Here is a 57,671-nt window from a genome sequence, read left to right as displayed (position 1 = left end):
GCCAGAATGAAAGAAAGTTCTTTCGGGTGGAGCTTGAAATTCACTGGGACCGAAACCGCGCCAGCCCAGTAGATGGAATGAAGCGCCTCCAGATATTCCGGACAGTTTTCTGAATATATCGCAACTCTCGCACCCGGCTGGACGCCAAATTGTTCTCGGAGATATCCGGCCAATGCCGCTGTGCGCTGGGCGAGCGAACCGTAGTCGAGCCACGGTTGCTCGCCGCGCAGCACTGCGAGGCGGTCCGCAAAGATCGATGCCGTGCGAGATAGCAATCGCGCGATATTCATCGACTGCGCTCCAGAATGCTGACGTAACTTGCCACCGCGGCGCCGCCCATGTTGAAAACGCCTCCCAGGGTGGCCCCCGGAATCTGCATCCCGTCAGCCTGGCCTGCCAGTTGCATTGCGGCGAGTACGTGCATCGAAACACCCGTCGCTCCGATCGGATGGCCCTTCGCCTTGAGTCCTCCCGAAGCGTTGACCGGGAAACGCCCTCCGCGTGCGACGGTTCCATCTTCAATCAAACGATGACCTTGCCCCGATGGCGCGAGCCCCATCGCTTCATAGGCAAGCAGCTCCGCGATGGTGAAGCAATCATGCACTTCGGCGAAAGAAAGGTCGTCAATCGTACAGCCGGCCTCTCGAAGCGCGCCACTCCACGCACGCTTAGGGCCCTCGAAGTCAACCGCTCGGCGTTGCGCCAGGGGAAGATAATCATTGACCTGCACGCGGGCCCGAATCGAGACAGCCTTCCTGAAATCCGCAGCGACTTCCTTCGCGACTAGAACCAACGCGGCCGCGCCGTCCGAGACGAGAGAGCAGTCCGTTTTACGCAACGGAGACGCAATCAGAGGGTTCTTCTCCGAGACGGTGTTGCAAAAATCAAAGCCAATATCCCGACGCATATGCGCCCAGGGATTGGCAACGCCGTTCGCATGGTTTTTCGCGGCAATTGCCGCAAGCGTCGCGGAGTGGTCGCCGTACTGATCGAAATAATCCTGGGCGACTCGGGCGAAGATGCCAGGAAAACCGCCAGGGAAGTCTCCTGCCTCACCCGAGTATCCGCAATTTCCAAGAATTTTCGTCACCTCGGAACCGGATATCGACGTCATCTTTTCAGCCCCGATAACCAGGGCGATGCGTGCTCGTCCGGCCTCAATCGCATCACATGCTGCATAGACTGCCGCCGAGCCCGACGCACATGCGTTTTCGAGGCGAACCGCCGGTTTCCACCGCAGGCCGACATCGCAGTTCAGAGCAAGCGGCGCGGCAAATATGTCTGGAACGAATCCGCCATTCAGATTACCCAGCCATATGCCATCCACAGAGTCTGCTGGAATATCTGCATCACTAAGCGCTTTGCGGCCGGCGCCCACGATCAGATCCTCCAGACTCAGAGCGTCAAGCCGGCCAAATGGCAGGTGACCCCAACCCACGATCGCAACGCTCATCTGCTTCTCCATTCGGTATGTTGGGCAAAATTTACACGGGCACCGATGCGATCATCAGTCGTCGAAATACGCTAGGGCAATCACCAATATCATGTACCGGAAGTTCATTACATTATGCGAGCCGCTGGCCTCGATGTGCGGTGAGGTACTGAAATGAGAGTAGGAACATGTCCAGAGGACGCCCCAAAACGCGGTTGGTGCTAAGTGACGAAGAGCGGGAGCTTCTTCAAGCGATAGAAATGCGGTACAACACGCAGGCCGCGTTGGCGATTCGCGCACGTATCGTGCTGGGATGTGCGAGCGGATTGGATAACAAGGTCGTGGCGGAGCGAAACCAGGTTACTCCCCATACAGTCGCCAAGTGGCGCGCAAGGTTCATTCAATACCGTGTAGAAGGCCTGTCTGACACAAAGAGAACTGGTGCGCCGCGGTCGATCCCCGACGCCATCACCACCGCGATCATTGCGCAAAAGCAGGCAGTACCCCCAAACGGGGTGAGCATCCGACGCATCGCCCGCGAGGCAAACGTGTCGGCGTCGAGCGTCGTACGAATCTGGAGGACTACGGATCGACAGACGTCCAATGACGGCGATGACCAACCAACCTGCTTCCAAGACGATGCTAGTAGCACGCCTGCCTCCCTAGGTGCTTGCCAACAAAAAGATAGACCTAAGCTCGATGTGAAAGAGGGTAAGAAGAAACAATGCCAAATAGGCGACGTGCAGCTTGATCAGGGCGCATCTGGAGTGCTCAAGGTAAGTGATCCTTTCGCCGATATGACGTTTGCGTTTCAAATGGCGCCGGTCGGCTTGCTGGTAACCAGGCAGCGCGTCATCGTGTCCTGCAATCAAGCGCTCAGCGAGATGTTCGGTTATTCATCGCATGAATTGACGGGAAAATCGGTGGAGTACCTATACCCGTCCCGAGATGAATTTCAAAATGTCGGCAAGCGTGCAATGATCACCATGCAGCAGCAGGGGTTGTACAGCGACGATCGCATCATGCGGAAAATCGACGGCAGCTTCTTCTGGTGTCACGTGTCGGGACGAGCGTTCAGCCGTGACGAACCGTTTGCTGCCGCCATTTGGTGTTTCGAGGATATTTCCAAGATCCGTCCTGTAACGACGAAGCTCACGGCTCGCGAGCGGGAGATCGCGCAATTTCTGGTCACCGGTAAAAGCAGCAAACAGATCGCGCGCGACCTCCACATCAGTCACCGAACCGTTGAAGCTCATCGAGTGCGTTTGATGCGGAAATACGCCGTTACCACTGTCGGCGAGCTGATCGCTCGGCTAATCGGACGTGGATAACGATGATCGTGTTAACGGTAAGCGCCAAGCGAACCCGTCTTGACCGCACGCTGCGATTGCGACGGCGTATCTTCGCGTGAACGTGTGGATCGACCGCGCATGTGGATGCCTCATTATCGCGCTGGGTATCCAGCAGGCAGGCATTTTTCGCTAACTGAGTGCCAGATTGGGGCCTATCTGGACGGCTGCTTTGCGCGCGGACGACTGTCCCTTCAGGGTCGTCAAGCGCCTCTCACCCTCCCTCAGCAAAGCCTTATCAGCATGAGCCGCCCCGGGTTTCTCGGAGACTAATGAGTTTGGCGGTACGCCGCGCGAACGGGCAACGCCTGAGTGCGATTGTAGTGGTCCTCCGCTTCAGCTGGCGAAACATATCCGCGCGGCCCAAGCAGCCGATGATGGTTGTACCAATGTACCCATTCGAGCGTGGCGAACTCGACTTCCTGCAGATTTCTCCACGATCGTCGGTGCACCACCTCGGCCTTATACAAGCCGTTGATCGTTTCGGCCAGAGCGTTGTCGTAGGAGTCGCCGACGGTTCCGACTGATGGCTCAACGCCTGCAACCAACAAGCGGTCCGTGTACCGAATGCTGAGATATTGTGAAAAAGCTCGACGTAGTTCATTCTTACTCGCGACAAGGTCATCGAGGTAACGACGGGCATTCACACAACGTTGCGAGCCGCATGCCCGGCCAGCATGAGCGTCGGCAGATGCCCACCATTTGCGCTCGGCATCACCGGCATGCCAATGCGGCGATAACGCGAGGCGCGCCACGCGTCCTGCCTCTTGATAGTCAACGGTCGCCCCGTCATCGAAGTGCCGTGAATGCACCGCGGCAACGGGCTCAGCTTTCATCGATCTGCTCAAATCGCATCGCAAGATAGTCGATCAGTGTTCGCACCGAAGGCAGCAGGCCACGCCTGGAAGGAAACACCGCGTGAATGATCCCACCCTTTGGCATCCATGCCGGGAGGATGTGCACCAGCTTGCCAAGCGCCAGTTCGTCGGACACCATCATGACAGGCAACTGAACCACGCCGGCGCCCGCGATCGCCGCCTCCCTCAGCGCGATCATGTCGTCCGTGACGAATCGTGGCGTGTGACGGATAACCGCGAGCCTACCCTCGGGCCCATCGAGTTGCCATGCGTGATCGGTATGCGGAGGGCAAAAGTCGAGACTCGGCAGCGCCGCCAGGTCGGCCGGTACCTCAGGAGCCCGAGTCTGCTGCAGCAGACCCGGGCTCGCGACTAGACACCATCTCCGTTCGCCCAGCACCTTCATCACGAGGTCGCTGTCTTTCAGCGGAGGCGGACGGACACGAATTGCCACATCGATACCCTCACCGATGACATCGACGACACGGTTCGTCGCTTCAAGATGGACCGTCACACGAGCGGTCATCGCCATGAACTCGGCCAGTATGACGCCAATGCGCGCATGCAACAGCGCGACCGGGCAGGTGATTCGGACGATGCCCTGCGGTTCCGCGCGGTTCAGGTCGATCGCCTGCTGGGCCGCGTCCGCTTCAATCAGCATCGCCTTGCAATGACTGTAGTAGCTCTGGCCGATTTCAGTGACCGAGAAGCGGCGGGTCGAACGCTGAATGAGGCGTACCCCAAGCTGCTCCTCAAGCTGTGCGATACGTCTGCTGAGCGTCGATTTGGGCATGCCGAGGGCACGTCCGGCGGGCGCGAAGCCTTGATGATCGACTACCTGTGCAAAGAAATAGAGGTCGTTGAGGTCGTGCATCGACTGGGGCCGTCGTTCCAAAAATGAGACACTGAGGATAACCTACGCTATCTACCGGTGCCACTGCGCTTCATCTACTCTTTCGTCGTGCATTCAGGTCGTTTTTGACCTTCGAAAGGAGATTTGATGATGAAGAAGATTCTCGGCACCTATAGCAATCCCAACTCGCATTGGGTTGGAGACGGGTTTCCCGTACGGACGCTGTTTTCGCATCAAAGCATGGGCCGCCACCTCAGCCCCTTCTTGATGCTCGACTACGCCGGTCCCGCGCACTTCACGCCGACGGGACGCAGGCGCGGCGTCGGTCAGCACCCGCACCGCGGTTTCGAAACAGTAACCATTGTGTACCAGGGAGAACTGGAACATCTCGACTCCTCAGGAGGAGGCGGCCGGATTGGTCCTGGCGACGTGCAGTGGATGACCGCCGGCGCCGGCATTCTGCACGAAGAGTTCCATTCGCGCGCCTTCGCGAAGACGGGCGGCACGCTCGAGATGGTCCAGTTGTGGGTCAACCTGCCCGCGAAGGACAAGATGACGGCGCCGGGTTATCAGACGGTCCTTGCGACGGAGATTCCCAGCGTCGCGCTGCCGGACGGCGCCGGACAAGTAAGGGTAATCGCCGGCGATTTTAAAGGCCGACCGGGACCGGCTCGTACGTTCACGCCAATCGACGTCTGGGATATCAGACTGAATCGGGGCCGCACGGCGGAATTCAAATTGCCTGTGGGCAGGTCAGTGGCGCTCGTCGTGCTGCGCGGCCAAATACTGGTCAACGGTGATATGAGAACCGTGAATGAAGCGCAATTGGTCCTGCTCGGGGCCGAGGGAACCGACGTGCGAGTGGAGGCAGCGAGTGATGCGACGGTATTGTTGCTCAGCGGCGAGCCCATCGATGAACCCGTCGCTGCGTATGGACCGTTTGTGATGAATACAACCGAGGAAATCAATCAGGCGGTTCAGGATTTTCAGAATGGACGCTTCGGACAAGTGGCGGTGACGACCCAGCAGAGTCGCGCGCTGTAATTGTTAAGGGGTCGTCGACGCGCCCTGCCAGGATGCATGTAGAAAGCTACGACTTGACGAGCTGAAACGCGCTGCGCGGCCTAGCTGCTTCCTTGGGTTTCGCAAGGTCTTCGCCAACCATCAGGCTGGGCGCGCCAAAAAAAACGCCGGCTAAACGCGCCGGCGTAAAGTCCCAAGTGGGACCCTGAGATATGAGATTGCCTATACAGTCGACTACTAAATTCAAGGAGCCTCACACTTGGCGAACTGCGGCGTGCCTGAATGCGTGATCGCCCCGTCATCAGGTTTCACTCGAGAACCTCAAGCGGGTGTTCTCTACTATCCGCAAGATCGGCACTTTGGAAAGAACTGATTTAAGCCTCGACGCGCTCCCGAGCACGTTTGCTCCTTGTAGCCCCACCTGTTTGCTGGTCGACGTTCTCGAGGACCAGTTGCGCTGTCCTCGCAAAGTGCTCGCTGAGCAGCCCGCACGCGCGGTCTGCGTCATGCGCGAGCACTGCCCGAACAATTTCCTCATGTTCCTTCGCGACATCGCGCGACGGCGCGTGTGCGCTTCGGATCGACTGGTGACGGTAGCGTGCAGTTTGCACGCGCAGCGTTGACGCAAACTGTTTTAGCCACTTGGAGCGGCAGCCCGCGATCAACGTGGTGTGGAAAATCTCGTGCGCGCGCTCCCACGCAGGATTCATTTTCGCCGGATCGTCGGACATGTACGGGTGGATGCTATTGACCTGATGAAACGCCGCCAGCACCGTGCCTTCCCAAGCCAGGTTGCAGCTTTCAATCGCATCACGCAGCGCATCTGACTCGATTCGTTGCCGCACCGTGGTGATGTCCAGGAGATCTGCCTTCGAAATCTTGGTCACCCGAAAGCCGCGCTGATCTTCCGCCTCAACGAACCCACTCATGGCAAGGCGTGACAACGCTTCGCGCAACGGAATCATGCCCGCTCCGTAACGCTCAGCGAGCTCGCGCATCTTAAGCTTTGAGCCAGGTGGGATCGCGCCCGTCACGATGTCATTCAGGATCGTCTGCGCCAATACGGATGCCATTGTGCGCGACCCGGTCGCTGTCTCGGTGTCAAAGCTGTGGTCCACACATTTCTCCTTCAGTCCCGTCAATTATATTCATTCATCAGGTTAACGCTAAAAAAATAAAAATATATATGTTTCTTGAAAAAACAGTTATTTCAAGTATAGTTCGAACAAGCCGGCCGACGCGGCGGGGAGCACAGGTGAAAACCCTAGTGCTCTTTGCGTGGCCGGGCATTCATCGATTACCGTTTGACTCGACCCGCTGGAGACGCAATGCGCTATATCAACTTCTCGCCCGATGGTCATCGCAGACTGCTAGGCGTTCTGCAAGGCACGACGATTCGCTCGCTTGGCGACGTGACACTGGAGGAACTGTTGGCCGGCGGCGTGGACCTCACGTCATATGGCAATTCGGCCCACGACGTCGGCGAAGAATTTGCAGCTGACTCGGTCACGTACCTCGCACCGCTTACGCACCCGGGCAAAATTCTTTGTATTGGCCTGAACTACGCGGATCACACGAACGAAAGCCCGTACGAACAACCAACTTATCCGACCATCTTTCCACGCTACAACTCCAGCCTGATCGGTCATCAAACGCCTATGATCCGGCCGCGCGTGTCCGATTCGCTCGATTTCGAAGGCGAACTGGCCGTGATCCTCGGCAGCGGCGGACGCCATATCCCGAAGGATCGGGCGCTCTCCTGTGTTGCCGGCTATTCGATCTTCAACGACGGCTCGGTGCGCGAATATCAGTTCAAGTCGCCGCAGTGGACAGTTGGCAAGAACTTCGACGGCACCGGCGCGTTCGGTCCCGAGTTCGTGACGGCCGACGAACTTCCGGCAGGGGGCACTGGGCTCAAGCTCGAGACGCGGCTGAACGGCAAGGTGGTGCAATCGGCGAACACCGCCGACATGCTGCACGACGTTGCTTCACTGATTTCGATCATCAGTGAAGCCATCACTCTCGAAGCAGGCGACGTGATCGTGAGCGGGACGCCGGCAGGCATCGGTTGGGCGCGTGAGCCGAAAGTCATCATGCGTCACGGCGATGTCTGCGAGGTCGAAATCGAAGGGCTCGGCGTGCTGAGAAACCATGTTGCAGACGAAACGCTGCAAGCCTGAATTGCTTATTCTGTAAGGAAGCTGGAGGAGACATGAGACAAATTCGAGTGCCGGTATTCGTCGCGGGCGCCGGCCCCGCAGGCCTGACCACGGCGGCGCTGCTCGCAAAGTATGGCGTTGAAGTACTCGCCATCACCCGCTGGCCGGGCACCGCGCATTCGCCGCGCGCCCACATCACGAACCAGCGCACCATCGAAGTGTTCCGCGACCTCGGTATCGAGGAGCATGTGAAGGCGCTCGCCGTTCCGTGCGAGTTGATGAGCAACAATGTGTGGGCGACCAGTTTCGCCGGCGTCGAGCTGGCACGGCTGCAAACGTGGGGCACCGGCGAGAAGCGCAAGGCCGATTATGAGCTGGCAAGCCCTTCGAAAATGTGCAATGCGCCGCAGCACCTGCTGGAGCCGGTGATTCTGACCGCCGCCCGTGAATATGGCGCCCATGTTCTGTTCAACACGGAACTGGTGTCGATGCGACAAACGGAAGATGCTGTGTATTCACGCGTGGTCGACGTGAACACCCGCGAGGAGTTCGAGATCGTCTCCGATTACGCGGTTGGCGCGGACGGCGCACGAAGCGTGGTCGTCAAGAGCATCGGCTTCGAGCACGACGGCGAGATGGGTCTTGGTTGCGCGGCGAATTGCTGGCTTGAAGTGGATCTGACCAGGTACTGTGCACACCGCCCCGGCGTCCTGTACTGGATGGCGCAGCCAGGCAGTGACTACTGGGTCGGCAGTGGCACCTGGATCTGCGTACGCCCCTGGAACGAGTGGGTACTGCTCTTCATGTATGACCCGAAGGAAGGCGAGCCGGACCTGAGCGACGAAGGCGTGATCGCACGGGCGCGGGCAACCATCGGTGACCCGGATATCCCGATCAAGGTGAAATCAGTCTCCAAGTGGACGATCAACAAGATGCACGCCCGCAGCATGATCAAGGGCCGTGTGGTGATCGCAGGCGACGCGGCACACCGCCACCCGCCGGCCAACGGGCTCGGTACCAACACATCAATTCAGGATGCGTTCAATGTCGCATGGAAGCTCGCACTGATCGTCAAGGGACAAGCCGCACCGTCGCTTCTGCAGAGCTATTCGGACGAGCGCCAGCCAGTCGCAGAACAGGTGGTGAACCGTGCGATGAAGTCGGTGATCGACATGCAGCCGATTCCGCAGGCGCTGGGCTTTCGCCAGGGACAGAGTGTCGACGAAGGCTGGGCCTCGCTCGACCACCTGTTTGCCGACTCCGAAGACGGCCGCGCAAAACGCAAGGCGCTGTCGGCCGCGATCGAACTGCAGAACTATCAGTTCAACTGTCACGGGGTCGAGCTGGGTCAACGCTATACGTCGTCGGCGGTCGTGCGTGACGGTGCCGCATTTCCCGAACCGACCCGCGATCCAGAACTGTATTACCAGCCGACCACGACGCCGGGCGCATATCTGCCGCACGCCTGGGTGCAACGCAACGGCGAGCTGATCTCGACGCTGGATCTGGCTGGTCACGGCGCGTTCACGCTGCTGACGGGGATCGGCGGAGATCGCTGGCTCGCAGCGGCCGACACGATCAGCCGCGAGTTCGGCATCCCATTGCGGGCGCTGCGGATCGGGCATGGTGGCGAGGCCGAAGACGTGTACGGCCGATGGACTGAACAGCGGGAAATCGAGGACCACGGCTGCGTGCTGGTGCGGCCCGACCGTTTCGTTGCTTATCGCGCCGAGAAGCTCCATGCCGACCCGGTGGCGGAGTTGCGTCGTGTATTCACAGCGATTTTGGGGCGCGAGCCGAGCGCGAGCTCAGCAACGGCGGATCGCCAGTCGGCTGTCGACGCTTAACTGGGAGGACCGTCATGGCAGTGTTAGCACCGCGCGTCGCGTCAGTCGGCGTGCATTCAATCGATCATTTTGCGCTCGAAGTACCTGACCTCTCGGCGGCGAAGGTTTTTTTTGGCGCCTTCGGGCTCGCGGTTGATGAAACCATCGACGGGCTGGAGCTGCGGGCCAGCGCCAGTGACCACGTTTGGGCACGGGTCCTCAAAGGCTCGCGCAAGCAGCTCGCGTATCTGTCGCTCAACTGTTTCGGCGATGATCTCGCCGCGCTGACCGCGCAGGTTGAAACTGCAGGCGGCAAGCCTTGCGCTGCGCACGCGGGAGCGCACGATCCCGAGGGCTTCTGGTTCGAAGACCCTGACGGCAACCGGCTGCAGATCCGAACAGGCGACAAAACGTCACCGGGGCTGAAGAAAGCGGCGGTCGCGGCGAAGGTGCGCCGCGGCTTGCGCGGCGCGGCCGCGCGGCACGAAGCACCGGCCGTGCATCCGACGCGGCTATCACACGTGCTGCTCTTTACGCCCGATATCGAGCGCGCAATCCAGTTCTATCGTGACGCGCTTGGCCTAAAGTTTTCTGACGGCTCGAAGGGCATCGTTGCATTCATGCATGGGCGTCATGGGAGTGATCACCATCTTGTGGCGTTCGTTCAGTCGAGCGCAAAAGGTTGGCATCACAGCGCCTGGGACGTACCGACAGTCGAGGAAGTCGGACTTGGCAAAATGCAGATGGCGAGGGCCGGCTTCGTTGATGGCTGGGGTGTCGGTCGGCATGTACTCGGATCGAATCATTTCCACTACGTGCGCGATCCATGGGGCTCGTTTTGCGAGTACTCCGCCGACATCGACTTCGTCCCGCCCGGCGTGGAATGGCCGAGTGCCGACCATCCGCCGGAGGACTCGCTTTACCTGTGGGGGCCGGACGTGCCCGCTTACTTCATCGAGAACACGGAAGCGCAACGCTAACCAACCGCGATCTAAGGGTGGTCCAAAGACCGCTTACTTGTGGCAGCCGGCTATAGGCCACGTGCCATCCTCGCCTTCGGTCAAATGCCAGAGACCGAAAACTCAATTGAAATCGCTTGTATCTGACAGGACCAGATACCCCGGGTTCAGATACGAGCAACCACGCGCGCTGCGAGTCAGCACGCCTACCCTCTGGAGAAGAACCATGTCTAGCGAACCCCGCCGCGATCCCGCCAGCGACCACCTTCTGACGCCGCAAAACGCCGCATTCATCGTTATCGACTATCAGCCGGTGCAGGTGAACTCGATCGCTTCCATGGACCGCCAGTTGCTGATCAACAACATCGTCGGTGCGTCCAAGGCTGCTGTCGCGTATCAGCTCCCAATCATCCACTCCACCGTCAATGTGAAGTCGGGATTGAACAAGCCACCAATCCCGCAGCTTCGTGAAGCGCTCGGTGATTATCCAACCTATGACCGGACCTCGATCAATTCGTGGGAAGACGTCGAATTCCGCAAGGCAGTGGAAGCAACGGGCCGCAAGAAGCTGATCATGACCGCGTTGTGGACCGAAGCGTGCCTTACATTCCCTGCGCTGGATGCGTTGAAAGAGGGTTACGAGGTCTACGTAGTGGTCGATGCAGTCGGTGGAACCTCGGTTGCGGCGCATGAGGCAGCGTTGCGCCGGATCGAGCAGGCCGGAGGTCAGATGATCAGCGTGGCCCAACTGTTTTGTGAACTGCAACGTGACTGGGCACGTCAGGAGACGGTGCCGGCGTTCATCAATTTGTTCGTCGAAACTGGCGGAACAGCCGGCATTCAATTCTCATACGATCGCGAATAATCGATCCGCCGGACAGCTCAGCGTCGGGAGCTTGGCCGGACACGTGTTCAGGTGGGAACAACGTCGACAACGCACGATAGCCGATGCCCGTCGCGTCTCTTTCCAAGCTTGGCAGCTTGGCCTTATGGCGACGCGGCTTATCTTCTGAGGAAGCGGCGACCTCAAGGCACGACGGCGCGTAAGTGGCGTTTTACGCGCCTCTGCCATATCTGAGTTTGTGCGGCAATCGCCCGATGATTTTTGAAGGAGGAGCTATGAATGACTTCTTTGTACTTGCCATCATGTACGCAAAGGAAGGGCGGGAGAACGAGTTGCGAAGAAGCTTGGTTGACGTGGTCGAACCGTCACGCCGGGACGAAGGGAATTTTCGATACGAGTTATTCGTCCAGCAGGACGACCCGCGACGGTTTGTCTTCGTCGAACACTGGGCCACCCAGCAGGCACAAGAACGGCATCATTCAGAAAGCGAACACATCCGGCGGTTCCAGGCAACGGGTGCGGATGCCGTTGAAAAGGTGGACTTGTTCTACCAACTCGATCGCATCGCCTAAGCGCCTCGCGAGATTATGGATGAGGTGCGAACCGGAGAAGCGGGGGCCGCTCCCACCCATTAGCTCGTCACGGAACATCGTCCTGTCGCCCAACTGAATCGCCTCAGCAGTTGATAGCTGCTACGTAAACGTCCCGTTCAGAATCGTGAACGATCTGGTCCGGTGCGCGCGAGCCGTCGGTTCCACTCCGATCCTTTGGCGAAAGAACGGTGTCTGTCATAGTGCGCGCTGCGCTACTGAACTAGCGTTTAGCAGGCGCGGCCGCGCTACCGAACGTGGTTCAATTTATGAAAAATCAAGCCTTAGTTTCCTCGACGCCTTGTGTAAAGGCCGGTGAGTCCCTGCCCGTCGCCATCCCCCCGGCTTGGGAGCCGATGGAGGTTAGTCTTAGTCTATTGCGTCAGTCGATCGAACCATATGATTGGCTGGACGATGCAAGTCCATTCACTCAGAACGAGTTCTAGATATTTCGTGTTCGAGGCTTACGTTCCATATACGTCGACTCACGGACCCAGCTTTTGGGCAGAAAGCCTCTGATTATTTTAACTCTGCATAGCATTTAGTCAGATGCGCTCGACCGGCCGATCTAACGCGCATCGGTTGACGTTCGCCTATCTCTGGAACTCGGGTTGATCTAAATTGCGCCGCAAGGTGCATATATCGAGTGTAGACCGTTTATTAGCACTACTAATTGACGCGACGGAGCTTCAATCGGCCAAGGTCGGGGTTCGCGTTTGGACCATTTGCGGCTTCAATAGCACGAGCGGCAAGCGCAGATAAAAAGGCGGTCGCAAATCCATGCAGCAGCAGACATTCGGATACGCGCGCCGGCGATCCTGGGCCCGTCACGCACCGGTCAAATGACCGCAGAAATTTCGGTCGAACCATTTTGGTTTGGGAGACAAGATGAAGAAACATTTGAGTCTGGCATTGGCTGGGTTGGCGCTGCACGGCCAATCTCATGCGCAAAGTAGCGTCACGTTATTTGGGCTAATGGACGCCGGTATCAGTTATGTGAGCAATGAGGGCGGACACAGCAACACCAAGTTTGACGATGGCATATTCATGCCGAATCTGTTCGGCATGGTCGGTAGCGAAGATCTCGGGGGCGGTACCAAGGCCATCTTTCGGCTGGTCAGCCAGTTTTCTTTGGCAAATGGCGCAACCATCGGCGGCGGACTCTTTGCGAGAACCGCTTATGTTGGGCTCGAAGACGATCATTTCGGAACGGTGACACTCGGAAACCAGTACGAATTTATGTCCGACGCGTTGTTCGGTGCCGGCAATGACGCCGCGCGCGATGTTGGCGGTTTGTACAACCTGCGCAATGGGCCTTTCCAGAAGCTGGCACTGCCTAACAACCCAACCGGTGCATTCGACTGGGATCGTACGGGTGGCAGCCAACGCATGTCCAACTCCGTCAAGTATCTCAGCCCGGTTTTAGCCGGGCTGCGCATCGGTGCAATGTATGGGCGGTTTCAAGATTGAAGCGCAACAGCGGATTTAATGTTTAGAGCCATGAGGTTGAGCTGCGGAAGCGAGTGTGGCGGCGAAGACCTCGAGTGGCGAATGAAAGGCGTGAGTGGCGCGAGGCCTGCTGTTCAGACTGTCGGCAATGGCGTCAAGTTCGTCCTGACTGTAGACCGAAAGGTCGGTGCCTTTGGGCAGATACTGGCGCAGCAGTCCGTTGGTGTTTTCACAAGTTCCGCGTTGCCATGGGCTGTGCGGGTCGCAGAAGTACACCTTCACACCTGTGGCGGCGCTGAGCTCTGCATGTCGCGACATTTCCTTGCCTTGGTCGTAGGTGAAGCTCTGCCGTAATGGCTCGGCAATCGAATTGAGTTTGGTAGAGAAGCCTGCCAGCGCGGAAGCAGCCGTGGCATCTTCCATCTTTGCCAGCAGCACTAGGCGGCTGGTCCGTTCCACCAGCACTCCGACTGAAGACGCATTGTTGGCGCCCTTGATGAAGTCGCCCTCCCAATGTCCGGGAAGCAGTCGGTCCTCGATTTCAGGCGGCCGCACATGAATGCTGACCATGTCGGGAATCTGCCCGCGTCGGTCTGTACCCCGTGTGCGCGGCATGCGCGTGCTGTGGCCGTGGCGCAGGCAGGCGATGAGCTGACGGCGCAGTTCGCCGCGCGGCTGGGCGTAGATGGCCGTATAGATAGTTTCGTGGGACACGTGCTGGGTCGGGTCGGTCGGATACATGCGCTTGAGTGTGCCCGATATCTGCTGAGGTGACCATTTCCACTCAAGCAGGGTAAGAACGATGCGCCAGCACACACTCTGCGGGGAGAGCTTTGTGGGACGACGACCCGCACTGCGACGCGCGGCGCTGAGCGCTTCTGCAGGTACGGATGCGTAGCCAGCGGGAGAACCATTTCGCCTCAGTTCACGGCTGACGGTGGCTGGCGAGCGGCCGAGTATCCGGGCCATGGCCCGGATACTCGAACCCTGCAAATGCAGGCTTGCAATGGTCAGGCGCTCTTCGGGTTGAAGCTGTTGATACTGAGTTGTTTCGTGCATCGCAACACCTTATACGAAACAGGTGTTGCACTTCACATTTGAGGCCGCCATGTCTTTGGCGGTGTTCCAGGGTCGATTGGCGCCAATAACGCGGCGAGTTTTGGCATCAACTACGACCTCGGCGCATTCGGTGTGGCCGCCGCTTATACCAATCAGAAATATGGTGCCGTGACGGGCGCACCGGCCACAAGTGTCCAGAACTGGGGCGCCGGCGCACATTACAAGCTTGGAAATCTGACCACCAACGCGCTGTTCACGACGGTTCGAAATTCGGCATCAGGGGGCGCAGCGTGGATGGCGGAGCTGGGAGGCATCTGGCAATTCACGCCGTCTTTGATGCTTGGTGCGGACTACGTTTATATGAAAGGTAACGAGAACCTCGATAACAATCACGCTCATCAAATCACGGCCGCGCTCGATTATTGGCTGTCCAAGCGCACGATGGTGTATGTCTCTGGCATCTATCAGCGCGCCAATAGCGGCGCTCACGCTCAGATCAACGGCATTTTGGACCCGAATGGTGCGTCGAGCAGCGCAACCCAAGCGATTGCGCGCGTTGGTCTGAGCACCCGATTTTAGTCACTTGTCTTAGCTCGACACCCGCGGACTTAAGCCAAAGGCGCGAAGCGTTGCTGTTCTAGACGAGCCCCAAGCGAAAGGTTCTGCAGCCTGTGGCGACAGAGCGAAACCAACAGATGGAGCATAGCAACATGAAAAGTAAAATCACACCCGATTGGGATACCGCTTACGAGTGGAAGATTGTGACGTTGCTGTCACTCGGATTCGGCTTGGTTGGGATCGACCGGTTTATGATCATGCCGTTATTTCCGGTGTTGATGAAGGAACTCCGGCTTGATTACCAGGACCTGGGGCACATCACTGGCGCGCTTGCTATCGCGTGGGGCCTTTCCGCTATGTTCACCGGCAACCTTGCCGATCGGATCGGTCACCGAAAAGTCCTCATTCCGGCCACCGTCGCCTTTTCGCTGCTGGCGGGTGCAGCCGGTCTCGCCGCAGGCGTGGGCAGCCTGATCCTGATCCGCGCGTTGATGGGCTTCGCAGAAGGCGCGTACACACCGTCCAGCATTACCGCCACCCTTGATGCATCGAGTCCGACAAGGCATGGCCTTAACGTCGGGATTCAACAGACTGCGTTGCCGCTGTTCGGTTTGGGAATCGCGCCGATCTTGGTCACGCAATTGCTCAAGGTGATGCCGTGGCACTGGATCTTTGCCATGGTCTCGGTGCCGGGACTCATCGTATGCTATCTCACGTACAGGATCTTGCGCGATACACAACCGGCTGCCGCAGTGGTTCATACTGAGACGCACGACCTGGCTAAGCATAAATGGCACGAGGTGCTCCGCTACAGGAATGTCCCGTTGAACGTTGTTGGGATGCTGTGTTGGCTGACGTGTCTTATTGTGCTGAGCGCACTGCTTCCGAACTACTTAACCGACTATCTGCATCTGGGCCTGGAGCAAATGGGCTTCGTGCTATCCGCGATTGGCGCGGGCGGAGCGCTAGGGTCTTTGACAATGCCCGCGCTGTCCGATCGCCTCGGACGCAAGCCGGTCATGATTATCTGCGTCGTTGGCGCGTTCACTGCGCTTTACTCGCTATCGCGTACGGGCGCCGAACCTTTGCTCTTGTTCGTTCTGTTGACGACCACGATCTTCTTCGTGTTCAGTATGATCACGCTGACCGTGGGACCAATCAGCGCGGAGTCCGTACCCGCGACGCTGATGACCACGGCGTCTGGACTTGTCATAGGCATCGGCGAGATCTTCGGCGGGGGCGTCGCCCCGGCGGTGGCGGGCTATGTCGCGAAGCACTTCGGCATTCAGTACATCATGCATCTCGGATTGGGCGCCCTGGTCGTCGCACTTTCGCTAAAGGAGACTGCGCCGGCACGGCTAAAGGCGGCGGTTCCTGCTGTACAGTGAAAGATCGATCGTCCGAGCGGGATTCCAAGACAGGCGTCGCGCTGCGGCTGGTCGCCGCAAAGGAAGCAGGCGTGCCTTTACCGAAAGCAATGAACGTCCGTGCTTTGGCGTGGCATTAGAGAGGGGACGGGCGCTCTCCGGAGCGCGCGCCCGTCTCTCTGCGCTTTTCCGGCCAAGCAGGCGGGTGAAATTCGGTTGATCACCTGTCCGGGACCTGTCAGTGCCGCAGATCGTGTACCCTGCCTACCCGGGCGTTTGCGTCAGGTGATAAATCATCGAGTAGCTAAGGCGACTCGCAGGATGGACGCCGCTGGTTACTTCGATCACTTTGCCACGCACGAAGTAGGTTCGGATGATGCGCATGCCGGCTGATCCGGCAGGATCTTGCCGCGCCTCAGCGTCCGCCCCTCCGTCCGCCCCTCAATAAGCAGCCCCTGTAACTCCTGTTCGACCCGTGTCGCCTCGATACCGTACTGATCTTGGGGTCTGAGGCGCAGTGGAACGGAAAACCGGGTTAAGCACTCTTCATGAATCGCTGCATGCTGGATCACGTAGCCAAGTTGAGTACACGTCAACTAGCTATCTTGATGCTGCATAGCCAATAACAGCGATACCCAATGTAAATTGGCCAGCGTCATTTGGCTATGTTTCTTGGCTGCGGGGTTCAGCAGGAAGCAAAGGAGAGCCGGTTTGCACATCGATTCCCGGTGTGAAGCGAGGACTTCCTTGCGATCAGACATTCGCATGCTAAGGGTCTAACGCTTCACTAGGAGAGTCGGCTGACTATTTTCCGAGCGTCATGCCACCGTCTATCGTCACGATCTCCCCTGTCATGAACTGAAACGGCGGCTGCGCAAGCGCGATCATCGCAGCCGCAATTTCCTGCGTCGATGCCAGGCGGTTCATCGGATGCATCGCAGCGAGCTTCTCCTCGCTGAGCTCGCCCGCCTCGATTGAGCGCTGAATCATCGGCGTCTTCACGTAACCGGGTGCAACCGCGATCACGCGAATGCCGTCGGATGCCCATTCGTTTGCAAGCGAGCGTGTCAGCGTCGCGACGGCCGCCTTCGAGACCGCATAGTGCGCGCGCCCCTTCATCATCACGGTGCCGGCGACGGACGCAACGTTGACGATCACCCCGCGCTTCTTGCGCAGTTGCGGGTACAGCGCGTGCGAACAGTAGAATGTGCCGCCCAGATTCACCGCCAACACGCTGTCCCATTCGGCGGGGTCCTTCTCGGCCACCGGCTCGCGACCGCCCGCGATGCCGGCGGCATTGATCAGCAGGTCGACTCCGTCGAGCTGCTTCGCGACGGCGGCGACGGCCGCGTAGTCGGCAATATTCACGGCGACGCCGCCCTCCTGTTCGCTGCGATCCCAGACGACAACACGCCACCCTGCCGCGCGCAATTGGCGCACGCACTCCTGTCCGATGCCGCTTGCGCCGCCTGTGACAATGGCGATCCGTTCTTCCACATTGTTCATGCCAGCCTCTCGATGTGTCGGCGACGGGCACGGTTAAGCGCGAGACCGTGCCAGATTTTTCACTGCCGTGTGCCGGTTACGTACGCAGACGATCGCGAGCCCGGCGCTTGCTAGCGTGGCGATCGCGAACACGCGCGCCGCGATATCCCACTGTCCGCCCGTAGCCTGCATCACCCAGCCCGTCAGCGTTGGCCCGAAGAATCCGCCGATCGAGCCAATAGTCGTCACCAGCGCAAGCGGTCCGGCGTGGGCGCCGATAGTGTTCTGAATTGACGTATTGAGCGGGCCGTAGTACGCGATCGTATAGCCCGTGATGATCGACACGGCCGCGATGAACCCGCCAAGCGACACCTCCGCAGCGGTCGGAAGCAAGAAGAATCCGACACTGCCGATGAGGCAGACCGCCGCGAGGTGCCAGCGAATGTCGCCCCAGCGTTCGCTGCTGCGCCCGATGAGATAGCTGAACGTCAATGCCACCACATTCGGGATTATCAGCAGCATGCCGATCTGAAGCGGCGTGATGTGATACAGGTGCTTCAGGATCGTCGGCAGAAAATAGGCCAGCGCAAAAGTCGCCGCGTAGGCGATCAGCAGCGCGACGAGTTGTCCCCACAACAACGGCTCGCGGAACACGGCGAATTCCGACGCCCGGGCCCCGGACGAAGACGAGGCCTCCGCGGTCTCCTCGCTCATCACCTCCTGCAGCGAACGGCGTTGCTGCTCGGTGAGCCAGTGTGCGTCGTGCGGCGTCGCGGGCAGGAAGCGCAAGACGATCAGCCCGAGCACAACGGTCGGCAGCCCTTCGATCAGAAATAGCCAGCGCCAGCCCGGCATCCACGCGTCGATGCGCAGCAATGCGCCCGCGAGCGGACCGCCGAAGATCATCGCGAGCGGGATCGCCGTGATGAACACCGCGTTGATCCGGCTGCGAAAGCGCGGCGGAATCCAACTGGCGAAGTAAAAGTTGACAGCGGGAATGAAGCCGCCTTCGATCACGCCGAGCAGGAACCTCAGCACATAAAACGACTTCTCGCCCTGCAGCGTGGCCATCAGACACGATACGAGCCCCCAGGCCACGAACACGAACGCGAGCCAGGGCCGAACGCCGAAACGCTTTAGCGCGAGATTGGCCGGCACGCACGAGCCCGCGTAGCCAACGAAGAACAGGCCGGCGCCGAAGCCGTAGGCCGCGAGCGAGATCCCGAGATCCGCGCCCATTTGCAGCTGGGCATAGCTGATGTTGGTGCGGTCGAGAAAGTTAAGCACATACCCCGCAAACAGCAGGGGCAGCACGCGATTGCGAAAGCCGGCGACCGCCCGCTCCGCTTCCGCGTGTTCCGAGTTCTGGTTCATCACGTTGTCTCCTCCTATATATTGTCTGGTCGGTCGCGGTTGCTTCACGCCCCGTCGATCACGGTGTTGCGAAGCAGGCCAATGCCTTCGATTTCGATTTCGCAGACGTCGCCCGCCTTCATCCATACTTGCGGGTTGCGGGCCAGGCCGACCCCCGACGGCGTGCCCGTGATGATGATGTCGCCCGGCTGCAGCTCGACTGCTTCTGAGCATGCGGCGACGAGGGTCGCGACGTCGAAGATCATGTCCTTCGTATCCGCGTCCTGCATCGTCTCGCCGTTCAGGCGGCACCGGATCCGCAGGCCCTTCGCCCCTGCTGGAAGCTCATCTGTGGTGACCAACTCCGGGCCGAACGAGCCGCTCGCGTCGAAGTTCTTGCCGATCGTCCACTGGTTGGTGCGCAACTGGTATTCGCGGATCGAGCCTTCGTTGAACACCGAATAGCCGGCCACATGCTCGAGCGCGGACGCCTTCGGGATGTAGCGGCCGGGCTTGCCAATCACGGCCACCAGTTCCGCTTCATAGTCGAACTGCGTCGAGACGCGCGGACGCACGATCGGCTGCTCGTGCGCAACCCATGATGACGGATAGCGACTAAAAATCACCGGATCCTTAGGGGGCGCGAAGCTGCTTTCGGCCGCGTGATCGATGTAGTTGAGGCCGATGGCCAGCGCCTTCGATGGTTGACGCACTGGCGGCAGATAGCGCAAGCCCTCGATTGGCGTCACGACGCCGCGGCGGTTCATCGCTTCAAGCGCCGCTTGCGTGCCAGCCTCACCCATGCGGAGCAACTCGTCGAGCGAATCGGGCAGGCCCGCCGCGGTCAGGTCGACCAGATTGTTTGCATCGATACGCGCGCCGATCGCGGGCTGCCCGTTGCTGTTGACGAATGCGATGAGTCTCACGTTGTCTCCTTCAGGCCGACGCCTGCTCAAAATTGACGAAAAAGAATTCGGGAACCTCGGGGCCCCACACATAGAGCGAGTCTGCGGGCGCATGGTCTGCGGGCGGCCAGTCGATCTCGTGCGGCACGTAGTCGATGTCGAACGAATACTCGGCGAAGCTGCCCCACGGGTCGCGCACGTAGTAGAAGTAGTTCGAACCGAGCACGTGCCGGCCGACGCCCCAGCCTTCCGGGAAGCCCGCGTTGCGCATTTGCTCGGCGCCGCATCCGACCTCGTCGATACTGCCGACGTCCCAGCTGGAGTGATGCAGTCCGGGGCCGGTCGATTTGGCGAACGCGACTAGATGATGATCGGAGCCGTGCGGGCCGTGCAGAAACGCGACGACATCGCCCGAGCGGTCCGACAGGCGCAGGCCGAGCACGTCTTCGCAGAAGCGCACCATGCGCAGCACGTCCGGGCTGAAAAAAAGCACGTGAGACAGACGGCGCGGACGCACTTTCGCAACGCGGCTGCGCGACGGCGCCGCGCCTTGTCCGGTTGCGATCGGCTGCGCGGGCGACGGCATGGTCTTTTCGTCGGGCGACACCTTCGGGCCGACCCGCAGTTGAACCGGCGTGCCGTCCGGGTTGCGCAGCCAGAGCCCCGCGCCGTCCGACAGCGGATGCGGCGCGCTTTCGATGCCGTCGCGGGCGATGCGCGATCGCATCGCGCCTAGATCTTCCGCGAAGATTCCGAAGCTCACGTACTCGAGCCGCTGGCATGAGCCGCCAGCGTAGATCGACGCCCATCGGTGCGGCCGGCCGGCGGCAAACAGATCGAGACGATCGTCGCGCCGGCGCACGTCCAGGCCGAAGGCCGTATAGAAACCCTCGGCTTCGTCGAGATCGGGCACCGAGAAGACGAACTCGTGAACGGAGTGAACGCCGACGGTATTCGGGCGTCGTCCTGATTGCGTGGTCATCGGGATCGACTCCTGTATCAAGGTGCGTTGAAGCCGGTTACCGTGCGAATCACAGCCGCGCCCGGCCAGCCGTCGCCGCGCCACGCGACGTGTTGATCCGGGCGAATCAGCGTGAAGCGGGCGGGATACAGGTTCGCGACGCCGCCCTCTCCCGGCTGGATCACTTTCAGCGGCATGCCGCACGCGGCGGCATCGGCCGTTACCGATTCGATTTCCGTCGTGGTCGCGGCGGTGGACGCGAGCAGCGTGAATCCGCTGCCGAAGTGGTCGTACAGCGAGCTGCCGTCATGCAACCACGCATGCGGCGCCAACGCGCCGGGACGCGACGACGGCACGTAATTGATGAAATCCCTTTCCTGCGCAGCGCTGCCGTCGGGGGCGACGATCGGAGAGTCGTCGTATCCATAGCCGAGCACGACGCCCAATGTAGAGAACTCGCGCATCTTGGCCGCCTGGATCCGGCTGCCGATTTCACGGCGCACGCGCGCCCCCGTGTCGCCCGGAGCTTCGATATCGTCCGCCAGCAACTGGTTGCCGAGCGTTGCATGGTTGACGACGGCCTCCTCCAGTACCCATTTGTGAACCGGGCGTCGCTCCGCCTCGTAGCTGTCGAGCAGCGCAGGGCCGCCCCAGCCGTGAAGCGTCGCGGCAAGCTTCCAGCCGAGATCGACGCTGTCGGCGATACCCATGTTCATCCCATACCCACCGAACGGCGGATGCAGATGGCAGGCGTCGCCGGCAAGGAAAACCCGCCCCTTCCGGTACCGATCGCCGAGCAGCTGGCTCGCGACCCATTCGTCGCTGCTAAGGACCTCGTACGGGAGGTCGATGCCAGTGGCGGTGCCGATCATCGCGCGCGCGTCGATGTTGCCGATGCGAACGCCGGGCTCGACATGCGTCGGCATGAAGAACCAGGTGTCGTCGCTGTCCATCGGGCCGATGAGGCTCGGTGCGTCGCGGTTGATCTGCCAATACATGATCGCTGGCCCGAGACGGTGCGCATTGGCGAGCCCCGGCGCGCGAAACACGATGTTGTAGTTCTTTGACAGGCCGTACTGACCTTCCATGCGGGTACCGATCAGATCCCGCACGAGACTGCGCGCGCCGTCGGTGCCGACCAAATAGTCCGCGTCGACGACGATGTCACGTTGATGCTCGAGATCGCGCAGCGTGGCGCTCACCGTGTTGCTGTCCTGCTCGAAACCGCGGAGCTCGCAACGGAAGCGGATCTCGACGTCCGGCAGCGATTGCGCATGCGCCCGCAACGTTTCCTCGACGGTGTACTGCGGAATCCACTGCGCGTGCTCGGAATAGAGCGGATTACGGCCAGGCGCGCAGTACATCGCGTTTTCGTGGCGCGCGAGCTCGAAGCCGGCGAGCCGCGTGCAGAACACCACGTTCGACGGATAGTCCACGCCGAGCGGCGACGCGGCGCGCAGGCGATCGGCGATGCCCCAGCGGCGCAGGTGCTCTCTCGTGCGCACGTTGGTGGTCTTCGCGCGTGGCGCATAGCCGACCCGGTCGTTTCGTTCGATGAGCAGGCAGGGAATGCCCCGATGGCCGAGTTCGATTGCCAACGCGAGGCCGGCGGGGCCTGCGCCCACGATCAATACGCGTGGTGTTGCACGCTTCTGCACGATGCTGTCTCCTGTCGTTCTGCATGCGGTTCGGGATGACAGGAATCTTAAGAACAGCCGCATGATTCAGAAAGATGGCAAAATTTCACGCGTGATACGAAAAATGAATCGGTGAGCACGATGAAGCTGAATGCGTTGCGGGACTTCGTCACAGTGGTCGAGCGAGGCGGGTTACGGGCGGCCGCGCGCTACCTAGGTCAGCCGCAGCCGGCGATATCTCGCAGCATTCACGATCTGGAGAAGGAGCTCGGCGTCACGCTGTTCGAGCGGCATGCGAAAGGCGTGCGGCTGACGCCGCTCGGCAGCGTCTTCCTGCGGCGGGCGAACGCAGTACGAAATGAACTGCAGCGCGCGAAGGACGAGATCGGGCAACTGCGAGGCGAGACGCATGGGCGTGTCACGCTGTGCATGTCGATGGCGCCGCACCTCGGATTGTTGCCCCGGGTGCTCCAGCCGTTTCGCGCGCGCTATCCGACCATCCATCTCGAAATCATCGATGGCGTGTATCCAATCGTCGAGGCGTCGCTACTGGACGGCACGGTGGACTGTTACATCGGCCCCGCACCGTCGGTGGTGCCAAATGAGCTTCAGGTGGAGAAGCTGTTCGACAACACGCGGGTCATTCTTGGCCGGAAGGGACATCCGCTTGCGGACGCAACATCGCTGCGCGATCTCGTCGATGCTGAATGGATCACGACGTCGATCACGCACAAGGCAGAAGAAGAGCTCGGTCCGCTTTTCCAGAAGCACGGGCTGCCCGCGCCGCGTCTGGCGATGCGTGCGCAGTCCGCGCTCACGTTCATGACCGCGCTCGCCAACTCGGATTTGCTGATGATGCTGCCGGTGCAGTGGATTCAGTACCCGCTCCTGAGCGAGACGTTTCAGGAGATCCGGGTCGTCGAGGCATTGCCGGCGCCGCCGGTCTGCATCGTGCAGCGTATCGGGCTGCCGCTGACGCCCGCGGCGGAATATCTCTGCACGCTAGTGCGCCGGATCAGCGGCTGAAGACTACAGTTGTTGCTCGGCACGCGTGCGTTTGCTCCCAGCAGTACGGCGAGCCTCCGTTGCCGGGTACGCCTCCAGTCAGAGTGGAATGCAGAACTCGTTGCTCTTATGCTGCTGTATCGAGCAATTGCTTGACCCTTTATGCCGGCCATCGCACCGCCCGTGGCTTGACCGATGGCAACGGGGTCGAAAGTGCTCATCCGTTTACGAGACACAGTGTTCTCGCGAGCGAAGTCCACGCTTGCCGCATCGGTACGTCCTCGCGGGACGCATAACGGTGCCGCCGAACTCAAGCGATATACGTCCATAATGACTCGTTAGTACGACTGATGAAAGTGCGTTAAGACAGCATTATGTCAAGCGATCAACCCAGCCCGGCGCGGCCGGTGGCCGTGTAGTGCGTCCGGCCTAATACACCTCGATATGATCCGGATACACGCCCGTTTCGCGCGCGGCCTGCTCGACCGCCTCCGGACTGTCCACCCGGCAACCGCGCCGATCTCCATCTCGCCGGCGAATAAGCGGCCCGCCCACTGACCCGAGGGGGCGCGGTAGATCCGAAGGGTGACGGCCTGGTCGGTGTCGTGTTCCATTCAAACTCTTGGAGGAAAGCCGTCGGGGGCCCCAGCTGCCACTTTCGGCCTCCGGAGGTCGGTTCCAAACTTTTGCGGGAGTGCCCGACGAAGCGAGCCTGCCCGCAAGTTAGTTTTGCATTTAGATTGGAAGTGGTTGATTTACATATATTTTTTGTATCATCCTGTGCCGATATCGGATTGCTTTTAGATGATCCTAAACCGCTACGACCAAAAAGGGACATATCGAGCGTAGCGCCGCGACGTCGATTCTGAGTCGTCCAACTTGATCTTTCCCGCCTCAATCGTCTGGTTAATGATCACCGAGACGACCTCGACCTTGGACGATGGTAGGCGGAAGCGTTCCCTGAGGCTCTGGTTCGACATACGGCGATTGTTGACATATTGCAACACGCAATGTTGGTAGCACGCCCGGATCCGATCGCCCTTACTCATATCTTTGAAGTCTTGATGAGCGAACATCACGGAGGTTGTCCGTACATCTCCAACGCGGAAGTCCGGCGCTGGAAGCTGATACATCTCGGACGCCGAGATGACTTTATCGATTCCACTCCCCTTCTCCTCGCAAATCCCCATTCTCCGCATCAGGTCGGCGAGGCGCTCATTTCGAGATCGATATTCGTCGATGAAGCGCTCGAGCGGAATCGGAGGAATTCCGGGGTTAGAAATCTCTACACGGTCCGCATACATCTCGACCATGACCGACATCCCTGTCAGAGAGTAATCCTGATGAACAAGCGCATTCGCAATGAGTTCGCGCAGCGCCTGCTTGGGGAACATCCTGACTTCCTCGCGGAGCGCCTGCTCCACGACGTGATTCTTTGGAGCGAGGCCATGAAGCATCGAGAGCAAGCCCTCGAAGCCAAGTGCGTATCCCTTCTTGCCAATTTGATCTAGTTTGGTCTCAACCTTACTTGTGCCCTCGTAGACGACGAGGCGGAAGGCTTTTCGCGAAACTGAGAGCGGAAATGCATCGAGATGCTTGGCTAAGAGAATCGCGCCTAGGTTGTAGATCACCCACGATTCGCCCGTCCGACGAATCAATTGCTCCCCTTCCAGCCTTGCCAGTACTGCGTTTTGATTGGTTGGATATGGCATCCCAATCAAATCAAAGTAGGCCTGCGAATCCAGAAGCGCAATCACCTCTTCGGCCGTGCAGTCCGCCTTTGCGGGCTCAGAGAGCCAATCCGCCTTACCCTCAGAAAATATCTCTCGCAGACGATCTTCTGACATCGGGACGAGTTCGTGAGTTGACCTCATCCAATATGCGCCATCCAAACTATATGCTGTCCCGGTCGGCCGCTTGGGAATGTGAAAAATCAAGACACGACCATCTGCATGTCCAAACTCCTCAACATCGACTCGAAACCGAAGCGCCCCGAATAACTTGCCGGCAATATCCGCAGGATCTGCAAACGCGGAGGTGCCAACCACTCGGCGCGGATGCTTGTCCGAGACACCGAAGATCAAGTTGCCGCCGCCTTCGTTAGCAAGGGCCACGCAGTAACGCTTCAACTTGGTGAGGTCGTATTGCTCCTTCGCTTCCTTGAACTCGAGATGTTCTGTCTCAGAAGGCGCGGACAGCCAGCGGTTCAACTGATCCAACGAAGTGCGCATGTGTTTTCGACAGGGCGGGAGGATGACAAGGTTTGTTCGGGGAAGATGACCTCTCTAGGTCTCGCGCACATTATCGCATTCCTCGGGCGCTCTACTGGACCGACCACGTCTAAGCAGCAAGCCGATGTGTGGTATCTGTCGAACCAGATGTCCGAGTCGGCCGGAGACGTCCGGGCACCATGGTCCGCATCTCCGATCTCGGACGAATTTGCGCACGCCCCATACATCGCAGAATCGGCATATGGAGCGCTCCCAGTGACCTCCGCCGCCGCTGTTCCTTTCCCACTGCGTACTTCGGACGATCGAACGCGTTCGATCGATGCTCTTCTCAAGGAAAGTACGTCTGCCGGGAGAATAACGCTGTGGCGCGGATCCCAGCTCGTGCGTGCCTACGGAAAGATGGTGGATACCTGGTACGCGGCGTTGTCAGCGGAACTGCCCGGCAACGGCTGGCCGCTTGGGCGCTCGTGGAAGCGCTCGTTCAGCAGCAACCGGTATTGGTGAAATGCGTGTGATGCGTCCGGCGCCGGCGCGCATGAGCCACCGTCCCGTCGTGCTGCTACAGGCCCCCCTGGATGCGTGGTGCTCGAGCGCGACAAGGTCATCGTGCTCGATGCAGTGGCTAGGGGCGCGGGGGATGGCGACGCTCATGCCGGCGCGCTCATGTACGACCGCAGCGCAGAGCGAGAACACGAGATACAGCGTGACGTGGGCAATCGCCCTGCTGCGTTTTCACCTCAGGTTGCGGTGTGCGACGAAGCGGATCACGAGCCCTCGCCCGCTCCACGATGCAAATTCACGACAGCGAGAGCATTTTTATTCAATCAACAGACGATCGGGACAAGCCGCGCAGTTACAGCCGGTTACAATCAGATCAACGAGGTACTTTGCCCGCTTTTTCGGCGCCAAGCTGTGACAGAGTGCTGAAATCTGACGATTTGAAAGCTAAAGATATGGAGAGGACATTGACTCCGCCGTCCAATCATTGGGTCCGCTTCCTTCGCAACTACGGTCCCCTGCCCACAAACGGCAACTTATTCGACGAACATGTGACCGCAGCTCTTCGTCGCGCTCATGTGAAACCAATAGAACTCCCAACTCCGTTGGTTGACGAGATGGCAGAGATAATGCTCTCTCGCAACGCCCGATCAATGCTAATTGCCGGCACCGCGGGGGATGGCAAGACATATCATGCTCGGAAACTGTGGGTGAAACTCGGTGGCGACGAGCGGCAGTGGGATGAACCAATCAAGACACAATCCCTCAAGCTCGCCAACGGGACGACATTGCGTTTTATCAAAGATCTGAGCGAACTCGGACCGGACGAGGGTAATGCCGTCATTGGTGGCCTCGAGCAGTCAGTATTCGATCCCAGCAGCGATCTTGGCTTCGTCATTGCGTGCAACCATGGTCAAATCCTCGAACGCTTGCGTAAGTTCGCCTCACCCATTAATGGCGCCAAATCTCGCCTCCTAGAAAATGTCCAGGCTGCCTTCCTGAATGGCGGCAGCGAAATATCTGCTCTGAAGGTGATCGACCTCGGGAAGCAACGACAGCGGCACTCATTTCGAGCCGTCGTCAAGGCGATAGTCGAACACGAAGAGTGGGAGCGATGCGAAGACTGCGCGCTGAATCGGAATGATCGCCGATGCCCAATACTTATCAATCGAGATCGCGCAAAGGGCGCTGATGATGGTGCCCGCTTCACAAATCGACTGGAAGACCTAATCGAGCTTACCAGGCTTAACGGGGCTCACCTTCCAGTCCGGGATCTTCTTGCGTTAGTCACGAACCTGTTGCTCGGACACCCAGATGCCAAAGAACACCTCATGACTTGCGGTGATGTCGCCCGAATCCAAAATGATAACAGCTTGGACCAAGCAAGCATTTATCGCAATGTCTTTGGTGCGAATCTAGGTGAACGCCGGTCCATGGCACGAGGCGTCTTTCGCGCGCTTAAGGCTTTCCAGATAGGAGAGGAAACGACAAACACGATCGACGGCATGCTGGTTTATGGGCGGCACGACCTGACCTTGAGCGACGACTTTAACGCGTTGGTCGCGAACGATGGCGATTATGGAGCGAACGCCGGGTTCATCGCAAGCCAGGCGCAATATCTGGAAGGCGACGAGACTGCGCGAGAAGCTGAGGTTGCCGCGACGTTCCTTCGACGCTTGCGCGATCAGCGACAACGGCTCTTCTTCACGTTACCGGATGCCGAAACTACGCCCTATCGGTTCTGGGATCTCTCTATTCTCATGTTCGCAGGAGATTACCTTGCCCTGTATCGCGCTTGTGAAGACAAAAGACCTCCGCCGCCAAACATAAGGTCAAGAATAATCCGTGGATTGAATCGAATAACCACAGGTCTGCTCTTGGACAACACACATTCCGTGTTCTTGGCAAGTTCGGGAGGCTTCAGCCATTCGAAGGTCAGCGTGCTTTGCGATTCTGAAATTCCTGCGCAGCGAAAAGGAGCGGCGCCCGGTCTAAGCGTCGTTTTTGATTCAAATACTCTGCGCCCCTGCATCGATGTCTGGGTTGGGTCTGATGCTACATCTTCCGTTAAATTTCAGCTAACACCCGTCCGCTTCGAATTCCTTTGTAGGGTAGCCGAAGGTGCTCTTCCGAGCAGCTTCTCGAATGAGTGTTTCGAAGATCTTCTCGCCTTCAAAGTTCGCCTACTGCGAAAAACCGAGCATATTCGAAATCTCTCGTTTGCGTCACATGACGAAGAGTTCCATGAGCCGACACACGGTCAAGGAGACCTCGATCTCGCCTTTGTAGAGATCGAGCAGAACGGTAGCGGCTTTCTCAAACGCATGATCGTTGGAGGCGGTCAATGATCATTAGCAAAGACATATCGTTCGCAGTCGACGAACACATCTGGGGTCATCGTCTTTACGACGAACAATTGCCGCATTTGACCGTCCTTGAGTTTTTGAATGTATTACTGTCAAACAGCGACGCCCCTCTACGAGAAAAAAGCGGTGAGGCCATTCGCTATCAGCCCCAGCATCAAACTCGCCTTCGCAATTTGCTTTTCAACAATCCATACATCGATCTGATCCGTTCGGAGCATATTCCCGACGACGCCAAATGGTCACGATGGCTCAGCTTGTTTAATCAAGATGCTACCGAGCCAGCGGATCAGCATTTGCCCCAACTTCGGCGAAATTTTTCGACGTTCGACGATTTCGGACGCGCGATAGAGCTGATTCGCGCCTCAGCGTTTGAAGGTCAAAGCAATAAACGGTGGAGCTCTAGATTTGTGTTTCCCTTCGGCCCTGACGCACTCTACGAAGACCTGCGTTTCGACTCGAAGGCGAACGCATCGAATGATCGCCGTTTTTTTGCTCGGACAGGCGAGCTGCTCTATTTGATGATGAGTAGAGCGCAGCGAGGCGCCGAGCTAGGCAGTCAGATAGTGACTCGCTTATTCGCGCACGATGCGCCCATGAATCGTCTGGTAAAAGCGTTACAAGGCGAACCACAAAAGGCCTCCAATTCGAAGGAGGTCGGTTACCTTCCGCATGCACACGACGCCAGATTTGATCAACTCTGCGATGACTGGCTCGCGATTCTGAATCGTGACCTACCTGTTTATGACGGATTGGACCATCTCATAACGCTCACCGGCCTTAATTTGTTGCTTTATTTTCTCGAACAAGGACGGCGCACGGTACGTGACGCCGAACCGGTCGAGTTCTTGTGCGAAATTATCTCGTCGCAGCGGACCAAGATCAGAAGCCTTTCAATCGCAGGCTACCAGCACAATCAAAATCTGTCGCAGCGAGCGGTTTTGGCATACATCGAGTCGTTACGTAGCGCACCCGAATGGGAAAAGGCACTGGCATCAGACGACCCAAGCGGTGCGTGTGCGATGTTGGTGAAGCAAAAATTCCAGTACGAAAAGGACGACGACAGTTCGCTGGACGGTCTCTCTGGCGATCAACTGCTCGACCGACTCGCTGACCGTGCTCGTTCTCGCCATGAACAACACCTCGGAAAGCTCCATGGGACATGGGCCCGCGCCATTGGCCTGAGCTCTCGTCGACTTACCCGACGAGTGAGATACGCGCCCAGTGATCGTTTGCTGAAGGCCCTGGTTGTCGCGGTCGTGGACGGAGCAATGGAGTTCTCCGAATTTCTTGCCGAGATTCACCGCAGATACGGAATAGTAGTGGGTCATGCGGAGGGGCGGCGATTCGTACAATCGCAGCAAATTGACCAAGAGGCGCTTATGAATAATGCCAACAACCTTGAGACGCGTCTCTTGGCGCTCGGTCTTGTACGCCGACTATCAGATTCATGCGCATTTGTTGAGAACCCGTTTAGTCGAAGAGGTGCGGTTTGAGCATCGCCGATAAGATTGTAGGCCGCGTAGGAGCGGCTGTTCTTCGTTCGCATATTCCTGCTCTTGATGCGCCTGACCGTGCTACGGACGGTCCTGCGCTTTTCCGCTTAGACAGGCTAAGCAAAGAGCATATCAGTGCGATTGTCCATGAGGTTCTTGCGGACCCGGAATTACATGGCCGCGTTGAGGTCCGGATTCCTCGAGGGCTCGTCGAGAATTCCGGTCTTCCTGATGAAGTCCTGACCGATAACAATGCGGGCGCGATCAGAAATCAGCGGACCGAGAAGGCGGCGATGCTCACTGCGAACGGCAACGAGCCGAATCTAGCGGACACGCTCGAGCATGTCGCAGCGATCGGCGCCGCGGAATTTCATAGTCACGCTCGCGACTGGGTAAGCGCCACGGTCGACGCAACCGATATGTCTTTAACTCCGGAAGATCAAGCGGTTTTTCGGGCAGCGATTCGTGGCCTCCTTGTCGCTGAAGAGATGTCGCTTTATGAATTGGCCGAATACTGCAGCGCCGTCAGCAATGCTTCGACAACCAAGGGCGAAGCCATTCGAACGGCGCTTGGTTGGGCGCTCCCGTACTTACATTTGCCGCGTGACAGTTCGCTTTTCGCCAACGCGCGGCAGTACGGACACCACAGTGGCCCGTGGCGCAAAGCGTTTGAGAAACTCTTCACGGATCGAACGCCACTGATCGCGAAGCAGCGAAAAAACGGACAGCCGATTGAGTCCAGCGAGATCGAAGAACGGTTCAACGAAAGCCGCGAATCGATCAATCAAGACGCCGTTGCAAGCATACTGGCGTTTATCTCATCGCAACCCGGTGAACGAAGCGCGGCACAAGCGCTGTGCCAGTTTGAATGGGAAGCAGATGGCATCCACCTCATCTTTGATAGGCCGAAAGAACGGAAGGAAAGTCTTGCCAAGCAAACATTGGACTTCTTTGAGCACGACTGCACGGATCCGGACGTCCTGACGCCAGAACGTAAAGAGTACTTGGCCGACCTCGCCACGCGTGAAAGCCGCTCAGAGTGGAATGATGAGGATGAGCGTTTTTATGAGCTCCATCGCAACTGGCTTGACCAAGATGCGAGGCTAAGGGCGAACTGGGAAAAAGCGCTTTTTGGAAAGCCCATTGAATGTACCGATTTCCTCGACGGCCTTGTCACTGCGATTCAACGGTTAACGGCCTCAGAGGCTGAGACCGCAGGTGCTAAGCGTATCAAAATCCGTGTCAATCGAGGTAGAAAGGATTGGCGAGAACGTTTTAATCACGACTTGGGTTGCTACTTCTCGACGATGTACCGTGGGCTGCGCAGTCTTCTATCAGGTCGTGTCGAATTCGTCCGTAGTCCGGGGCTCGGAAGCAATCCGGAAGTCCCCGACCCTCTCTTAGAATATCCGGCGTTTCTAGAGTACGAGAGGGACCGACTTAAAAACGACTTCAAGTCAGTCACGTCCATTGCGCGCCCACAAATTCAGCTGAAGTTTGAGATTTCGTTAGAACTAACTAACGGTGAGCAAACAGTCCCTTCGGGGAAAATACACCTTCTATGGATCGGACGGCCGCAAGCTGTCGGCCTCCAGCTCTACGACGACATCGGTCGCCTCCGGCAGAAAGCAGCGATTACTGCGACCGAGGTTCCGCGGCGGCTAGTGAGCAAAAAAGGAGGTGTACAAGCCGTCTCCTTGCTCGACGTCAACACGTTTGAAGCTACATTCGGACGAGACGCGGGGTCTTTGGTCCCGCCCCCTTCGAAGTTGAAGAGTTTGAGTCATGAGATCGGCCGTCGTCTGAAGCCACTGAAAGACGAGGGCAGAATAACCGAAGAGCAAGCCATTGCAATCAGCACGGCGCTCCATCGGTTCGAGAAAGATTACTTAGAGGCATTGTCTGATTTCGCCGAGCGGGGTTTGCATACTGAGGCCGCCATGCGACAAGCCGATTCGTTCGGCGAACTGTTACGGACATTGAAGGAGAACGCCCGTGGTGACGTTGCGCGCTCTAAACTTGTCAGCGAAGTGCTTCGTGTCGGCACGGTAGCCGTAACAGGCGAAAAGCCGTGCGTGATTGTTCCTCCGTGGCATCCTGAAAGGATGAAGGCCCTTTCGGTCAAGCTGCGGCGCACATGCGGGCTCATAAATCACCTCCTTGGGACAGAACACACAGACTTTGGCGACCGCAACATATTCTTCCAAGAGTTCAGCGATGAGCTTGCTCATCCCTTCTATCCGGAAATCGCCGTTGCCGAGCGAGGAGGCGTCGCGCGATTAGTCGCCGAAACGAGCACCGAGAATGGGTACAGCCTGATGGAAGAGCCCGCTGTTGGTGAAGGTGCTGACATGAGTGATGTCACACCATTAGAGGCGTCCCGGCAAATTAGAGAGCTCATCGAGCGCTACGTGAGTCTGCAACGGCACGAAGCAAGTAACCTGTCGATCGTTCTTTACAACGCAGACGCTGCAACGCTGCCGCTTACAACGGTTCGAGAACTCAGTGACTTCGCCGACGCACAGCCCGATTTACAGTGCAATGTTTCAGTGCGCCACACTGACGCCAATAAACTTCGCCGCGTGTACGCAGAGTTAGTAAGTAGTTCCGAAGCAGACCCTGACATGGCCGTTATCGGTGCGACATCCGACAGCTTTATGTCGAAACTCAGGATTTCGGTCACCCCGCCTAATGCCGCATTGCCCGAAGTCGCGCATGGCTTTCGCCCGTTCGATATCGCCTTTCTGCATGACGTCGTCTCTCGTACTGCTTCTCCGGAATGGGTTAGGTTGCACTGGCTAAATCACAGAAACTCGATGGAACATGCGCCATCCCGTTGGTCGTATCGCAGTATCTCTGGAGAGGATGAACTTAAGTCGACAACTTTCCTAACTTGTCCGCAACAAACCGCGTCGGGCCGCGCATACGTAGACATGGTGGGCGCTGTTGTTCGAAAAAAAGATGTGCCACCGAACGATCATCTTGTACCTGCGCGCCAGATATCCTTGCAAGATGAAAAGCTCAAGTCGTTATTCGACGACGCACACAGCATTGCTGAGTGGGTAGCCACTTACGATGAATTGTTGGATAAGCGGCAATTGCTAGCTAACAACATCAACGTCGTTCGTTACCGTCGGCAGCGGACAAACGGTCGCAATATGATTGTTAGCTCAACATCGGAGCTCCGTCTTCTTCGCGTACTTGCCCGCCGACGTTTGGAGGAACTGGGACTTCAGATCGACTCGGCTGGCCTCGATGCTGGAACGGACCGAATCATAATGGACGCCTTATCGATATCGGGAGACATCGTCCTTCGAGCAGCGAAACGCGGGGTTTCCGCTGGCGAGATGCTTGGCCTGGTTCTCAGCCGATTCATCGTAAGACGCGAGTTTCAGTCGCTCTGCGGAGGCGCTGATAAAGCTTCGATCCAGGTCTTTTTCCTCCTTGACGATTATGCATCCTGGCTCGCGCAGCGGGAGAACCGAATTGCTGATCTGCTCGGCCTATGCGTCGAGGACGCGCAAGACGGTATTCGCTTACATTTAGTCGTCGTCGAATCAAAGTACGTTGGCGTAGCCAACGTCGCCGATGCTCGCCGAACGTCGAAGACGCAACTGCTTGCAACCTTGTCAACGCTAAAGGAGGCACTGTTTGGAGATCCGGGTCGCCTTGATCGAGACCTCTGGTTGGCAAGACTGGCTGACCTTCTGGTCGATGCTATTGCCCTGCCAAGCCAGACCGCGTTACTCGAGCGCGCTCGGGCTGCGATCCGCGATGGTACGATCAAGATGACCTTGCGTGGATACTCGCATGTGTTCGTACACTCAACGGAGGCGGGAGCCAGCGGGTCTTCGGTCGCTGACCAGGTAGAAGTTGACGTGGGCTCGCCGGCCATTGCCTTCCAAGAGGTCTTTGACCGAGCGCAACTTCGCGACTTAGCAGCGGCGTATGTGCGCAATACCGACCCAACACCAGTGCGTGCATCAATTGGAACGGAAACGCCCTGGATGACGTGTAATGCGGTTCCACCGGCACCGCGGGTTTCGTGGTCCGCGATGGTTGACAAGCTCGCGGTCGACGTGTCCGAGCTATCGGAGAACAACGTCGGGGAGCCGCTTGAAGTCGTCCCAACTGCGGCGACGCATGGAGGAGTGTCTACCGAGTCTGCGACGGATACGGGTCAACTCGCAAGCTCGAATTTTGACGATCTCACGGTCTCCACGGTTGCAATTGCGGCAGGCTCGGCGGAAACCGGTGGCAACGCCGCCTATGGGCCTGCGCTCTCAAGTCTCATCGCGCAAGAGGTTGTACAGGGCGGCGAATCGCTTGATGACAGAGGGGGCTGGGCCGCACAAATCGCCGCTACGTTCAAGAAGGCAATGAACAGCTACGGTTTCCAGGCTAGCGTGCTTGGAACCAGACTCACGCCGAACGGCTGTCTTATTCGGCTCGCGGGTTCAGATCGACTCCGTACCGAGGACATCGAGGCCAAACGTATGCAGCTGCTAACGACGCACAGCCTTGCGCTGTTGTCGGTGCAACCGCGCCCCGGCGAGATCATCGTATCGATTGCTAGCCCTAATCGAAAGGCGGTGTCCCTATGGGAAGTCTGGGAACGTCGCGCTGTAAAGCGAAATACAGCCGGAATCAACACGTCGTTCGTACTCGGCGTCCAAGAGCTAAACGGAAACATCCTCTACCTGAATCTGGGAGGCGACTTCGAAGGACTATCGCAGCACGAGCCTCACTCGCTTATTGCGGGGTCGACTGGCAGCGGCAAGTCAGTTCTGATCCAAGCGCTTCTCCTCGATATCGCAGCAACGAATCCAAGTTCATTAGCGAATATCGTTCTCATCGACCCAAAAATGGGCGTGGATTATTCGGCTTTGGAAGAACTCCCGCATCTACGAGAGCCGATAATCACATCGCGCGAACGCGCGGTTGAAGTACTCAAGGTGTTGGTTGAAGAAATGGAGGAGCGTTATCGCGTGTTCGCATCGGCAAAGGCTCGAGACTTGCCAACATACAACGCGAAAGTCGCTCCGGCCGACAGGATGCCCATGGTTTTCGTTGTACACGACGAATTCGCAGATTGGATGCTGGAGGATACCTACAAAGCGACGGTCAGCGCTGCCGTCGCGCGTTTGGGTGTCAAGGCGCGAGCGGCGGGTATCCATCTATTCTTTGCGGCACAGAGACCGGACAAGGATGTTATGCCAATGCAACTGCGGGAAAATCTCGGAAACCGTTTAATACTTAAGGTGTCGAGCGAGGCAACTTCACGCATCGCTTTGGACAGGCCCGGTGCGGAACTACTCTTGGGTAAAGGACACCTAGCGGCCAAACTCACTGGAGAGCACGGGCTATTGTTCGCTCAGGCCCCGTTCCTGTCTGATGAAGATATCGGGTTGGCGGTCGACGCAATTAAAGCTGACCGTTCAAGAGACACCGAGGCTTAAACTTAAACCGTAAAGCCCTCGGCGAAAACAGGTCGAGGGCTAATTTTCCAGTGCAACTCTCTCGATGTGGTCGATTCCTAGCGAACATCAGGAGTCTTTGTCACGCACGGTCGACCTCCCTGGTCATTAGGAGCTCGGCCATGCTTATTTGCTTGGCACCACAGGCGCATACGCTCATTTGTGGCAAACCAAGCATGCTCCACCACCCTCTTCTTCAAGAAATAGATCGTCGAGATCTTCATTAACGGCTACCGGTCGAAGCGGGTTCACAGGCCTTCGGCTGGCCTCACGGTGCCGCCGTATCTCGTAGTCGCTTTCGATCTGCGCGATCCTCCCCGGCTTTTCAAGCTCAGTAAGCGGCTCTCCTTTTGTCCATGTAAACGGAGAACCATGCTCAAGTGCGGACTTTTCGTATGCCTTAGCTTCTTCAAACGCATCGGGATGCTCGCGCTTCAAACGAACCCATTCGATCTTTTGTTGGAAGAAACAAAAGGTGCACCCGCTTCGTGAACGCCAATCGTAGTACTTAGGAACACCAACTCCAGAGGCTTGCAGTATGTCCATCACTCCGGCTTTGTCGATGCCATCTTCCCGGAATGGAAGCTTGACTAGGAGCCGTGCGTGCTTCGAGGAGTACCCTTCTCGGTACTCCTCGTCCGAGCGGATAGCAACATACGATACGACGGTCTCCCCTTGAACGAGCATCGGTCTTACCCACTGCTCAAACGGCAACAGCTTGAGTTGCCGCGTGCACCAACGAGTCTGCGCAGACGGCAGGAAGTGTCCATATTCTTTGAGCCAAAAGTCAAAGTCCCTTCGAGGATTAAGTCGAAGGATAGGCTTGCCGAGAAAACCCTCCAGCCGTCCAAGGAACTCATATACTTCCGGGAGCTCTTTCCCCGTGTCGGTAAAAAAATACTCGATGTCTAGATCTGGCCGCTGTTGACGCATGTAGACTGCGAGTGCCGCACTATCCTTCCCGCCCGAGAGCCCGAGTACGTGTTTTTCAGCCATGGCAGCCGTCCTTATTGTTTTCCGTTATTGACATCCCGGCTTGCGCCAAGGCGGCCAGCAGTATTTCTGTTTTCAATCCCCTGCCAGTCATTTGGTCAAGCAGCGACGTGGCAATTCGCTTCACAGTAGGCAAATCCCGCTCGGATATCTCGAAGGTTCTTGAGACGGACTTGCTTTCCTTCCCAGCACCAATCACGATTGCGAACGCCTCCCGCGTTGGCGCCCGTCCCTGCACCGACAATAGTGCCTCGACCTGCTTGAACCTTAGCGCCCACTCGGCGATCGCAAGAAGTGCGACATCGATGTCACGATCATTCCAGTCTCGCGGAGGCTTGTTTGCAGCGAGACTCAAGATACCCTCGAGGTCTTCGCGTTTTCCTTCGAACGTTGTAAGCCGTGTCGCGAATGCGTCTAACCGAAAGTCGCCGGATACGCCGACAAGACCGGTGGCACGCTTACGCAGACTTCCTAGGTCAGCAAGGCTCGAATCGAGTGCTTCAAGCATTCGGTCGCCCACCGATTGCAGCATTCTGTCGTACGCGGACGAAAGCTTTTCCATCGCCGGCCGAAGTTCCTTCACATAGTCTGCGGCGGTGTGCGCGCTGAGAAGTGTCTTCAAATCGACAAACAATACTTTGTGCGGGTCACTAGCCTTGAGTAGCATGTCGCGCACCGATCGCGCGCTGTCTGATAGCTTCTGTGTCCGCTTCACCCATGCTGGTAGTGCCATTATTAGCGACACTAATCCGCGGGCGGCCTCGAGCGGGTCTGCCACTACTCGTGTTCCAGTCACAGAGCCGATAATCGATGCAACGCCGGTTAGGATCGCAGCACGATCCTGGTCGATCGTAACCCAGCGCAGAGAGAACCGCCGCGGGTCCTGCAAACATTCATCAATGTCAGCGTCGCTTAGTCCCGGGACGAACATCCCATCCTTGTAGACCGCGATGCTTTCTTTATGTGAGTTGATGAACGCAAGGAGAAGGATTGGATGAATGCCTGAGCGAACCCCGAAAGGGGGCGCGCTCCACCGAGCGTAGACTTCCGACAAGTCCACGCGCCGCTCATGTCCAACAAAAAGCTTCGCAGTCATCCGCCATAGCGCTGCAAAATGACGTGATGCGCCGCCTGACGGCACGGAGAATCCCCATCGTTCATTTTCTGCGTCGAAACTATGAAGGCCTGTACTTGCGAGGATTGATTCGTACAGCCCTCGTTCCGCGGGATAGCCCTCCAACCCTAAGGTTTCTTTCGCTTCGTGACCTAACATACGGTGAAGCAGGTCACGGCGGGCTTTGACACTGTTGGATGAGAGATTGTCTCGATTCACGAGCTCGTTGTGGACCTTGGGAGCTTTCTTATAGAGCTCGTCTGCGATTGTCGAAGCGAGCGCCGATAAGCGAACGCCCTTCAAATCCTCATCGGCGGCCCCAAGCCAGATAGCGCCCGTTAGACCCTCGCGCAGCGCTTCTTCCAGCCGTGTCCGAACCACTGCGGTCCGTGCCAACAACTCGCGGCGCGCGACAGAATCGCCCTCAAGTTCCGGTCGAGATTTCTGCACGGCCTGCAAAGCTAGAAGCTCGACTCCAAGCTCGTGAATCCGTGCGTGGTTCAGCGGTAGGCCCAGAATCGTCGGGTATGAATATTTTTGTTTTGCAGCTGCTTCGAGAAACGAGAGGCAGTGTTTCTTTGCCCCGCGCACAGATGCCTCCCTGGACGGCAGCACCATAACGAACTGGCCGAACTCGCCGCTCGTCGGCGAGAATCGATCGATCATGCGCGGAACGTCGTCTAGGTGGCAGAGCGACGTGCTCATCCACCTCAATGTGCCCGTTTCACTGTAGTGGCGCTTTGCGACAACAGGATGCAGATTAGCGAGTCGTGTCAGGAGCTCCAAATCCAGCGCCGGAAGCGAGCCTCTAGCTTGCGAGACTGCAACGTCAATGTCGAAGTCACTTCCCTCAAAAACAGACCAGGCACCGATGTGCTTGCGGAAGATGGCAACGCGCCATTTATCGAGGTCGGACATCGCCTGCTGCAATTCCGCCTCAGTCGCGGTGGGATGGAGCGACTTCAGCACATCCTCTTCCGCAGTGAGGCCGGAACCGCTTCGGAAAAGGTCGATGATGGCAATGTTCTTGATTAGGGAGATGTGAAGCGATCCGCCACGAGCCTCTGAGCGTTCAACAGCTTCGACGGCCTGCGCCCATCGATGGCCGTCAGAAGACGCCAGAATTGCCGGTTCAAGGTTCGCACGCAAGAAATCCCAGTAATGATCAGGTCGATACCACGAGCTTTCGTCAACAAGCTGCTCATTCAAGAACGACCGAAAGCCGTGAGGTTCGACCGAAGCAAGAAACCCGAAAGTACTTCGCTCATTCTGCCCGAACTGTCGTTTTGACACCGGTCCAAGCAGCGCAGCCATCGTTGGATGTAGCGGCCAGCAACCGTCAAGCTTCTCAGCGAGACCTGCGCCAATCGTGGGTCGCCGACGCTGAATAGCGTTGGCGACCACAGTAGCAGCCTCGTGGGTCGACGGATGGGGGAAATCGGTCTCGATTGCCCGCGACAACAATTCGACCACCTCGTCGTTGGCGGCGACAAGCGAGATATCCGAGAAACGACCCTGTACTTTCGCCCAATCATCTCGGCTATCGAGGCCCAAACGTGTGGCGTACTGTCGGAACGATTGATGGAGGATGCCAACTACGACAACTCGTCCCGCTGCACGTGCTGCAGCTTCTGCAAGTTCCTGGAAGAAGTAGACGTCGTCCCCGCCTGTTGCCGAAGCTTCCAAAAACTTGCCCATCTCGTCAATGAGGAGCATCACACCGTCGAATCGTCTTTCGTTCGCAGCGGCGCACAGCGACTCAATGACCGAGGCTGGACTGACTTTGCGCAAGTCGAGCAGGTCCTCTTGCCCCAATCCCCTTGCGAGGCTTCGCGCGATCTCGCGAACAACGCTTCCGCGCTTGCCTACGACAGGCAACACCAACCATCCACCGCGCTTCGTGGGCATCGCCTCATCGAAGCTGCGCAGATCGTCGAGTTCCAATGATTCCCGAGCTTTCGCTCGGAGCGAACGGTCGCGACCGATGGCGGAAGCCAAGGCAAGCGCCAACGACGACTTGCCGCCGCCAAACGGTCCGGTCCATGTGAACGCCCGTTGATTCGTCTCGATCAGCTGCCGCGACATGCTTTCCAGTACCAAATGCGCGGTGCTGTGGCAGAGATAGCCCTCAAGCGCATCCATCCGCCCGAGGTCCACATCGAGGCGAATCGAGCGCTGATAGTGTTGCGCGATTTTTACGTGCTCAGAGAGCAACGATTGCGTCTTTTTAGACATATGCCGCCCTTAACATGTCCAACTCAACCGCCGACAGGTCCTCGTCGCGACGAATCACCTGTCGTAACCCTGCTGTGTCATCCCAAACCAACCGGCCATTCGTAAGCGCCGCTAGCCCGAAAAGCCGATCGGCGACCGAATCCTCGTCCAATTTGAAAACCCTACCAGGCGACCCGTCGCCGTACGCGATCGCCTCAAAAGCCAACGATGACTCCGCCGACGCTGTCCGACGCCAATAGTTCGATAGTGCGAACGCAAACATCCCATCAGGCAATGTGATTTTTGGGCCCCTCCGAAATGCGAACGTACCTTTCTGCTCTTCCTGCAGCAGCCCAAGTTCGCCAAGCAACGGCTCCGCGTAGTCCTCCGGAGAACCGCCGCCAGCCCGCGGTACATAACTGCGAATGCACGTTTCAATGTCACGGGACAGCGTCGACGCAGACAGTTTCTGTCCTCGTTTGAGAGCAAACTGCATCAGCGGTGCGTGTACGTCGTCACGGGTGAACGCGGGCGAAGAAACGCGATTGAACATCCAAAACCATGTCGTCGCACGATTTCCTTCGCCAGCAAGACACCAATGGACAAACCATGCGGTCGCTAGGTGCTCCGAAAATGGGTCAAGGCCACTGTCGCTAAAAATGGCATCGCCATACGGCGTGACCACATATGGGATTCGAGTGTCCCGATAATCCTCGAGAACTCGACATGCCAGCGCCCAATGACGGATTGCAGAAACCATGTTCTTACCAACGCCGAACCGGGCGATCGCCTCATCGCTCAAAAACACGTTGCGGTCGACGGTGTTTTCTCGTGTACGTTGGTCGAACGCCTTTTTCAACCACATTTGCCTAAGGGGGAACGTCTCATGGCCCGAAAACGCGGGCGAATAGGCGGCGGATTCGATAAGGTTTTCCATGTTGACATGATACTGGAGCGTTTCGGCAAATCCAAGGACCAAACTGGTGGCTGTCACCAGTTTGCAACCGAGCGCCGCCGGGCGGGCGTTATAAAAGGGCTCAGCGTACAGGCTGCTTGTCGAATGGCGCGCGCGGTGCGTCTGCAGGCCTTTTGATGCGCCGAGGACGTACCCCCGAACTACGGTCCACATACGTTATCTGTCTGCTCTCGTCAGGGCCGTAGGAAACGTGAATCGGTAGCGCCGGTCCGTATATATACATTCGATCGAACGGCAAATGGTCGGCTATCCACTGAGCGACCTCGTACATGTCTTCGTCTCGCACAATGAAATCAACAGCCGCTCCCCGTCGGGCACAAACTAACGAGCCCGTTGGAGTTTTCTCTTCCGCGGCGTGCTGATCAAGAGCCGGCGCAATGCGTCCAACTCCGCGTCTCTTAATAGCGCGTGCAAGTTCCGGTGAGCAGAAGCCGAAGGTGAGCTCAACGGCACCGAAATATTCAATGACCGGATCCAAAAGGTTTCTTGCGAGTTGATTAAGTGCGTTATAAGTCTCAGGCGATTTCGGGAGATTGCTGATGAGCTCCGCCTTGGCGGTCTCTCCGCAGAAAAAGAAATCCCGGTAGCGAAACGAAGCTCCGCACAGCTCATCAGAGTCAGGCGCGTCCGTGGCTGCTACAAGGGCAAACCCACTCACTTCCAACCGATTGGCCTTCAACACTTTCTGGAACTCAGAGACGGTGACCCCGTGCTTCGGAAACGAGTAACGCAATGCTCGTACGCTGTCGTCGAAGGCGGATTGCTCCACAAAGTCTTGATGCTCCTCGTTCAGGAGGCGAGACTTTTCGAGGAAAACCGTCTTCTCGAACTCCTCACCATATTCAAAGAAGTCGACAGTTTGCGTCCTTAGATTGATCTTTACGCGCCTGTTGAGTAGAGGAATCGGCGAACCATCAAAATCTTCATATTCCAGTACAGTCAGTTTGCCCGAAGCAACGTGTATCTTCACGACATCAGCGCTGCGGACGTCACCGTATAACACGGCACCCGCCGCAACATAAACACGTAAGATCGGTGGTAGCGCGTCAACAAGCGATGAACGGACCAGGAGTGCGTGACCGTGCTCGTCATACGCTCCTAATCCTTGTGTCGCGGCAGATTCGCAGGCCCTCCGTATGTTGTCAGGCACGGCAATTTGATTCAGCAGCTCCCGGCCTGCGGAGATAGCGCGAGAAAGCGCACCGAAGAACACCCTAACGTCTTCCCGCAGGGTTTCCGTGATCGGCTGCGCCTCCTTTTGCATCTCGAGCAATCGGAGGGCGAAGTAGACCGTCGTATCGTCGACGCGTTCCTGCCTAGCAGCTTGCAATTCGTCCGCATCAATGATCTGTAGACAGGCGCGCACGACTTTTGAGAGGGATCCACCTATCTCTATTAGGTGGGCGTACTCGCTAGCTTCATGAACGAGAGGCGTTCTTCCGAGCCGCAACATTAAGTTTGCGAACTGTCGCAGAGTGCCGAGGTTCGCTTCCTCCAATAATCGATCTTGCAACGTGCCACGCTTGGGAGCCAAAACACGTCGCGGACGCGTCAGATCGGCTCTGCGCCACACTCGAGACGAGCGCTGTCGGGCGACAAGGAATGCCTCATGATCTTCGACGCTCGGAAAAACGAAGGCAATTCCTGGCGCAACAACAATCGGGGGCCGACTTAAGACTGATTCAATGAAGTGCTGAAACGCTTCTCGCGAGAAGTATTTTTGAAAAGTATTTCTTGAGGTGAGGTATCCGTCGCGGAACGGATTGCCTGCGATCGACGAGACTTTATCCGTCATGACCGCCACCGACAAGACTCGGCGCGTGAGCGCAAAAGCCCGGCTCAGCGCCTGCCTTCGCTCGGCCTCGTCTTCAATCACGTTGAGCACAAAGCCAATGTTGACGACGTCGCTCTCTATCGTTGGCTCGTCGGCTGCATAGTGCGGGTCCCAACCTGCCGCCCGGAAACCCTGTTCACGAAGAGCACGTATATCGTCGCCTCTTCCGCAGCCATAGTCGAAGACGGTCCATTCGTCATGTAGAAGACCAAATCTCGACAGCGCTTGCATAGGCGCCGATAGCGAAGAACGGCTCAGGGCTGTTCGGTGGCGGGCCACGTCAAGCGATTCATCTGCCGCCTCCAACTCGTGAGGCTGACCATTTGCGATGGGGATGAACGCGTCTCCGACCAACTCGTAGCCGCTTCGCTCGATGCACGCCCGCCACTCTCGTTGGAAGCCAATCCGGGCGCTGTTATTAAATAGCCCGATCGCCTCCGCGGCAGCAGTTGTCTCCGAGAACCGCCGCCAGCGCGCGTCGTTCGGAAGTAACAGCAACTCCTTTCGATGCAGTATCGGCGGATTCGTTGATTTCGTGTAATCACGATGAGTCACGCTCCATTCGGGGTCCGCCCGAACCGACCAACTGGCGGCCAACGCGGGAAACGGATCGGAATCAAACGTCGGGTACGATAGGAAAGACAAGTCCGTATCGTTCATCGAAAGGCGGACTACGTTCCACGACGCAGCCGATGGCGGTAGTTGCTCGACCGCTTCCTTCAACCGGGCCCGGTGCGATTCCCCCAGGCTGGCCTGCGCGTCTCGATGAATGTACAGAGATCCAGCGACATGTTTTCCAGTGGTCGGCCGATCCATAAGTTGTGATCGCCCCTTATGCGTTACTTTTCACGTTAATCGGAAGCATTGTTACAGATCGCCGATGCGCATCGTAGAAAACATCAGGCTGACAGGTCCGAAGGACGGGTCTGTCAGCAGCTGCAGTCGTAAGCACGCACTCGGAAGATCAGATTCCAGAAGAAACCGGAAAGCTGTATTTCGGCCACTTCTCGTTCATGTTTTTGATGCGGGCAATGGGTACATCCGCGACGCTGTCGGTCGAGTGATCTAAAGGTTGCGCCAGGGTGTCTCGATGACCCGCCTGATCGTAGCCAGAACGTTACGAGCATTACTGCTTCCAGATGCGAATAGGCAGCAGCGTTACTTTCCGAACCGTGATGCGGTGCAGTCGCGACGACACCTGGCCAACATGCAGGCTGTGCGTCAAAGAATGGTTGACTATAGTCGGGCACAGCCCCCAATGGAGAATCTCCAGTGAACACTACACCGAGCTCGTCCGGTGATTCACCCGGAGAGTAAAGTACTAAACACTCCTCGTTCACGGGAGTCAATCGTGCGCTATAAAACATGCTGAGAAGCGGCGGCGGTGGCACTGTAAGCTCAACGGAGTTCAGAGGGACCAGCAACCCCGGTTCGCCTCCCGATGCGCGCCGCGTCTTCGCATACTCACCGAAGTCGAACCACCGAACCTTCACCCGATGACGAATCGCCAGTACAGCAATCTTTCGGATCCGCTCTGCGGTGTCGATTAAGCCAACCCAGAAGCGCACCCATTTTTGGCTGGAGAACTTCTTTGAAGCGTAATACCTAAGCCGCCTACGTCCTCTGTTGAATGTGTCAGTTATCAACCGGTCGTTGCCTGCGTCCAGATCGACGTTTTCCGCTAGATTTGCCAACCACCCCAGGCCCTCCGACTCGTTCGGTTGCCCGGGATTATTTTGGGTCGAGTCACCTTCAGGCTGACGTTGAAGCTCGCGCCTTTGTTTGGCAATCCGGGAGTGGACACGCGACTCGAATTCATCGTCGTCTTCATGCCGATCGCCGTCGAAGGCCTCGCCAGGCTCGAGATCATCTAATTCCGCAAGCAGTGCGTCTACCACGTGCTGAGGGTTTTTCAAAAGATCTGGCAATGAATCGGACCAGGCACCTGGCAACCAGAACTCGCCAACCGTGATAGATGGTAGAAGTTCTGTCAGGCCACCAGCGTGGTCCTTGTCGGCATGCGTGCATACAACAATATCAATGTGACTTAGAGCAATACCAGGTGACTTGAGGGCTGAAATTAGCGCCCTGCTCCCGTAGCCTCCGTCGACCAAGATATTTCGACCGCGCCGCTGAAGCAAATATGCGTCACCGGAAACCGGTAGCGCCACAAGTTTATTCATAACAGTTCAGGAATCAACGCATTACAAGATGAATGATTGCGACGATGCCCCATCGCCAAGACTTCTTGTCTCTTGTCAACGTGCAAATCGTCCTGTCGCGACCTTCCATGCCTGGACGTCGTGGTCATCGATCCAGCTCGCCGCAAGTTCGCACGCTGCGCGTGCAGCGGCGGCAACCACATCGTTCCGTCGAATAGTCACCTCGACGCTGCTGCTGCCGTCCTCGGCAACAATATCTCCTTCACGAGGCCGCGAAAACGAGATGCCGGTTTCGACCAGCAACTTGATCAGATCGTCGCGCGAGTTCAGCGGGTCAAACTGATCGAGGTTCACGGCGACCACGCGGTCCACATCGGAGAACGCTGCCAGTCCGGCGCGCAGGTTGATTTCTTTGTCCGTCATCGTGTTTTCCTATGTTCCGGCGCACAAGTGCACGAGAGAGCGCCGGGAAGGTGATTCGTTTTGTCAGTGACGCGCGCAGCGCCGACTGCGCTGCTGCTTACTGCCCCGTTTTATGCGCGGCGACGCCGGCATAGTAGCGAGCCACCTCTTCGACCACGCGCTGCTTTTCGGCCTGGACATAGATGGTCGTCGTTTGCAGCGAGGCGTGACCCAGTACCTTCTGTACGACGTCCACCGGGACCTCGTCGGCGACCGATTGGGTGCCGAAGGTATGGCGGAACGCATGGGCATTCGACTGCCCGAGCCGCACGCGTTCATCAAGGCTCAACCCATCCATCGTCTCAACCAGTTCGGTGGCCATCCGACTAATCAGCCGGTTCAGTCCATCGGCAGTGTAGCCCGCTCCATTCGCAGGCTGCCCGTCCCTACCCTCCGCGCCATGCCCAGCTCGATGTCGCCGGCGTGACGCGTCGGTCCGCGGAATGACGACGGGGCTCAGCAGCGGCCCGCTCTGTTTGTCTTCTTCGGCCGCCCCGTCCAAATCTTGAGCCCGATCGCGCCAATGCGCGCGCAGCGCGTTCAGCGTCGCGGCGCTCACCGGCACCGTGCGTTCGCGCTGGCCCTTGCCAACGATGGTCAGCTCCCAGACTGGCCGCTCCGGTGTTCCAAAGAATGACGGCCGCAGATCCTCGCGCCGGGCGCTCGCGGCTTCTTCGCGTCGCAGACCGGAATCGCCCATCAACAGAATCGCTGCGCGCACGGCGCGCCACTGCACGCCGGCTTGGGACTCGCGCCACTGCGCACCAGCCGTCGCCCCGCTCTCTTGTACTGAGCGCACGTCGAGCTCGTCGCGCAACTTGCGCCACAGATCGGCAGGCAAGGCGCGTTCGATCTTCATCGCGCGTTGCCGCTTGATCACCATCGGATCGTTGACCGCCTTCCATGGGTTGCCGGCCAAATAACGCACATCAACCCACCAGGCGAACGCCGTACGCAGTACCCGAACGGTATAGCGCTGCGACTCGGCCGACAGCGATGCCTTACCATCGGCGGCCGCAGAGGAGTTGGAGAAGGCGAAGGGTCGCCACCGCGGCGAGTGCCGCGGGAAGCGCTCACCCACGAAGCGCGGGTCGGGGCTTTTCAAAAAGTCTTTGTACGCCTCGCAGTCGTCGACGCGCAGATCGCTCAACGCCTTGCCACGCAGCACCACCGCCCACAACAGAAAACGCTCGAGCTCCTTGGTGTACGCGCGCAAGGTTTTCGGCTGATCGCGAAAGCGGTTCAGATACGCGCGCACCGCATCGAGGTCGTGGTTCGCCTGGATGTAGCAGAACGCAGCGGAGCGGTTTTCGCCATGCGCGCCGGAGAGGGCGTGTGGCACCGCCAAGCGCTCGAGCGGTGCCAGCGTCAGCCGGCTTGTTGAGCTTGAACCGTCGCTCGGACCGTCGCTGCTTGGACCGGATCCCGTCACCTTGGCGGCCGGCGCCACCTCGACCAGGTCGGCCGTGATCAACGGAATGCCGTCTTGCTCCAAGGAGTCGACGTCGGCTTCGATCGTTAGTTGCAGTGATGCCTGCTGCCTGCGTAACCAGCTCACAATGGCGCGCGCCCGGCCCGGACCGATGCGCGGAATGGAGCGCCACCAGCTGCCGCCGCGCCGGTTGCAGAACGCGACCAGTTCACCGAGCGTCTGGATGCCCTCGCCTTTCAGGCGCCGCGCCACGCGCGGACGCAGCCAGGCACCGATCGGATGATCGGGATGCGGCGGCAGCGCGGCCAGTTGCGCCGCCTCGGTCACCATGCGGAACGTCACCGCCGTGAGCTTCGGTTGCCCATGCCGCCGGATCGACGCGCGCAAGTGCTCGGCGAGCGCGGCTGAGCCGTGCGCGAGCGCCAACGCCACCAGCGCGTCGAGCATGGTGGTGAGATGCCGCTCCATCGCGCCGGGCGTCGCGGCGTGGGGATCCTCGTCGGGGTCGTAGTAGCTGCGCGCGATCACCGCGGGCGCGATGCGCTGCACGTAGGCGCGCAGCGCCGTGAAATCCTTCGTCGTGTAGCCGCGCTCGAGGGTGAGCCGCTCGGTGAGTTGCCCGGTGACTTTTTCGGTGAGCTTTTCCGGGGCGCGCGCCGTCTCGGCGGTGAGCTTTTCCGGGGACAAGGAGGCGCGCTCAGGCATCGCCCCCCTCCTCATCGAACGCGTCGCCTGGCTCGTCGCCTGATCGGTCGCTCGGCGCATCGCCGCCTCTCCCGTCATTCATCGACGGCGGCACCGACGCGCGCAGCCGCGGCAGGCCGAGCTGGGCGAGCGCCGTGCCCGCCTCGGCCATGAACATCTCGGGCCAGCTCGCGCAGAGAAATTCAAACGACGTGCGGGCGTCGCGCACCAGTTCGGCCAAACGCGAATTTTCCGCGGCGTACGCGCTGACGTCAAAGTGGGTCGTCGGGCGCGCGCCATACATCACCCGCTGCACCAATTTCACGGCGCCATCGTCCGCGATGAAGTCGATCACCGGCACGAAGCGTGGCGCCGAACTGAGCGCGGCGCCATAGGTTTCAGCGAGCGCGATCACCACCGCCAGCTCGAGTCGAGAGGGTTTAATCGGCAACAGCGGCACCGCATCGCCGTGGGCGGTGAGCCACGCGGCGGCCGCCCGGCGCTTGAGCGTAATGGCCGCTTCCACCGCCAGCACGACCTGCGCGACCGCCGCGGTAGGCGCCTCGGCCGGCCAGCGATGAGAATCGTCGTGATCGTGATGGCGGTCGAGGGGCCGACGGAAATCGCGGGCCTCCCGCCGGGCGCGCTCGCCGCGCTCGTTGAAATCGTCGTCATCCGCCGCAGAGTCTAGTGCCACGGGCCTTTTCCCTCTCTGGTAAATCGGAATTCGCCAATTCTACCCCCCAAACGCTATCCCGATAATAGCCATTATCAGGCTTGAGCGAGCGGGTGTTTTTGCTGCCATTTCGCCCCTGATCTTGGCCTGCAACGAGAGCTACTTTCCCGCCTCCGCTCTGCCCGTTTCGCGCCCCGACGACGGAACGGTCAACGGGGCGCCTGGTTACACGACCCCGCTTACGCCGGCTTGATATTGGCCGCCTGCTTGCCCTTGGGACCCATCTTCTCGTCGAACGCCACCTTCTGCCCTTCCTTGAGCGTTTTAAACCCCTCCGCGCGGATTTCCGAGAAATGCGCGAACAGATCTTCACCGCCGCCATCGGGCGTAATGAAGCCGAACCCCTTGTCGTCCTTGAACCACTTGACCGTACCGGTTGCCATTTTTGTGTGACCCTGAAAGTTGAAAACAGCGTCGTCTTTGCGAACGCCGGACGCTATCTTCGACCATAAAGCTCGTCGCGCCTACCCGCGGGTTAGCCGCACTGATCGCGTCGTGGCCGATGCGCGTCGCCGCTGCTGGCTTTCGGTTGAGCGCTGGCGTTCTGGCCATCGGCTATCGCTCGCTTGACAGCTTTGCGTCGCTGGACCTTGGTCCAGCGTAGCGGGAGGGTCCGCGCACGATCTTCGTGATCTGCTACCACCTCGTGTGCTGGCCGAGGTACGTCGCCCTGCCGCATCGTCCGGATGCCACATCTCGGTGGCGCTGGCTCACTTGGCTTACTCGACGCCTCCGTCGTCATCGCGACAGACACCGTGATTGACGCGATGAAGCGCACCTATCGCTACCGCAGATCCCGCGTCGACGTCAGCGTCGCGGCCGCATACACGCTTTCAGTCCCCTCCCGCCGGTCGCTGCCGGGCGGGTTAGCGGTGGCGCACATCCTGTGCGAGCCGGTGCGCCTGCGTCGCGCTGCGCCTATCGGACGTCCCTGGACAGCCCTTCAGAACCGGCGTCGACGCCTTGATGGGCGGGGTATTCCGCCGCACGCCGCTGATTGATGTGCTGCTAGCTGACGGTGATTGTTGAACTTTCGAGTCGAGGGCAAACAGGCTGGGCTGATTCAGTGGCACGCATCGAGGCCGAATGAACGCACCGTTCAAATGGGGCTTCGTTTAGACACCTCCTGTAAAGCCATGGAAGTCCACGATGCCGGAAACTCGAAGGTTCACGTTTTTGATTAAGACGGTCAGAATGACGAATAGGCGGGCAAGCTTGTCGATGGCTCACGAATACGGCAGGCGCGGTCTGTGCGTCGCCGCAGGAAGCTGAAGATCATTCGAAACGCGGGGGTTTGGCCGGGATCAATGTAGGTGAAAGGCGCTCACTGATGAATACGCTCCATGCGTTGGACCCGGCCGATCGCGACATCGCGGATGCGATCGAGCGCGTTCGACAACCAGGGAAAACTTCTCGTCGAGCAGAAGCCGGGACGGGCACGACCCCGCGGCGGCGCTGAATCTGCTGATTGTTTGCAGGCGATGATCGAGCACAGCCAATTGATCATCGAGCAAATTGAGCGTTGAGCCGGCGGGACAGAACAGGGCAGCGCAAGGGTGGGGGCCGTGGTATTGACGAATCAATGAGGTTCGAGCAGACGTTCGCTGAGCTGACAAAAAGTCGGGAAGGTCTTAGGTCGACCAGGAGCCGTTTTCGCCGAAAGCATCCGCCATGCTCGGCGCGGCCTCCGGCGTAGTAGGTGCCGCATGGTTGGTGAGATTGATGCTTACTAAAAGGCAGCTTAGTGGCTCGCCGGCGAAGCCAATTTAGAACGCCAGATGCTGTGATTGAAAGAGGGAACTTGACGCCTACATTGCGCCATTCCCTCGCAAAACCTAGTTCACCCGGGTGAACTATCCGACTGTAGCGCAGCAAGATATGCTCGAAGAGATTCGAGTTTCTCAGGACTCAGGTTCGCCTTGTTAATGTCAATTGTCGCCTTCGTGCTCGTCTCGTTCCACGTGCCGAAGGAAAAGTTCACCCGGGTGAACTCTTGCGCGGGGCGATTGATCAGCGCTTCAAACACGCCCTTCGGCGGAAGGGGTTTGCCCTTTACCGCCTTCGCCGCGCTGATAACTGCGGCCGAATCGGCTTCGATCACTTGTCGGAGTTTTTCAGCCCATTTGGGCTGAATATCACTTGGCGACCGAAACGCATCTACGACGGCGTCCGGCAGTTCGGCAAGGGCGCTATACCGACTCATCAAGCTTTTAGTCTTCCCCAAGACGGCTGCTATCTCAGACCAGTTTCGGTAAAGTTTGAGATCGATCCCTCGTCTGTAATGCATTGCGAGTTCGTAAGCCGAAAGGTCTTTGCGCTGTTCATTTTCTCGGCTCATCTCCTCGAAAAGATCTTTGTCGGACATGTCCTCTTGTATCATTGCTAGAACCTGTAGCCCAAGCTCTAAGCACGCCCTGTGTCGTCTGTGCCCGAACACGACTTCGTAACTTCCCGGGGCGACCTGTCTCACCTTGATCGGTTGAACGTTCCCTCCTGCGTTCGCAATTTCTTGCTTGAACGCTTCGAATGAGGGGCCTTCAAACGACCGCTCGATCCGGTTCGCAAATTTCGAAGCTTTGATTGACTCTGGGGGAAGCCTCCGCGTAGGGCGCGCGCCCTCATGAAGCGCGAGCTTCCTGTTTGCCTCGCTCAGGTCTCGCTCAACCTTTTCCAGCTCACCTGTGAAATCCGTCACTCTGTTCATTGCAATTCGCGGCGTCCTACGTTCTAGGCGCGGCAGAAGTACTGGGTCCAGTGCTGCAGCGGCAAGTCGGGCCGCCTCCTCTTTCTTACTTGTCATCAGATAACTCCTTCAATTAACCCAGACACGTCGGATTTGTGCTTCCACTTGATCCACAGCCGCGTCATAGGCCACTCGCGCTGTCTGATATGTTTTAGCGCTGCCGGTGTACTTCGTGATGTCGTACACCGTCGAAAACTTGGTCCCGGACGAACTGGATACGACCGTCTTCGGAATTTCGCCTGTCATCAGCTTGTCGCCGTAGGCCACCTTCACCCATTCCCTCACTACGCTCTCATTCACGTTGCCCTGGCCCTCCGTCATGCAAAGCAGCACATCAATGAACTTCCACGTCTTCTCAGCGCCTGCTTGTTCAGCTATCGAAGAAGCCAACCCAGAAAAAAGAGTCCAGAACTGGCTGGAACTGGCGAAGTCCATGCCACGAGGTGGTATTGGCATGATCAGGCCATCTGCAGCGAAGAAAGCGTTCAACGACAAGTAGGAAAGCGTTGGTGAGGTATCGATCAGAATTACGTCATATTCCATTCGAAGGTCGTGCAATCCTTTATTGAGCACGTCATAAAACCGAAAGTCGGGCTCGCGCTTGGACTGTCGACTTGGAATGTGAAATTCAGCTGCGAAGGCCACCGGACTACAACCAACGACATCCAATCCGTCCCAATAGGTTGGCTTCACTGCATAGCGAAGCGAGATTTCGTCTCCTGCGCACAAGGGCAAGATTGTGTCTTCCTCTTGAACCTGCGTATCGGGCAGGTAACCACATAGGCTCGTGAGCGAACCCTGCGGATCCAGGTCGACGCACAGTACGCGGTATCCGAGGAGTGATAGTCCCTGCGCCATGCACATTGTCGTGGTTGTTTTGCTAACGCCCCCTTTGCTGTTCCCCGTTGTTACGACTACGGCCCGATCATCCGGTCCGCGTGTATACGATCGCCCATAAGCACGAGCCCACCGGCGCGCTTCGGCCAGGGTGAAATCGCGTCTAGACTTGTTGATCTCTTTGCCAGCGGGAAGGTCACCCTTTGCAACCCGCCTCATGAGCGCGCTTCGATCAATGCGGCAGAGGGCTGCAAGTTGCGCGACCGAGAAAGTAGGGGGCTTTTTGATGTAATCCGGCGAGAAAATGCTGTTCCGCACACGCTCAACCACATCCGCTACTCGATTGGCCTGATGCTCAATGTCATCGATTGTGTACTCAGCGCGTAAGGGATCAATCATCGTCAGCCCGATCAAAAATTGTTGTTATACTCAAAAAAAGTAATCGGCACTAGAATACCTGATCGACGCCGAGGTACAAAGCAAATGACAAAGAAAACACCAAGTCTGATTTCCTCCGAGTTCTTCGAGCCGGCAAAAGCGAGCGAGCAGGTGGCGCCCAAGGAGACAGCGCTGGAAATCGTCGCGAGACTGGAGAAATCGCTTGTCGGTAGGAACCCTGCGAATCAACAGTCGCCGCGACCACCGACGCGCGTTCAGATTCCCCTATGGTCGGAAGATCATCGACCGGTGCTACACGACTTGGTTCGATCCGCACTCTTCACCTGCGGGCAAAGAGATGCCCGCATGGACCTGAAGGCGAAACCGATTTATGCCCTGGAACACATCAAAATCACATACACGGGCGAGGAACTGCGCCAGCGCGACTATGACGTCTATCTACAGATTCTCCATCTGTCGCGGGGCGCCACAGTCGACAATCGACAAGAGTGGGTAGAGTTCGAGGCGCGTTCTCTTATAAAGATGCTTGGTTGGACCCAAAACTCGCGCAGCCTTGTCGAGTTGCGCGAAACAATACGTCGCTTGACAGCATGCGCTCTGGAAGTAACTCGCTCTCGTACGAAAAGCAGCGTCCCCGTTGTCTATGGCGGACCACTTTTGCTCAAGTACGCCGGTGCGCAAGAGGGTGGTTTTGACGAAGTAACGTTCTGGAAGGTCCAAATCAATAGTGAGGTCGCAGCGCAACTGAAGCCTGGTGACTATACGCGTATCGATTGGCAAATCCGGACCAAGCTCTCTCCCTTGGAGAAATGGCTGCATGCCTTCTACTCGACGAATCAGCACCCGTACCCTATGAAAGTCGAGACGATACATAAACTATGCGGATCTCGTATGGCTGAAATCAAATTCTTTCGCCGCGCGATCAAGGCAGCTCTCGACCGCTTGACGGAGGTCGGCTTCCTTTCATCTTGGCAGCTCGATGACACCGACAAGGTCAAGGTGGTTCGAAGTCAAATGCTCACCATCCAAGACCGGGAATCCAACAACGACGTGCGCACGTGAGACCTATCGCCAATTTAGCCAAGTCAAATACTCACCACCGACGCGATGCGCGGTGACTATTTGACTCGAAAACCGATAGATGGCGCCGCGATACATAGTCAAATGGTCACCCAGCTTCAAAATAGTAGGTTTTTTGAGCCAGATAGATGTTATAGGCCCGACGAATCACTAGAAAACACCAACTTTCGCGCTCGGAGCCCGGACACTCGTGCTTTTTCACAGTTCGATAGTCGAATACTCACCGCGTCGAGTCAGATGGGCACCGATATCAGTCAAATACTTACCTTCGGTAGTCAAATGGCCACCTGTCCGAGTCGAATATTCACCAACAAATTTTGTAAACGCTTGATTTGTCGTACAGAAAAGTCTCCGACGAAGTTTGCTAGAAGGTTTTAAGAAGGTTCTAAGCTTTATCTTTTAGCAAATCTTGGAAAGAGAGCGCCATGTCGAAGCAAGCCCTAGGGTCATCCATGGATGAACGCAACTAATCATCTTCGCTTTGCCATCCCTGCTGTGTGGCGGTCGGGATGGAGGTTGATGCAGAGTCGAGAGAAGATAGATTGTTAGTTGCATAATGTATTTGTCAAGAATTGGCTTCCTTGCCTACACGGTTCGTGAGACATAGAGAAGAGCGAATCAGCATTAGCTGACCGGGCTCTACTCGCTTCGCTCACCGGGCCTGTAGTCCCGACCATTCGGTAACGATCCCTTTCGCAACGTCAATGTCACATCAAAGGATTCATGCAGAGAAACTCGCTAAGGGGCGCGGCCCCTAGCGCGCTGCAAGGGAGATGGCTACGCCCTGGCCACGGGGTGTCCCCAAAATTTTTCGATAAAGCGCTGAAAAATCCCGGGTGATCCCCCTCCCCGTGTCCAGCCCTTGCAGCTTGCCTCCCTGGTCGTCGCCCGACGGTCGTCGGGTGCATGTGCGCACACCAGCACATCCACCCCGAGACCTAAAGGAAAGACCATGAAAGCCCAAACGAAGACTTCACTTCCCGACATCTACACCCGGGTGACGGACAAGATCATCGCCGACCTGGAGCAGGGTGTCAGGCCATGGGTAAAACCGTGGAAAGGTGGAAACGCCGGCGACCGGATCACCCTCCCTGTGCGTCACAACGGCATCCCCTACCAAGGCATCAACATTCTGCTTCTCTGGGGCGAGCAGCTCGACAAAGGCTTCCACTCCAATCGTTGGATGACATTCAAGCAAGCGCAGGCACTCGGCGCAAACGTCCGTAAGGGCGAGCAAGGGAGCCTCGTTGTCTATGCCAACAAAGTCACCAAGAGCGAGACCAACGACCAAGGCGACGAGATCGAACGCGAGATCCCTTTCATGAAGGGCTACACCGTGTTCAACGTCAACCAGATCGAGAACCTGCCCGCGGAATACTGCACCGAACGCGACCCCGTCGAAAAGGAGCCCCTCGCGTTGATCGAGCATGCAGAAGTCTTCTTTGCCAAGACCGGTGCTCTCGTCCGTCACGGTGGAAACAAGGCGTACTACGCACCCGCGCACGACATCGTTCAGTTGCCCATCCCCGCTTCGTTCGATACGGCGGAAAGCTACGCAGCCACCAAGGCGCACGAGATCACTCACTGGACCAGTCACAAGACCCGCCTCGACCGTCAGTTAGGCAAGCGTTTCGGCGACGACGCCTACGCCGCGGAGGAACTGATCGCCGAGATGGGCGCCGCTTTCGTGTGTGCACAGCTGGGATTGACCCCGGAAGTTCGCGACGATCACTCCGCTTATCTTGATCACTGGCTCAAGGTCCTGAAGGCCGACAAGAAAGCGATTTTCACGGCCGCAAGTCAGGCGCAAAAGGCCTGCGAGTTCCTGTTCTCGCTGCAAGGGGCAGACGAACAGCAAGCAGCGTGAAGACATCGCAAAAGGCCTGAGCGCACCGCTCAGGCCGAGAACCGTTTTTGGAAAATAAGGAGATGGACTCGTGAGCAACTTCACCGTTGTTTATGCCGTCAATGTCCCGCACTACGGCAGGATCCAAATCGAAGCGCCGACAGCTGCCGAAGCGATCGCCGTGGCCAAGCATCGAGACCCCGCGGAAATTTGCACCGAGCGCGACCGCAGCAGCGCCGCCTGCGCGCGGATCGTTTCAATCACTGACGATGACGGCCGGAGCATCGCCGAGGGTGTCACCCTCGACGGGGCTTTTATGCGTTACGGCGGATGCACCGCCTGGCTCCTCTGCGAAGCCTCACCGGCAATGCTTGAAAGTCTGCAGAGAATGGTTTCGCGCTCGGACGATCTCGTCCACGCGTTGGCTTGTCCGAATGGCCGAAACGAACATCTCGTGGAGCGTCTTTGCGCGGCGTGTTATGTCGCGAGAGCGGTCATTGCTGCGGCGAACGGTGAGACCTGAACCAAACAGTCAGTCGACATATCGGGCGATGTTGCTGAGTGCTGTTCACCCGAGCGATTGAGCAGGCGACCTTGAAGGAAGACGCAATGGTACCCGTAGCTTGTCGAACAACGCTCACGGGCCTTTCAGGCGCAGTCTCAGAGCAAGGCATTGCCTGAAAAACCTGCCGGCAGTTGGAAGTTGGCACTCGACGAACGCCCCTTGCTCATATGACGGCGGCTAGCTTACTGCCGATATACCCGCCCACGATGCCGGCGCAGAGCGCGAATACGGCAAGTAGCACCACAAACCGCCGCGCCTTGCGGTCAAGCGCGGCATTCGCAGCGACGAGTTGCGCCGCGCCGCTGTTGAGCTGATTTCCGATCTGCGCGGCTGCGACGCGGCCCGCCTCGATCAGCCTGTTGCCGTTTTGTTCGATGACCAACTCGAAATTCAGCTTCGCGGCCAGAAACGCCTTACCAGCCGCATCCGTGGTTGCCCGTTCGATCTTCCCGGATAGCGCCTCGTCGGCCTGCTCGAAGCGCCGCACGAGCGCGTCGGCATCTTGCAAGAGCTCCGCCATCAGCGCTTCGCGCGCGGTGGATACGTTGCCGGCCATAACGCCCTCCATTACTTGAACAGAACCTTGTACACGTCGTCCAGATTCTTGTGTGCGGACTTCGCGAGCCTCTGCGCCGAGATCATGCTGACTGCGTGCGCCTTGGTGTCTTCGTCCGTCGCTTCACGTAGCATGGCTCGGTAGTCCGTCTCATCCGCGACGATCTCGGAAACGTTTTTTTTGAGTACACGCAGCCGCTCAAAGATCTCGTTTTTGAACACCGCGGCTTCCGGTTTCACCGTGAAACACTTCCGTTCCGCGTGGAGGCCAAAAACCGTGCTGAACAGACGCGGTACATCGTTCGCATCTTCGAGCTCCACCTTATTGAACACCACGCGGATTTTCTTGGCCGGGACGCCGAGGCCAGCCAGCGTCTCGATGGTGTTGACCGTATCGATCTGCTGCTTCTTTTCGCTCACCGCCGGCACGATGAAGTAGTCGAACTCCTCATGCGAGCCGTCGAACTGGCTCATCTGCTTGATGAATTCCTCGACGTTCGATGCCCCCACATCCACGATGGCCGAGTCGAGCGTCATCAGATCCTCTTGCAGTCCGCCATAATCCTTACCCCTGAGGCGTTCTGCGTCGGTGCCGGACGATCCCGCATTGATGGTCTCAACCTCGAACTTCGGCGCCTTCATGCGCGGAGCGAGGAGGTTATCTACCAGCGTCGTTTTACCCGGATTTCCACTGAAATTGATGACGGCGACTTTCATTTGCGGCTCCTTCGTTGCTGTTTGGCCAGGCGTTCATAACGTGCCAGCTTCTCGGCTTGTTCAGCCGGATCAGGCTTCATCAAACGGTCAAGCTCCTGCATCGAAATCGGCCCGCGCGAAGCAGGGCTTGCAGATGAATCGGTTTCGTTTAATGCGGATGAGGCAGGGTGGTGCGGCGGCGAGACGTCGACCGGTTGTGTGGCGTCGGACTGAGCGGCGCCTGGCTGCGCCGGCCGCCCTGCAACTCCGGGCTTAACCTGCTGCTTTTGCCTGTATCGGTACAGGTAGCTCTTCAGGGTGGCCTCAGTGAGATCGATCCCTCCCTCTTTGAGGGCCTTGAGAATGTCGGCGATTCGCACGCCTGCGGCGATTCGCTGTTCAATCACCGGCATCACTTCTCGCACCTTCGCCGCCTTGGTTTTGGGCTCCAGTGCGGTTAAGGCTTGTATCAAGTTACGTTGAGGCATGCATCCTCTCAGCTGTTTTTATGCTGTCAGTACCCCGTCTTTCTGCCTCTCTATGCATTCTTCATACTAGCAACTCGCATCTGATTTGCAACCTTTCTGCGCAATCTCTGCTTCTATTT

At 58.1% G+C, this 57,671-nt stretch carries 42 protein-coding genes and 3 pseudogenes (1 of these 45 running past the window's edge); 19 read left to right on the top strand and 26 right to left on the bottom strand.

Annotated elements, in window-relative coordinates:
• Positions 1 to 290, bottom strand: the 5' end (the start) of a protein-coding gene (locus tag BG60_RS26395; RefSeq protein ID WP_014194519.1) for an AMP-binding protein. 1,240 nt of this gene lie to the left of the window's left edge; 290 of the gene's 1,530 nt are visible here — the first part of the coding sequence; the start codon lies at positions 288 to 290; the stop codon falls past the left edge of the window.
• Positions 287 to 1,453, bottom strand: coding sequence for an acetyl-CoA acetyltransferase (locus tag BG60_RS26390; RefSeq protein WP_034473342.1), 1,167 nt, complete (start codon positions 1,451 to 1,453; stop codon positions 287 to 289). The genes BG60_RS26395 and BG60_RS26390 overlap by 4 nt, the downstream gene beginning before the upstream one ends.
• 167 nt (positions 1,454 to 1,620) lie before the next feature.
• On the opposite strand from BG60_RS26390, the gene BG60_RS26385 reads away from it, so the two are divergent.
• Positions 1,621 to 2,763, top strand: a complete 1,143-nt coding sequence (locus BG60_RS26385; RefSeq protein ID WP_014194517.1) for a LuxR C-terminal-related transcriptional regulator — start codon at positions 1,621 to 1,623, stop codon at positions 2,761 to 2,763.
• 287 nt (positions 2,764 to 3,050) lie between these two features.
• Here the strand turns inward: BG60_RS26385 and BG60_RS37185 are convergent.
• Together BG60_RS37185 and BG60_RS26375 are read right to left on the bottom strand one after the other, a co-directional pair.
• Positions 3,051 to 3,365, bottom strand: a pseudogene (locus tag BG60_RS37185) (integrase core domain-containing protein); the annotation flags it as partial.
• A 241-nt stretch (positions 3,366 to 3,606) separates the two neighbouring features.
• The gene (locus BG60_RS26375; RefSeq protein WP_014194516.1) at positions 3,607 to 4,512 is read right to left on the bottom strand and encodes a LysR family transcriptional regulator; all 906 of its coding nucleotides are present in this window, start codon (positions 4,510 to 4,512) and stop codon (positions 3,607 to 3,609) included.
• Positions 4,513 to 4,641: 129 nt separating this feature from the next.
• On the opposite strand from BG60_RS26375, the gene BG60_RS26370 reads away from it, so the two are divergent.
• Positions 4,642 to 5,535, top strand: a complete 894-nt coding sequence (locus BG60_RS26370) for a pirin family protein (protein WP_034473340.1) — start codon at positions 4,642 to 4,644, stop codon at positions 5,533 to 5,535.
• A 353-nt stretch (positions 5,536 to 5,888) separates the two neighbouring features.
• Here the strand turns inward: BG60_RS26370 and BG60_RS26365 are convergent, their stop codons facing one another.
• On the bottom strand, positions 5,889 to 6,632 hold the full coding sequence (locus BG60_RS26365; RefSeq protein ID WP_034473308.1) for a GntR family transcriptional regulator: 744 nt from the start codon (positions 6,630 to 6,632) through the stop codon (positions 5,889 to 5,891).
• A 210-nt stretch (positions 6,633 to 6,842) separates the two neighbouring features.
• Here BG60_RS26365 and BG60_RS26360 point away from each other — a divergent pair, with 210 nt between their 5' ends.
• The 6 genes and pseudogenes from BG60_RS26360 to BG60_RS26335 all read left to right on the top strand — a co-directional run.
• On the top strand, positions 6,843 to 7,694 hold the full coding sequence (locus tag BG60_RS26360; protein ID WP_014194513.1) for a fumarylacetoacetate hydrolase family protein: 852 nt from the start codon (positions 6,843 to 6,845) through the stop codon (positions 7,692 to 7,694).
• A 32-nt stretch (positions 7,695 to 7,726) separates the two neighbouring features.
• Positions 7,727 to 9,520: an FAD-dependent monooxygenase gene (locus BG60_RS26355; protein ID WP_034473307.1), complete on the top strand. Its 1,794-nt coding sequence runs from the start codon at positions 7,727 to 7,729 to the stop codon at positions 9,518 to 9,520.
• Between the two features lie 14 nt (positions 9,521 to 9,534).
• Entirely contained in the window at positions 9,535 to 10,479 is a 945-nt protein-coding gene (locus BG60_RS26350; protein WP_014194511.1) for a VOC family protein, read from the top strand.
• 205 nt (positions 10,480 to 10,684) lie between these two features.
• Positions 10,685 to 11,323, top strand: coding sequence for a hydrolase (locus BG60_RS26345; protein WP_014194510.1), 639 nt, complete (start codon positions 10,685 to 10,687; stop codon positions 11,321 to 11,323).
• Positions 11,324 to 11,577: 254 nt separating this feature from the next.
• Complete coding sequence (locus BG60_RS26340) at positions 11,578 to 11,874, top strand: putative quinol monooxygenase (protein ID WP_014194509.1); 297 nt, start codon at positions 11,578 to 11,580, stop codon at positions 11,872 to 11,874.
• 906 nt (positions 11,875 to 12,780) lie between these two features.
• A pseudogene (locus BG60_RS26335) lies at positions 12,781 to 13,347 on the top strand (porin); the annotation flags it as partial.
• A 30-nt stretch (positions 13,348 to 13,377) separates the two neighbouring features.
• Here the strand turns inward: BG60_RS26335 and BG60_RS26330 are convergent.
• A complete protein-coding gene (locus BG60_RS26330) occupies positions 13,378 to 14,400 on the bottom strand; it encodes an IS30 family transposase (protein WP_034473306.1) in 1,023 nt (340 codons plus the stop codon).
• Positions 14,401 to 14,448: 48 nt separating this feature from the next.
• On the opposite strand from BG60_RS26330, the pseudogene BG60_RS26325 reads away from it, so the two are divergent.
• Positions 14,449 to 14,979: pseudogene (locus tag BG60_RS26325) on the top strand (porin); the annotation flags it as partial.
• A 131-nt stretch (positions 14,980 to 15,110) separates the two neighbouring features.
• A complete protein-coding gene (locus BG60_RS26320; RefSeq protein ID WP_034473335.1) occupies positions 15,111 to 16,346 on the top strand; it encodes an MFS transporter in 1,236 nt (411 codons plus the stop codon).
• Between the two features lie 783 nt (positions 16,347 to 17,129).
• Here the strand turns inward: BG60_RS26320 and BG60_RS26315 are convergent.
• From BG60_RS26315 to BG60_RS26295, 5 genes are read right to left on the bottom strand one after another with little or no spacing between them, the layout of a single operon-like run.
• Positions 17,130 to 17,831 (bottom strand): SDR family NAD(P)-dependent oxidoreductase, encoded by a 702-nt coding sequence (locus BG60_RS26315; protein ID WP_014194504.1) that lies wholly within the window; start codon positions 17,829 to 17,831, stop codon positions 17,130 to 17,132.
• A 33-nt stretch (positions 17,832 to 17,864) separates the two neighbouring features.
• A complete protein-coding gene (locus tag BG60_RS26310; RefSeq protein WP_050878708.1) occupies positions 17,865 to 19,184 on the bottom strand; it encodes an MFS transporter in 1,320 nt (439 codons plus the stop codon).
• A gap of 44 nt (positions 19,185 to 19,228) precedes the next feature.
• Positions 19,229 to 20,182 (bottom strand): fumarylacetoacetate hydrolase family protein, encoded by a 954-nt coding sequence (locus BG60_RS26305; RefSeq protein WP_321197082.1) that lies wholly within the window; start codon positions 20,180 to 20,182, stop codon positions 19,229 to 19,231.
• Positions 20,100 to 21,050, bottom strand: coding sequence for a VOC family protein (locus tag BG60_RS26300; RefSeq protein ID WP_014194501.1), 951 nt, complete (start codon positions 21,048 to 21,050; stop codon positions 20,100 to 20,102). Before BG60_RS26300 ends, BG60_RS26305 begins: the two co-directional genes overlap by 83 nt.
• Before the next feature lie 17 nt (positions 21,051 to 21,067).
• Positions 21,068 to 22,687 carry an FAD-dependent monooxygenase gene (locus BG60_RS26295; protein WP_241484889.1) on the bottom strand — a complete coding sequence of 540 codons (1,620 nt, stop codon included), beginning with the start codon at positions 22,685 to 22,687 and terminating at the stop codon, positions 21,068 to 21,070.
• Positions 22,688 to 22,807: 120 nt separating this feature from the next.
• On the opposite strand from BG60_RS26295, the gene BG60_RS26290 reads away from it, so the two are divergent.
• A complete protein-coding gene (locus BG60_RS26290; RefSeq protein ID WP_014194499.1) occupies positions 22,808 to 23,692 on the top strand; it encodes a LysR substrate-binding domain-containing protein in 885 nt (294 codons plus the stop codon).
• Positions 23,693 to 24,489: 797 nt separating this feature from the next.
• Here BG60_RS26290 and BG60_RS26280 read toward each other — a convergent pair.
• Positions 24,490 to 25,902, bottom strand: coding sequence for an ATP-binding protein (locus BG60_RS26280; RefSeq protein ID WP_034473303.1), 1,413 nt, complete (start codon positions 25,900 to 25,902; stop codon positions 24,490 to 24,492).
• A 381-nt stretch (positions 25,903 to 26,283) separates the two neighbouring features.
• Here BG60_RS26280 and BG60_RS40195 point away from each other — a divergent pair, with 381 nt between their 5' ends.
• From BG60_RS40195 to BG60_RS26260, 4 genes are all read left to right on the top strand, one after another.
• Entirely contained in the window at positions 26,284 to 26,406 is a 123-nt protein-coding gene (locus tag BG60_RS40195; protein WP_420912056.1) for a hypothetical protein, read from the top strand.
• Between the two features lie 284 nt (positions 26,407 to 26,690).
• Complete coding sequence (locus BG60_RS26270; protein WP_241484888.1) at positions 26,691 to 28,748, top strand: hypothetical protein; 2,058 nt, start codon at positions 26,691 to 26,693, stop codon at positions 28,746 to 28,748.
• Complete coding sequence (locus tag BG60_RS26265) at positions 28,745 to 30,259, top strand: methylation-associated defense system protein MAD7 family protein (protein ID WP_034473297.1); 1,515 nt, start codon at positions 28,745 to 28,747, stop codon at positions 30,257 to 30,259. Before BG60_RS26270 ends, BG60_RS26265 begins: the two co-directional genes overlap by 4 nt.
• Positions 30,256 to 35,718 carry an FtsK/SpoIIIE domain-containing protein gene (locus BG60_RS26260; RefSeq protein ID WP_034473296.1) on the top strand — a complete coding sequence of 1,821 codons (5,463 nt, stop codon included), beginning with the start codon at positions 30,256 to 30,258 and terminating at the stop codon, positions 35,716 to 35,718. Before BG60_RS26265 ends, BG60_RS26260 begins: the two co-directional genes overlap by 4 nt.
• 174 nt (positions 35,719 to 35,892) lie before the next feature.
• Here BG60_RS26260 and BG60_RS26255 read toward each other — a convergent pair whose 3' ends face one another.
• From BG60_RS26255 to BG60_RS26220, 9 genes are all read right to left on the bottom strand, one after another.
• On the bottom strand, positions 35,893 to 36,732 hold the full coding sequence (locus BG60_RS26255; protein WP_034473295.1) for a phosphoadenosine phosphosulfate reductase family protein: 840 nt from the start codon (positions 36,730 to 36,732) through the stop codon (positions 35,893 to 35,895).
• Entirely contained in the window at positions 36,725 to 40,078 is a 3,354-nt protein-coding gene (locus BG60_RS26250) for a hypothetical protein (protein WP_034473294.1), read from the bottom strand. The genes BG60_RS26255 and BG60_RS26250 overlap by 8 nt, the downstream gene beginning before the upstream one ends.
• Positions 40,071 to 41,051 (bottom strand): DUF4007 family protein, encoded by a 981-nt coding sequence (locus BG60_RS26245; protein ID WP_241484887.1) that lies wholly within the window; start codon positions 41,049 to 41,051, stop codon positions 40,071 to 40,073. The genes BG60_RS26250 and BG60_RS26245 overlap by 8 nt, the downstream gene beginning before the upstream one ends.
• 43 nt (positions 41,052 to 41,094) lie before the next feature.
• Positions 41,095 to 43,683, bottom strand: a complete 2,589-nt coding sequence (locus BG60_RS26240) for a DNA phosphorothioation-associated putative methyltransferase (RefSeq protein ID WP_063936114.1) — start codon at positions 43,681 to 43,683, stop codon at positions 41,095 to 41,097.
• 113 nt (positions 43,684 to 43,796) lie between these two features.
• Positions 43,797 to 45,050: an MBL fold metallo-hydrolase gene (locus BG60_RS37175; protein WP_075583558.1), complete on the bottom strand. Its 1,254-nt coding sequence runs from the start codon at positions 45,048 to 45,050 to the stop codon at positions 43,797 to 43,799.
• Positions 45,051 to 45,125: 75 nt separating this feature from the next.
• Positions 45,126 to 45,452: a hypothetical protein gene (locus BG60_RS26235; RefSeq protein ID WP_051996641.1), complete on the bottom strand. Its 327-nt coding sequence runs from the start codon at positions 45,450 to 45,452 to the stop codon at positions 45,126 to 45,128.
• Positions 45,453 to 45,549: 97 nt separating this feature from the next.
• Positions 45,550 to 47,628, bottom strand: coding sequence for a site-specific integrase (locus BG60_RS37170; RefSeq protein ID WP_081851887.1), 2,079 nt, complete (start codon positions 47,626 to 47,628; stop codon positions 45,550 to 45,552).
• Positions 47,621 to 48,304 (bottom strand): hypothetical protein, encoded by a 684-nt coding sequence (locus BG60_RS26225; RefSeq protein WP_075583557.1) that lies wholly within the window; start codon positions 48,302 to 48,304, stop codon positions 47,621 to 47,623. Before BG60_RS26225 ends, BG60_RS37170 begins: the two co-directional genes overlap by 8 nt.
• A gap of 218 nt (positions 48,305 to 48,522) precedes the next feature.
• On the bottom strand, positions 48,523 to 48,726 hold the full coding sequence (locus tag BG60_RS26220; RefSeq protein ID WP_014194550.1) for a cold-shock protein: 204 nt from the start codon (positions 48,724 to 48,726) through the stop codon (positions 48,523 to 48,525).
• Positions 48,727 to 49,686: 960 nt separating this feature from the next.
• On the opposite strand from BG60_RS26220, the gene BG60_RS26215 reads away from it, so the two are divergent.
• On the top strand, positions 49,687 to 49,869 hold the full coding sequence (locus BG60_RS26215) for a hypothetical protein (RefSeq protein WP_034473292.1): 183 nt from the start codon (positions 49,687 to 49,689) through the stop codon (positions 49,867 to 49,869).
• A gap of 314 nt (positions 49,870 to 50,183) precedes the next feature.
• Here the strand turns inward: BG60_RS26215 and BG60_RS26210 are convergent, their stop codons facing one another.
• A complete protein-coding gene (locus tag BG60_RS26210; protein ID WP_148276390.1) occupies positions 50,184 to 51,143 on the bottom strand; it encodes a ParB/RepB/Spo0J family partition protein in 960 nt (319 codons plus the stop codon).
• A gap of 12 nt (positions 51,144 to 51,155) precedes the next feature.
• The gene (locus BG60_RS26205; RefSeq protein ID WP_014194548.1) at positions 51,156 to 52,322 is read right to left on the bottom strand and encodes an AAA family ATPase; all 1,167 of its coding nucleotides are present in this window, start codon (positions 52,320 to 52,322) and stop codon (positions 51,156 to 51,158) included.
• 84 nt (positions 52,323 to 52,406) lie between these two features.
• On the opposite strand from BG60_RS26205, the gene trfA reads away from it, so the two are divergent.
• The 3 genes from trfA (at position 52,407) to BG60_RS26190 (ending at position 55,771) form a co-directional block, all read left to right on the top strand.
• Positions 52,407 to 53,384, top strand: a complete 978-nt coding sequence (gene trfA / locus BG60_RS26200; RefSeq protein ID WP_034473290.1) for a plasmid replication initiator TrfA — start codon at positions 52,407 to 52,409, stop codon at positions 53,382 to 53,384.
• 970 nt (positions 53,385 to 54,354) lie between these two features.
• The gene (locus tag BG60_RS26195) at positions 54,355 to 55,269 is read left to right on the top strand and encodes an ArdC family protein (RefSeq protein ID WP_014194546.1); all 915 of its coding nucleotides are present in this window, start codon (positions 54,355 to 54,357) and stop codon (positions 55,267 to 55,269) included.
• Positions 55,270 to 55,339: 70 nt separating this feature from the next.
• Positions 55,340 to 55,771: a hypothetical protein gene (locus BG60_RS26190; protein WP_034473289.1), complete on the top strand. Its 432-nt coding sequence runs from the start codon at positions 55,340 to 55,342 to the stop codon at positions 55,769 to 55,771.
• 205 nt (positions 55,772 to 55,976) lie between these two features.
• On the opposite strand, the gene BG60_RS26185 is transcribed toward BG60_RS26190, so the two are convergent.
• The 3 genes from BG60_RS26185 to BG60_RS26175 are packed head-to-tail and all read right to left on the bottom strand — an operon-like array spanning position 55,977 to position 57,552.
• A complete protein-coding gene (locus tag BG60_RS26185; RefSeq protein ID WP_014194545.1) occupies positions 55,977 to 56,369 on the bottom strand; it encodes a hypothetical protein in 393 nt (130 codons plus the stop codon).
• Positions 56,370 to 56,380: 11 nt separating this feature from the next.
• Positions 56,381 to 57,085 (bottom strand): StbB family protein, encoded by a 705-nt coding sequence (stbB, locus tag BG60_RS26180; RefSeq protein ID WP_014194544.1) that lies wholly within the window; start codon positions 57,083 to 57,085, stop codon positions 56,381 to 56,383.
• Positions 57,082 to 57,552, bottom strand: a complete 471-nt coding sequence (locus tag BG60_RS26175; RefSeq protein WP_014194543.1) for a hypothetical protein — start codon at positions 57,550 to 57,552, stop codon at positions 57,082 to 57,084. Before BG60_RS26175 ends, stbB begins: the two co-directional genes overlap by 4 nt.
• Between the last annotated feature and the right edge of the window lie 119 nt (positions 57,553 to 57,671).

The organism is Caballeronia zhejiangensis, from assembly GCF_000698575.1.
GTDB classification, from domain to species: domain Bacteria; phylum Pseudomonadota; class Gammaproteobacteria; order Burkholderiales; family Burkholderiaceae; genus Caballeronia; species Caballeronia zhejiangensis.
Note: the sequence above shows the minus strand (reverse complement) of the source record. Positions and strands in the feature narration are given on the sequence as shown.

Bases quoted from the DNA above. Each gene is read 5' to 3' on its own strand.
- BG60_RS26390 (WP_034473342.1), bottom strand. From the start codon at position 1,453: ATGAGCGTTGCGATCGTGGGTTGGGGTCACCTGCCATTTGGCCGGCTT.
- BG60_RS26385 (WP_014194517.1), top strand. From the start codon at position 1,621: ATGTCCAGAGGACGCCCCAAAACGCGGTTGGTGCTAAGTGACGAAGAG.
- BG60_RS26375 (WP_014194516.1), bottom strand. From the start codon at position 4,512: ATGCACGACCTCAACGACCTCTATTTCTTTGCACAGGTAGTCGATCAT.
- BG60_RS26370 (WP_034473340.1), top strand. From the start codon at position 4,642: ATGAAGAAGATTCTCGGCACCTATAGCAATCCCAACTCGCATTGGGTT.
- BG60_RS26360 (WP_014194513.1), top strand. From the start codon at position 6,843: ATGCGCTATATCAACTTCTCGCCCGATGGTCATCGCAGACTGCTAGGC.
- BG60_RS26355 (WP_034473307.1), top strand. From the start codon at position 7,727: ATGAGACAAATTCGAGTGCCGGTATTCGTCGCGGGCGCCGGCCCCGCA.
- BG60_RS26350 (WP_014194511.1), top strand. From the start codon at position 9,535: ATGGCAGTGTTAGCACCGCGCGTCGCGTCAGTCGGCGTGCATTCAATC.
- BG60_RS26345 (WP_014194510.1), top strand. From the start codon at position 10,685: ATGTCTAGCGAACCCCGCCGCGATCCCGCCAGCGACCACCTTCTGACG.
- BG60_RS26340 (WP_014194509.1), top strand. From the start codon at position 11,578: ATGAATGACTTCTTTGTACTTGCCATCATGTACGCAAAGGAAGGGCGG.
- BG60_RS26330 (WP_034473306.1), bottom strand. From the start codon at position 14,400: ATGCACGAAACAACTCAGTATCAACAGCTTCAACCCGAAGAGCGCCTG.
- BG60_RS26320 (WP_034473335.1), top strand. From the start codon at position 15,111: ATGAAAAGTAAAATCACACCCGATTGGGATACCGCTTACGAGTGGAAG.
- BG60_RS26315 (WP_014194504.1), bottom strand. From the start codon at position 17,831: ATGAACAATGTGGAAGAACGGATCGCCATTGTCACAGGCGGCGCAAGC.
- BG60_RS26310 (WP_050878708.1), bottom strand. From the start codon at position 19,184: ATGAACCAGAACTCGGAACACGCGGAAGCGGAGCGGGCGGTCGCCGGC.
- BG60_RS26305 (WP_321197082.1), bottom strand. From the start codon at position 20,182: ATGCGCCCGCAGACTCGCTCTATGTGTGGGGCCCCGAGGTTCCCGAAT.
- BG60_RS26300 (WP_014194501.1), bottom strand. From the start codon at position 21,050: ATGACCACGCAATCAGGACGACGCCCGAATACCGTCGGCGTTCACTCC.
- BG60_RS26290 (WP_014194499.1), top strand. From the start codon at position 22,808: ATGAAGCTGAATGCGTTGCGGGACTTCGTCACAGTGGTCGAGCGAGGC.
- BG60_RS26280 (WP_034473303.1), bottom strand. From the start codon at position 25,902: ATGCGCACTTCGTTGGATCAGTTGAACCGCTGGCTGTCCGCGCCTTCT.
- BG60_RS26270 (WP_241484888.1), top strand. From the start codon at position 26,691: ATGCAAATTCACGACAGCGAGAGCATTTTTATTCAATCAACAGACGAT.
- BG60_RS26265 (WP_034473297.1), top strand. From the start codon at position 28,745: ATGATCATTAGCAAAGACATATCGTTCGCAGTCGACGAACACATCTGG.
- BG60_RS26255 (WP_034473295.1), bottom strand. From the start codon at position 36,732: ATGGCTGAAAAACACGTACTCGGGCTCTCGGGCGGGAAGGATAGTGCG.
- BG60_RS26250 (WP_034473294.1), bottom strand. From the start codon at position 40,078: ATGTCTAAAAAGACGCAATCGTTGCTCTCTGAGCACGTAAAAATCGCG.
- BG60_RS26240 (WP_063936114.1), bottom strand. From the start codon at position 43,683: ATGGATCGGCCGACCACTGGAAAACATGTCGCTGGATCTCTGTACATT.
- BG60_RS37175 (WP_075583558.1), bottom strand. From the start codon at position 45,050: ATGAATAAACTTGTGGCGCTACCGGTTTCCGGTGACGCATATTTGCTT.
- BG60_RS26235 (WP_051996641.1), bottom strand. From the start codon at position 45,452: ATGACGGACAAAGAAATCAACCTGCGCGCCGGACTGGCAGCGTTCTCC.
- BG60_RS37170 (WP_081851887.1), bottom strand. From the start codon at position 47,628: ATGCCTGAGCGCGCCTCCTTGTCCCCGGAAAAGCTCACCGCCGAGACG.
- BG60_RS26220 (WP_014194550.1), bottom strand. From the start codon at position 48,726: ATGGCAACCGGTACGGTCAAGTGGTTCAAGGACGACAAGGGGTTCGGC.
- BG60_RS26215 (WP_034473292.1), top strand. From the start codon at position 49,687: ATGCGTTGGACCCGGCCGATCGCGACATCGCGGATGCGATCGAGCGCG.
- BG60_RS26210 (WP_148276390.1), bottom strand. From the start codon at position 51,143: ATGACAAGTAAGAAAGAGGAGGCGGCCCGACTTGCCGCTGCAGCACTG.
- BG60_RS26205 (WP_014194548.1), bottom strand. From the start codon at position 52,322: ATGATTGATCCCTTACGCGCTGAGTACACAATCGATGACATTGAGCAT.
- trfA (WP_034473290.1), top strand. From the start codon at position 52,407: ATGACAAAGAAAACACCAAGTCTGATTTCCTCCGAGTTCTTCGAGCCG.
- BG60_RS26195 (WP_014194546.1), top strand. From the start codon at position 54,355: ATGAAAGCCCAAACGAAGACTTCACTTCCCGACATCTACACCCGGGTG.
- BG60_RS26185 (WP_014194545.1), bottom strand. From the start codon at position 56,369: ATGGCCGGCAACGTATCCACCGCGCGCGAAGCGCTGATGGCGGAGCTC.
- stbB (WP_014194544.1), bottom strand. From the start codon at position 57,085: ATGAAAGTCGCCGTCATCAATTTCAGTGGAAATCCGGGTAAAACGACG.
- BG60_RS26175 (WP_014194543.1), bottom strand. From the start codon at position 57,552: ATGCCTCAACGTAACTTGATACAAGCCTTAACCGCACTGGAGCCCAAA.